58 protein-coding genes, 1 tRNA gene and 1 pseudogene (1 of these 60 only partly in view) are annotated in these 56913 nt (G+C 45.0%); 30 read left to right on the top strand and 30 right to left on the bottom strand.

Translation table 11 applies throughout. The features are described from left to right. The 3 genes in view from dnaX to recR are tightly spaced (at most 49 nt apart) and all read left to right on the top strand, a layout consistent with a single transcriptional unit that may run on beyond the window. On the top strand, positions 1 to 28 hold the 3' end of the coding sequence (gene dnaX, locus HMPREF3179_RS09660) for a DNA polymerase III subunit gamma/tau (RefSeq protein WP_018025644.1). Its footprint begins 1988 nt before the window's first position; 28 of the gene's 2016 nt are visible here — the last part of the coding sequence; the start codon falls outside the window, past its left edge; the stop codon is at positions 26 to 28. A gap of 49 nt (positions 29 to 77) precedes the next feature. Then, positions 78 to 404, top strand: coding sequence for a YbaB/EbfC family nucleoid-associated protein (locus HMPREF3179_RS09655; RefSeq protein ID WP_026156738.1), 327 nt, complete (start codon positions 78 to 80; stop codon positions 402 to 404). Between the two features lie 32 nt (positions 405 to 436). Next, a complete protein-coding gene (gene recR, locus HMPREF3179_RS09650) occupies positions 437 to 1057 on the top strand; it encodes a recombination mediator RecR (RefSeq protein ID WP_070470956.1) in 621 nt (206 codons plus the stop codon). Positions 1058 to 1246: 189 nt separating this feature from the next. Here the strand turns inward: recR and tal are convergent, their stop codons facing one another. After that, a complete protein-coding gene (tal, locus tag HMPREF3179_RS09645) occupies positions 1247 to 2209 on the bottom strand; it encodes a transaldolase (protein ID WP_070470954.1) in 963 nt (320 codons plus the stop codon). A gap of 434 nt (positions 2210 to 2643) precedes the next feature. On the opposite strand from tal, the gene HMPREF3179_RS09640 reads away from it, so the two are divergent. The 3 genes from HMPREF3179_RS09640 to carB all read left to right on the top strand — a co-directional run bounded on the left by HMPREF3179_RS09640 (position 2644) and on the right by carB (position 8141). Then, positions 2644 to 3552 carry a hypothetical protein gene (locus HMPREF3179_RS09640; protein ID WP_018025649.1) on the top strand — a complete coding sequence of 303 codons (909 nt, stop codon included), beginning with the start codon at positions 2644 to 2646 and terminating at the stop codon, positions 3550 to 3552. 182 nt (positions 3553 to 3734) lie between these two features. Next, on the top strand, positions 3735 to 4895 hold the full coding sequence (gene carA / locus HMPREF3179_RS09635) for a glutamine-hydrolyzing carbamoyl-phosphate synthase small subunit (protein ID WP_018025650.1): 1161 nt from the start codon (positions 3735 to 3737) through the stop codon (positions 4893 to 4895). 6 nt (positions 4896 to 4901) lie between these two features. Further along, positions 4902 to 8141 (top strand): carbamoyl-phosphate synthase large subunit, encoded by a 3240-nt coding sequence (gene carB / locus HMPREF3179_RS09630; RefSeq protein ID WP_070470952.1) that lies wholly within the window; start codon positions 4902 to 4904, stop codon positions 8139 to 8141. Positions 8142 to 8204: 63 nt separating this feature from the next. On the opposite strand, the gene HMPREF3179_RS09625 is transcribed toward carB, so the two are convergent. Further along, a complete protein-coding gene (locus HMPREF3179_RS09625) occupies positions 8205 to 8852 on the bottom strand; it encodes a histidine phosphatase family protein (protein ID WP_070470950.1) in 648 nt (215 codons plus the stop codon). A 304-nt stretch (positions 8853 to 9156) separates the two neighbouring features. Here HMPREF3179_RS09625 and HMPREF3179_RS09620 point away from each other — a divergent pair, with 304 nt between their 5' ends. Then, positions 9157 to 10425 (top strand): solute carrier family 23 protein, encoded by a 1269-nt coding sequence (locus HMPREF3179_RS09620; protein WP_070470971.1) that lies wholly within the window; start codon positions 9157 to 9159, stop codon positions 10423 to 10425. Positions 10426 to 10590: 165 nt separating this feature from the next. Further along, positions 10591 to 11067 carry a transcription elongation factor GreA gene (gene greA / locus HMPREF3179_RS09615; RefSeq protein ID WP_018025654.1) on the top strand — a complete coding sequence of 159 codons (477 nt, stop codon included), beginning with the start codon at positions 10591 to 10593 and terminating at the stop codon, positions 11065 to 11067. A 106-nt stretch (positions 11068 to 11173) separates the two neighbouring features. Here greA and HMPREF3179_RS09610 read toward each other — a convergent pair whose 3' ends face one another. The 4 genes from HMPREF3179_RS09610 to yhbY form a co-directional block, all read right to left on the bottom strand. After that, positions 11174 to 12496: a cytochrome c gene (locus HMPREF3179_RS09610; RefSeq protein WP_070470948.1), complete on the bottom strand. Its 1323-nt coding sequence runs from the start codon at positions 12494 to 12496 to the stop codon at positions 11174 to 11176. Between the two features lie 12 nt (positions 12497 to 12508). Beyond that, complete coding sequence (locus tag HMPREF3179_RS09605; RefSeq protein WP_070470946.1) at positions 12509 to 14278, bottom strand: GMC family oxidoreductase; 1770 nt, start codon at positions 14276 to 14278, stop codon at positions 12509 to 12511. A gap of 3 nt (positions 14279 to 14281) precedes the next feature. Continuing rightward, entirely contained in the window at positions 14282 to 14974 is a 693-nt protein-coding gene (locus HMPREF3179_RS09600; protein WP_070470944.1) for a gluconate 2-dehydrogenase subunit 3 family protein, read from the bottom strand. Positions 14975 to 15258: 284 nt separating this feature from the next. Beyond that, entirely contained in the window at positions 15259 to 15819 is a 561-nt protein-coding gene (gene yhbY / locus HMPREF3179_RS09595; protein WP_070470942.1) for a ribosome assembly RNA-binding protein YhbY, read from the bottom strand. A gap of 14 nt (positions 15820 to 15833) precedes the next feature. On the opposite strand from yhbY, the gene HMPREF3179_RS09590 reads away from it, so the two are divergent. From HMPREF3179_RS09590 to HMPREF3179_RS09550, 9 genes are all read left to right on the top strand, one after another. Beyond that, entirely contained in the window at positions 15834 to 16472 is a 639-nt protein-coding gene (locus tag HMPREF3179_RS09590; protein WP_036558499.1) for an RlmE family RNA methyltransferase, read from the top strand. Positions 16473 to 16650: 178 nt separating this feature from the next. After that, positions 16651 to 18627 (top strand): ATP-dependent zinc metalloprotease FtsH, encoded by a 1977-nt coding sequence (ftsH, locus tag HMPREF3179_RS09585; protein WP_048769273.1) that lies wholly within the window; start codon positions 16651 to 16653, stop codon positions 18625 to 18627. 88 nt (positions 18628 to 18715) lie between these two features. Then, entirely contained in the window at positions 18716 to 19564 is an 849-nt protein-coding gene (gene folP / locus HMPREF3179_RS09580) for a dihydropteroate synthase (RefSeq protein WP_070470940.1), read from the top strand. Between the two features lie 2 nt (positions 19565 to 19566). Further along, entirely contained in the window at positions 19567 to 20910 is a 1344-nt protein-coding gene (gene glmM, locus HMPREF3179_RS09575; RefSeq protein ID WP_070470938.1) for a phosphoglucosamine mutase, read from the top strand. A gap of 208 nt (positions 20911 to 21118) precedes the next feature. Further along, positions 21119 to 21901 carry a GNAT family N-acetyltransferase gene (locus tag HMPREF3179_RS09570; protein WP_036558490.1) on the top strand — a complete coding sequence of 261 codons (783 nt, stop codon included), beginning with the start codon at positions 21119 to 21121 and terminating at the stop codon, positions 21899 to 21901. 381 nt (positions 21902 to 22282) lie between these two features. Continuing rightward, on the top strand, positions 22283 to 23200 hold the full coding sequence (locus HMPREF3179_RS09565) for a siderophore ABC transporter substrate-binding protein (RefSeq protein ID WP_070470936.1): 918 nt from the start codon (positions 22283 to 22285) through the stop codon (positions 23198 to 23200). Between the two features lie 96 nt (positions 23201 to 23296). Further along, on the top strand, positions 23297 to 24268 hold the full coding sequence (locus tag HMPREF3179_RS09560) for an ABC transporter permease (RefSeq protein WP_070470934.1): 972 nt from the start codon (positions 23297 to 23299) through the stop codon (positions 24266 to 24268). After that, positions 24225 to 25202 carry an iron chelate uptake ABC transporter family permease subunit gene (locus HMPREF3179_RS09555; protein ID WP_341463157.1) on the top strand — a complete coding sequence of 326 codons (978 nt, stop codon included), beginning with the start codon at positions 24225 to 24227 and terminating at the stop codon, positions 25200 to 25202. The genes HMPREF3179_RS09560 and HMPREF3179_RS09555 overlap by 44 nt, the downstream gene beginning before the upstream one ends. 7 nt (positions 25203 to 25209) lie before the next feature. Next, positions 25210 to 25968 carry an iron ABC transporter ATP-binding protein gene (locus HMPREF3179_RS09550; protein ID WP_018025667.1) on the top strand — a complete coding sequence of 253 codons (759 nt, stop codon included), beginning with the start codon at positions 25210 to 25212 and terminating at the stop codon, positions 25966 to 25968. A 209-nt stretch (positions 25969 to 26177) separates the two neighbouring features. Here the strand turns inward: HMPREF3179_RS09550 and HMPREF3179_RS09545 are convergent, their stop codons facing one another. Beyond that, positions 26178 to 27122 (bottom strand): siderophore ABC transporter substrate-binding protein, encoded by a 945-nt coding sequence (locus tag HMPREF3179_RS09545; RefSeq protein WP_246824435.1) that lies wholly within the window; start codon positions 27120 to 27122, stop codon positions 26178 to 26180. Between the two features lie 345 nt (positions 27123 to 27467). On the opposite strand from HMPREF3179_RS09545, the pseudogene HMPREF3179_RS12540 reads away from it, so the two are divergent. Then, positions 27468 to 27602: pseudogene (locus HMPREF3179_RS12540) on the top strand (GNAT family N-acetyltransferase); the annotation flags it as partial. On the opposite strand, the gene HMPREF3179_RS09540 reads toward HMPREF3179_RS12540, so the two are convergent. Further along, positions 27547 to 29130: a Ppx/GppA phosphatase family protein gene (locus tag HMPREF3179_RS09540; protein WP_018025669.1), complete on the bottom strand. Its 1584-nt coding sequence runs from the start codon at positions 29128 to 29130 to the stop codon at positions 27547 to 27549. The pseudogene HMPREF3179_RS12540 and the gene HMPREF3179_RS09540 sit on opposite strands and share 56 nt — an antisense overlap. 230 nt (positions 29131 to 29360) lie before the next feature. Here HMPREF3179_RS09540 and pstS point away from each other — a divergent pair, with 230 nt between their 5' ends. The 4 genes from pstS to pstB all read left to right on the top strand — a co-directional run bounded on the left by pstS (position 29361) and on the right by pstB (position 33378). Then, a complete protein-coding gene (gene pstS, locus HMPREF3179_RS09535) occupies positions 29361 to 30407 on the top strand; it encodes a phosphate ABC transporter substrate-binding protein PstS (RefSeq protein WP_018025670.1) in 1047 nt (348 codons plus the stop codon). A 203-nt stretch (positions 30408 to 30610) separates the two neighbouring features. After that, positions 30611 to 31636 carry a phosphate ABC transporter permease subunit PstC gene (pstC, locus tag HMPREF3179_RS09530; RefSeq protein ID WP_070470932.1) on the top strand — a complete coding sequence of 342 codons (1026 nt, stop codon included), beginning with the start codon at positions 30611 to 30613 and terminating at the stop codon, positions 31634 to 31636. Between the two features lie 11 nt (positions 31637 to 31647). Beyond that, positions 31648 to 32538 (top strand): phosphate ABC transporter permease PstA, encoded by an 891-nt coding sequence (gene pstA, locus HMPREF3179_RS09525; RefSeq protein ID WP_070470969.1) that lies wholly within the window; start codon positions 31648 to 31650, stop codon positions 32536 to 32538. A 27-nt stretch (positions 32539 to 32565) separates the two neighbouring features. Continuing rightward, positions 32566 to 33378 (top strand): phosphate ABC transporter ATP-binding protein PstB, encoded by an 813-nt coding sequence (pstB, locus tag HMPREF3179_RS09520; RefSeq protein ID WP_018025673.1) that lies wholly within the window; start codon positions 32566 to 32568, stop codon positions 33376 to 33378. A gap of 7 nt (positions 33379 to 33385) precedes the next feature. Here pstB and HMPREF3179_RS09515 read toward each other — a convergent pair whose 3' ends face one another. From HMPREF3179_RS09515 to HMPREF3179_RS09485, 7 genes are read right to left on the bottom strand one after another with little or no spacing between them, the layout of a single operon-like run. After that, complete coding sequence (locus HMPREF3179_RS09515; protein WP_018025674.1) at positions 33386 to 33997, bottom strand: DUF2946 family protein; 612 nt, start codon at positions 33995 to 33997, stop codon at positions 33386 to 33388. A 13-nt stretch (positions 33998 to 34010) separates the two neighbouring features. Beyond that, positions 34011 to 34613, bottom strand: a complete 603-nt coding sequence (locus HMPREF3179_RS09510) for a Maf family protein (RefSeq protein WP_070470930.1) — start codon at positions 34611 to 34613, stop codon at positions 34011 to 34013. Between the two features lie 13 nt (positions 34614 to 34626). Further along, complete coding sequence (rlmH, locus tag HMPREF3179_RS09505) at positions 34627 to 35097, bottom strand: 23S rRNA (pseudouridine(1915)-N(3))-methyltransferase RlmH (protein ID WP_048769257.1); 471 nt, start codon at positions 35095 to 35097, stop codon at positions 34627 to 34629. After that, positions 35094 to 35504 carry a ribosome silencing factor gene (gene rsfS / locus HMPREF3179_RS09500; RefSeq protein WP_070470928.1) on the bottom strand — a complete coding sequence of 137 codons (411 nt, stop codon included), beginning with the start codon at positions 35502 to 35504 and terminating at the stop codon, positions 35094 to 35096. The genes rlmH and rsfS overlap by 4 nt, the downstream gene beginning before the upstream one ends. Before the next feature lie 46 nt (positions 35505 to 35550). Further along, entirely contained in the window at positions 35551 to 36144 is a 594-nt protein-coding gene (gene nadD / locus HMPREF3179_RS09495) for a nicotinate (nicotinamide) nucleotide adenylyltransferase (RefSeq protein WP_036558472.1), read from the bottom strand. After that, the gene (gene purD, locus HMPREF3179_RS09490; protein WP_070470926.1) at positions 36141 to 37415 is read right to left on the bottom strand and encodes a phosphoribosylamine--glycine ligase; all 1275 of its coding nucleotides are present in this window, start codon (positions 37413 to 37415) and stop codon (positions 36141 to 36143) included. The genes nadD and purD overlap by 4 nt, the downstream gene beginning before the upstream one ends. Positions 37416 to 37460: 45 nt before the next feature. Beyond that, a complete protein-coding gene (locus HMPREF3179_RS09485; RefSeq protein ID WP_036558466.1) occupies positions 37461 to 38189 on the bottom strand; it encodes a YebC/PmpR family DNA-binding transcriptional regulator in 729 nt (242 codons plus the stop codon). A gap of 138 nt (positions 38190 to 38327) precedes the next feature. On the opposite strand from HMPREF3179_RS09485, the gene HMPREF3179_RS09480 reads away from it, so the two are divergent. Further along, positions 38328 to 39824, top strand: a complete 1497-nt coding sequence (locus tag HMPREF3179_RS09480; protein ID WP_070470924.1) for a helicase HerA-like domain-containing protein — start codon at positions 38328 to 38330, stop codon at positions 39822 to 39824. 56 nt (positions 39825 to 39880) lie between these two features. On the opposite strand, the gene HMPREF3179_RS09475 is transcribed toward HMPREF3179_RS09480, so the two are convergent. Further along, positions 39881 to 40390 (bottom strand): MarR family winged helix-turn-helix transcriptional regulator, encoded by a 510-nt coding sequence (locus HMPREF3179_RS09475; RefSeq protein ID WP_246824434.1) that lies wholly within the window; start codon positions 40388 to 40390, stop codon positions 39881 to 39883. A 183-nt stretch (positions 40391 to 40573) separates the two neighbouring features. On the opposite strand from HMPREF3179_RS09475, the gene HMPREF3179_RS09470 reads away from it, so the two are divergent. Next, positions 40574 to 41560, top strand: coding sequence for a quinone oxidoreductase family protein (locus HMPREF3179_RS09470; protein WP_036558461.1), 987 nt, complete (start codon positions 40574 to 40576; stop codon positions 41558 to 41560). 64 nt (positions 41561 to 41624) lie between these two features. Here HMPREF3179_RS09470 and HMPREF3179_RS09465 read toward each other — a convergent pair whose 3' ends face one another. Further along, positions 41625 to 42632 (bottom strand): class 1 fructose-bisphosphatase, encoded by a 1008-nt coding sequence (locus HMPREF3179_RS09465; protein WP_036558458.1) that lies wholly within the window; start codon positions 42630 to 42632, stop codon positions 41625 to 41627. A 24-nt stretch (positions 42633 to 42656) separates the two neighbouring features. Continuing rightward, positions 42657 to 45374, bottom strand: coding sequence for an aminopeptidase N (pepN, locus tag HMPREF3179_RS09460; RefSeq protein ID WP_070470920.1), 2718 nt, complete (start codon positions 45372 to 45374; stop codon positions 42657 to 42659). Positions 45375 to 45558: 184 nt separating this feature from the next. On the opposite strand from pepN, the gene HMPREF3179_RS09455 reads away from it, so the two are divergent. Then, a complete protein-coding gene (locus HMPREF3179_RS09455; protein ID WP_018025686.1) occupies positions 45559 to 46269 on the top strand; it encodes a DUF4136 domain-containing protein in 711 nt (236 codons plus the stop codon). A gap of 140 nt (positions 46270 to 46409) precedes the next feature. Further along, positions 46410 to 47861, top strand: coding sequence for a metalloprotease TldD (gene tldD, locus HMPREF3179_RS09450; RefSeq protein ID WP_141743468.1), 1452 nt, complete (start codon positions 46410 to 46412; stop codon positions 47859 to 47861). Positions 47862 to 48212: 351 nt separating this feature from the next. Here the strand turns inward: tldD and HMPREF3179_RS09440 are convergent, their stop codons facing one another. Genes HMPREF3179_RS09440 through HMPREF3179_RS09425 form a run of 4 tightly spaced genes read right to left on the bottom strand, consistent with a single transcriptional unit; the run spans position 48213 to position 49811 of the window. Beyond that, positions 48213 to 48548 (bottom strand): hypothetical protein, encoded by a 336-nt coding sequence (locus HMPREF3179_RS09440; protein ID WP_070470915.1) that lies wholly within the window; start codon positions 48546 to 48548, stop codon positions 48213 to 48215. A gap of 2 nt (positions 48549 to 48550) precedes the next feature. Continuing rightward, positions 48551 to 48925 (bottom strand): hypothetical protein, encoded by a 375-nt coding sequence (locus HMPREF3179_RS09435; RefSeq protein ID WP_048769234.1) that lies wholly within the window; start codon positions 48923 to 48925, stop codon positions 48551 to 48553. Next, positions 48909 to 49349 (bottom strand): hypothetical protein, encoded by a 441-nt coding sequence (locus HMPREF3179_RS09430; RefSeq protein WP_048769229.1) that lies wholly within the window; start codon positions 49347 to 49349, stop codon positions 48909 to 48911. The genes HMPREF3179_RS09435 and HMPREF3179_RS09430 overlap by 17 nt, the downstream gene beginning before the upstream one ends. Further along, the gene (locus HMPREF3179_RS09425; protein WP_070470966.1) at positions 49350 to 49811 is read right to left on the bottom strand and encodes a lysozyme; all 462 of its coding nucleotides are present in this window, start codon (positions 49809 to 49811) and stop codon (positions 49350 to 49352) included. It lies immediately after the preceding gene. Positions 49812 to 49920: 109 nt separating this feature from the next. Here HMPREF3179_RS09425 and HMPREF3179_RS12600 point away from each other — a divergent pair, with 109 nt between their 5' ends. From HMPREF3179_RS12600 to HMPREF3179_RS09410, 4 genes are all read left to right on the top strand, one after another. Continuing rightward, the gene (locus HMPREF3179_RS12600; protein ID WP_256388755.1) at positions 49921 to 50055 is read left to right on the top strand and encodes a hypothetical protein; all 135 of its coding nucleotides are present in this window, start codon (positions 49921 to 49923) and stop codon (positions 50053 to 50055) included. Between the two features lie 6 nt (positions 50056 to 50061). Further along, a tRNA-Gly gene (locus HMPREF3179_RS09420) sits at positions 50062 to 50135 on the top strand. A 124-nt stretch (positions 50136 to 50259) separates the two neighbouring features. Then, on the top strand, positions 50260 to 51975 hold the full coding sequence (locus HMPREF3179_RS12535; RefSeq protein ID WP_083290745.1) for a DNA cytosine methyltransferase: 1716 nt from the start codon (positions 50260 to 50262) through the stop codon (positions 51973 to 51975). Positions 51976 to 52032: 57 nt separating this feature from the next. Next, a complete protein-coding gene (locus HMPREF3179_RS09410; protein ID WP_070470911.1) occupies positions 52033 to 52425 on the top strand; it encodes a hypothetical protein in 393 nt (130 codons plus the stop codon). 30 nt (positions 52426 to 52455) lie between these two features. Here HMPREF3179_RS09410 and HMPREF3179_RS09405 read toward each other — a convergent pair whose 3' ends face one another. The 8 genes from HMPREF3179_RS09405 to HMPREF3179_RS12415 form a co-directional block, all read right to left on the bottom strand. Further along, positions 52456 to 52713, bottom strand: a complete 258-nt coding sequence (locus HMPREF3179_RS09405) for a hypothetical protein (RefSeq protein ID WP_070470909.1) — start codon at positions 52711 to 52713, stop codon at positions 52456 to 52458. Then, positions 52706 to 53311, bottom strand: coding sequence for a DUF4376 domain-containing protein (locus HMPREF3179_RS09400; RefSeq protein ID WP_070470906.1), 606 nt, complete (start codon positions 53309 to 53311; stop codon positions 52706 to 52708). The genes HMPREF3179_RS09405 and HMPREF3179_RS09400 overlap by 8 nt, the downstream gene beginning before the upstream one ends. Next, positions 53311 to 54879: a BspA family leucine-rich repeat surface protein gene (locus HMPREF3179_RS12420; protein WP_210398769.1), complete on the bottom strand. Its 1569-nt coding sequence runs from the start codon at positions 54877 to 54879 to the stop codon at positions 53311 to 53313. The genes HMPREF3179_RS09400 and HMPREF3179_RS12420 overlap by 1 nt, the downstream gene beginning before the upstream one ends. 11 nt (positions 54880 to 54890) lie before the next feature. Further along, positions 54891 to 55340 carry a hypothetical protein gene (locus HMPREF3179_RS09390; protein ID WP_070470900.1) on the bottom strand — a complete coding sequence of 150 codons (450 nt, stop codon included), beginning with the start codon at positions 55338 to 55340 and terminating at the stop codon, positions 54891 to 54893. A gap of 17 nt (positions 55341 to 55357) precedes the next feature. Beyond that, positions 55358 to 56101 carry a hypothetical protein gene (locus HMPREF3179_RS09385; protein ID WP_070470898.1) on the bottom strand — a complete coding sequence of 248 codons (744 nt, stop codon included), beginning with the start codon at positions 56099 to 56101 and terminating at the stop codon, positions 55358 to 55360. Continuing rightward, a complete protein-coding gene (locus HMPREF3179_RS09380) occupies positions 56101 to 56403 on the bottom strand; it encodes a hypothetical protein (protein ID WP_070470896.1) in 303 nt (100 codons plus the stop codon). The genes HMPREF3179_RS09385 and HMPREF3179_RS09380 overlap by 1 nt, the downstream gene beginning before the upstream one ends. A 90-nt stretch (positions 56404 to 56493) precedes the next feature. After that, entirely contained in the window at positions 56494 to 56682 is a 189-nt protein-coding gene (locus HMPREF3179_RS09375) for a hypothetical protein (RefSeq protein ID WP_070470894.1), read from the bottom strand. Further along, positions 56666 to 56913, bottom strand: a 248-nt coding sequence (locus HMPREF3179_RS12415; RefSeq protein WP_210398768.1) for a hypothetical protein, incomplete at its 5' end; no start/stop codon positions are given. The genes HMPREF3179_RS09375 and HMPREF3179_RS12415, both read right to left, overlap by 17 nt.

Below are 56913 nucleotides of genomic sequence, written 5' to 3'. Positions count from 1 at the left end.
CTCGGTACGCGTTTTATCAACAGACTAGATACGATACAATACGGTAAATTTTTTGATAAAAAGGAATTCTTCATATGATTATGAAAAATCAATTAGCCGGGCTGATGAAGCAGGCGCAGAAAATGCAGGAAGATGTGAAAAAAGCACAAGAGGCCTTGGCAAATATTGAGGTTGAGGGTGCAGCCGGCGGTGGTTTAGTAAAGGTTACAATGACTTGTCGTAATGATGTGCGCCGCGTTAGCATTGATCCATCTTTGCTGGAAGATGATAAAGACATGCTTGAGGATTTGACCGCTGCTGCCTTTAACGATGCTTTACGTAAGGCACAGGCGATGGCGGATGAGAAAATGGCTGCCGCAACGGCTGGTATGCCAATGCCTCCGGGTATGAAGTTCCCGTTCTAGTGATTCATTTTATCCATCGCTAAGATAAGTCATTGAATATCCCAGGATCTAAAGCCGAGCCTAAGTTTGATGAGCCCTTAGAGGAGTTGGTTGATAGTTTATGCCAGCTCCCGGGTATTGGTGAGCGTAGTGCGCGGCGTATGGCTTATTACTTGCTGCAACACGATCCGGAGAGTGGCTTAAGACTGTCACACGCATTGGAGCGTGCGCTGACAGAGTTGCGCCATTGCCAATTATGTAACTCCTTTACAACGGGTGAAATCTGTGCAACCTGTAGCGATGAGTCGCGTGATGCTTCTGTGCTATGTGTCGTGGAAACGCCAGTTGATCAATTGATGATTGAGTCCACCCGCAGTTACCGTGGTTTGTACTATGTGTTGATGGGCAAATTGCAGCCCATTCAAGGCGTAGGGGCACTCAGTTTAAGTTTGCAACGCTTGATTGAGCGTGTCCAAGACACAACAATCAAAGAGGTGATTTTAGCGACCAATTACACCAGTGAGGGTGAAACCACGGCGCATTATTTGGAGCAGTTATTGCGCCCGCACCAGATTAAGGTAACGCGTATTGCGCGTGGAATCCCAGCTGGTAGTGAATTGGAATATGTGGACGCTGGCACCATCGCCTGGGCTTTAATGGAGCGTAAAGGCTAGTTGCGGCAGGCATTAAGCCTGATGACTGCGACAATTTATCTACCACCGCGATGCGCAGTACAAAGCAAGTACGGCGCCACAGGGTGATACTGCGCCCAAACGCAGAGAGCGCATCACGTCATGTTAAACCGTGTGCTCACACGTTAAACACTGCGTCGCTTCGGTCTAATGCCTCGCACCCCTAGTAAACTATACGCGCTGGCGCGCAGACTCAATCAGTTGGTCTAGCTTAATCGCATCGCTGACAAAGTTACGAATACCTTCAGCCAGTTTTTCTGTTGCCATGGCATCTTCATTGAGTAGGAAGCGGAAGCGCGCCTCATCCAATGCTATTTCTTCAATCGCCATGGCTTGGGCTTGATGTGCATCCAATGCCGGTGTCAGTGGTGTGTGCGTATTAGCGAGTTGTTGTAATAACTCGGGGCTGATGGTCAATAAATCACAACCGGCTAAGGCTTGAATTTGTCCGATGTTGCGGAAGCTAGCGCCCATAATCTCGGTTTTAATTGCGAATTTCTTATAGTAATTAAAGATGTTGGTCACGGATTTGACGCCAGGATCATGTGAGCCGGCTTGCGCCTCATCATCCCACGTGCTACCTGCCTGTTTTTTATACCAATCATAAATACGACCAACAAAGGGTGAAATCAGCTTGACGCCAGCATTGGCACAAGCCACGGCTTGTACCAAACTAAAGAGCAGGGTGAGATTGCAGTGAATACCTTCTTGTTCTAATTGCTTAGCGGCCTCAATCCCCTCCCAAGTCGAGGCGATTTTAATCAGTACGCGTTGCCTATCAATACCAGCCGCTTTATATAATTGGATTAGTCGGCGTGCACGAGCAACAGTAGCGGCAGTATCAAAGGATAAGCGCGCATCCACCTCAGTAGAAACACGACCAGGCACGACCTCTAAAATTTTACGACCAAAAAGTACCAATAAATGATCAAGAATCTCCTCAGTTGGTGCATCAGGCTGCTGTTTAATGACTTCATCAAGTAGGGGGCGATAGCGTTGATCCTGTGTCGCTTTAAGAATCAGGGATGGATTGGTGGTGGCATCGGTTGGCTGCAGCTGACGCATCGCCTCAAAATCACCGGTATCGGCCACAATGGTGGTGTATTTGGCTAAGCTATCTAGTTGATTCGTCATTTTAAAAACCCAAATAAAAAAGAATAAATTAAGTGCTAAAAGCGTCTACCTATAGGAAATTATATTAGTTTGATATGTAAATGCTGTTAAAGAGGGAGTAAGGCGTAAATTAATTTGATTAAAGTAAGCGTTTGGAACTTTAATTAACTTTTTTTGACTAAGGATACAATAACTATCGCTCTGACTACTAGGGTACTAAGGGGGATGCTATATGTATCTGTATCTTGCTAGGCTAAATTATTTGCTTAAACAGTGCTTATAGTATACTATTTAAAGTTATGTAATCCTATGTAAGCAAATGTTTTCAAGCGATCACAATAGTTATGGCATTACGTATGTGGCTTATCAATTTCATTGGATTTTTGCAAAGGCTGTTTTAATTGAAAAGATTTTTTAGGCTTTTCTTTTGCTTGTTTTTGTTTAGCTTGTCGCTGATGTCTCCGGCGGCCAGTGCCTTTCCTAATGCCTATAAATTATTGGGTTTTTCTCAAGCGGAATTTGAGCTAGTGATCAACCCTTGCTTAGATGAAGCGGTTTTGCTTGAGCGTTTCGGTCGTGATGCCTTAGTGGTACAAGAAAGGGAATTAGCTAAATGGCCCAAAGGCTTATGCCAAAATCTGGATGTGGCCCGCCAGTTGATGACATGGAATTATTATTCGACGACCTTATTGGCCAATACCGAGCGTCCAGCAGTGATTGCGAGTGAGATCAATAAGCATACAAAATCACTTGAGGCATGTACTAATGTCTCTTGTCTAGGTCGTTTATTGCCGCGCATTACCGAGTGGGTTTATCTCAATATTGATCGCTTACCCGTATATACTGACTCCGAGAGTGCGCGACGTAGTCAGGAGCCTTTACTTGGTGATCCCGTGCTACATCCCAGCTTAGCCTTGAGAAATCTGCCTTTGCCCTTATCCGATTCCGCTCAGCTATGTCAGGGTGCAAGCATCAGCGATTTGAGCTTTTATACTGTAAATTTTTCGGTTGAAGGGCGACCCTTAGTACTCGCCATGTGTAAGGATGCGCGTAATCCAAAGGCAAATGGTCAGCATATGTGGTTGCTTGAGCGATTGCAGCCTAATGGCATTGATCCTACCGTTGGTAGCTCTGCTGGCGCTGGTTGGCGTGAGATTTTATCCGAAAGCGGTCACGGGCGTTTGTATGTTTATCGAGGTAGTCGCACGACCTATCCAACACTTTATAGTCGTCGTTCAACTAAGACTGGTGAGCAGGTCATAGTGTATGATTTTCAAGCGGCGACAAAGCAGTATCACCGCAGTGCCATCTTAAATCTTGAATACGATGCATTGGGTCGTCCGCATGCCTTTATGCAGCGCTAATGACCGTTGCGAGACGCTGTTTTCCAGGGGGTGCGCTAGCGTCCATGGGTGAGTGGTGGGTGCTGCTTTTAGCGTACTTATTTCAATAGACAATTATCCCCAAATCCGCTGAATTGCTTAAGTAGAGCCCGGATTTCCTATATAATAAACAGGTTTAATTCAGTTTATTAGTAAGAGATTTTATGGCGCACTCAAGTAGCATATTTGCTTATCAACAAGGTGTTGAGCCGGCGATTCTCGCATTAGCAGATGGGACCGTCTTTAGAGGTCGTTCTATCGGTGCGGCGGGTCATTGCACAGCAGAAATTGTTTTCAACACCTCCATGGTCGGCTATCAGGAGCTTTTAACAGATCCCGACTATCATCAACAAATTATCACCCTTACTTATCCTCATATTGGTAATACCGGCATTAACTCCGAGGATAACGAGTCTTCCCAAGTTCAGGCTGCCGGTCTCGTGATTCGTAGCTGTCCTGTACGTTACTCTAATTTCCGCGCCGAGCAGTCGTTGCCTGAGTATTTAAAGGCTAATGGCATTGTGGCAATTAGTGAAGTCGATACCCGTAAATTGACGCGTATTTTACGCGATGGGGGTGCCCAGTCAGCATGTATTATGGTGGGTGATGATGCAGCCAAAGCCATCGAATTAGCTAAGGCCCATGCCGGTCTTGCGGGTCAGGACTTAGCCAAGGTCGTGAGTCGTCAGGCGCCAACGCAGTGGCACCAGCGCTCGTGGCAGTTAAATGAGGGCTTTGCTGAGCTAAGTGAGGCGGATGCGGCATACCATGTGGTGGTTTACGATTTTGGTGTTAAAAATAGTTTATTACAGCTATTGGCTGATAAAAACTGCCATATTACCATTGTACCAGCGACAACACCAGCGGCGGAGGTGCTAGCCTTGAATCCAGATGGTGTGTTCTTATCCAATGGCCCTGGTGACCCCTCAGCATGTGCTTATGCCATCGAAAATACTAAGCAACTATTGGAGCGCAAGGTGCCGTTATTAGGTATTGGTTTGGGCTTCCAAATTCTAGCTTTGGCGGGTGGTGCGACAAGCTATAAACTAAAAGTAGGTAATTACGGTGCGAATCACCCAGTGCAGGATCTTAGCACGGGTCGTGTCATGATCACCGTACAGAGCCAGAGCTTTGCGGTTGCAAAAGACAGTCTACCGGCAGCGCTTAAGGCCACACATATTTCCTTATTTGATGGCGGTCTACAGGGTATTCAATTCACTGATCGTCCGGCCCTCGGTTTGCAAGCACAACCTGAGGCTAGCACAGCGCCTTATGCGGCTGTGACCATCTTCGATCAATTCATTCATTTAATGGCAGAAAAGTAGAGAATTATGCCTAAGCGTACAGATATAAAAAGTATTTTAATTGTGGGTGCTGGTCCGATTGTTATCGGTCAGGCATGTGAGTTTGACTATTCGGGTGCCCAAGCTTGTAAAGCATTAAAGGCAGAGGGCTATCGTACGATTTTAGTTAATAGCAACCCGGCCACCATTATGACCGACCCAGAAACGGCCGATGTGACCTATATTGAGCCCATTACCTGGCAAGCGGTTGAGCGTATTATTGAGGTGGAAAGACCGGATGCACTATTAGCCACCATGGGTGGTCAGACCGCATTAAACTGCGCCTTGGACTTAGCTCGTCATGGTGTTCTTGAAAAGTATGGGGTTGAGCTTATCGGCGCTAATCAAGACGCGATTGAAAAGGCTGAGGACCGCATGAAGTTCAAGGATGCGATGACTAAAATCGGCCTTGACTCTGCTAAATCTGGGATTGCTCATAGCATGGAAGAGGCGTGGGAAGTGCAGCGTAATATCGCCGCAGAAATCGGTACCTCGGGTTTCCCTGTGGTGATTCGTCCGAGCTTTACCTTAGGTGGTACCGGGGGTGGTATCGCTTATAACCCTGAGGAGTTCGAAACCATTTGCCAACGAGGTTTAGAGGCCTCACCAACGAGCGAGTTATTGATCGAAGAGTCTTTGCTTGGTTGGAAAGAATATGAAATGGAAGTGGTGCGTGACGCCGCTGATAACTGCATTATTGTCTGCTCCATCGAAAACTTGGATCCGATGGGGGTGCATACCGGTGACTCTATCACGGTAGCGCCAGCGCAAACGATGACGGCCAAAGAGTATCGCATCATGCACGATGCCTCCCTAGCTATTTTACGTGAGATTGGGGTGGCTGCCGGTGGTTCTAACGTACAGTTTGCGGTTAATCCGGATAATGGCCGTATTATTGTGATTGAGATGAATCCGCGTGTGTCGCGTTCATCTGCCTTGGCTTCCAAAGCGACCGGTTTCCCAATTGCTAAAGTGGCAGCTCGCTTAGCGGTTGGTTATACCTTGGATGAGATAAAGCACGAGATTACCGGCAGTAAAATCCCGGTTTCATTTGAGCCGACCATTGATTACGTTGTCACTAAAATCCCTCGCTTTGCCTTTGAAAAATTTCCCCAAGCCAATGATCGTCTAACCACGCAAATGAAGTCAGTGGGTGAGGTCATGGCGATTGGACGCACGTTCAAGGAGTCATTCCAAAAAGCACTGCGCGGTTTAGAGGTTGGTGTTGATGGTTTAAATCAGATGACCATCGATCGCGAGAAATTGCAAGTTGAATTGGCAGAGCCGGGTCCACAGCGTATTTGGTATGTGGGTGATGCCTTTGCCAAGGGCTTTAGCTTAGAGGAAGTGCACCAACTCACCAAAATCGATCTTTGGTTCTTAGAGCAGATTAAAGAAATTGTTGATATTGAATTAGCGCTAGAAAAAATGACTTTGGCGTCGATTGAGCCTGAAACGATGCGTGAATTAAAGCGCAACGGTTTCTCCGATCGTCGTTTAGCTTATTTGCTCGATACCACTGAGGCTGAGGTTCGTAAAAATCGTCATCAGCATAATATCCGCCCTGTCTATAAACGCGTTGACACATGTGCGGCTGAATTCCCTACGAGTACTGCGTATTTCTACTCCACTTATGAGGAGGAGTGTGAGGCAGAGCCTACCACTAACAAGAAAATCATCGTGCTTGGTGGTGGACCTAACCGCATTGGTCAGGGTATTGAGTTTGATTATTGCTGCGTGCACGCAAGCTTTGCTTTACGTGATGACGGTTATGAGACCATCATGATTAACTGTAATCCCGAGACTGTCTCCACTGACTACGATACCTCAGACCGTCTGTACTTTGAGCCTTTAACACTTGAAGATGTGTTGGAAATTGTTGAGGTCGAAAAACCGGTCGGCATGATTGTGCAGTACGGTGGTCAAACACCGCTTAAATTAGCGCGTGCACTTGAGGCTAATGGTGTGCCTATTATCGGTACCAGCCCTGAATCCATCGATATTGCTGAAGACCGTGAGCGTTTCCAAAAGCTGTTACAAAAGCTTGGCTTGCGTCAGCCGCCTAATCGTACCGCCCGCACTGAGAGCGAAGCCTTGGCTCAGGCCTCAGAGATTGGCTACCCCCTAGTCGTGCGTCCATCCTATGTATTAGGAGGTCGTGCCATGGAAATCGTACACGAGCAAAGCGATTTAGAGCGTTATATGCGTGAGGCCGTCAAGGTGAGCAATGACTCGCCAGTGTTATTGGATCGTTTCCTCAATAATGCCATTGAAGTCGATGTGGATTGTATCGCTGATGGTGAGCACGTCTTTATCGGTGGGGTAATGCAGCATATTGAGCAAGCCGGTGTGCACTCTGGTGACTCTGCGTGTAGCTTACCGCCGTATTCATTAGATGATGCTACGATCGCTGAAATTAAACGCCAAACCAGCCTGATGGCCAAAGCGCTTGATGTTAAGGGTCTGATGAACGTACAGTTTGCCATCCAAGAGGGTGAGGTGTATGTGTTGGAGGTGAATCCACGCGCTTCTCGTACCGTGCCCTTTGTGTCTAAGGCCACGGGTTTACAACTAGCTAAAATTGCTGCCCGTACCATGGCGGGTATGAGCTTAGCGGAGCAGGGCGTGGATAAGGAAGTTATTCCTCCTTTCTACAGTGTGAAGGAAGCGGTTTTCCCATTTGTGAAGTTCCCAAGTGTGGATACCATTCTTGGTCCTGAGATGAAGTCTACCGGTGAGGTGATGGGGGTTGGTAAAACCTTTGGTGAAGCCTTCCTTAAATCACAGATCGGAGCCGGTGCCACCTTACCGGAATCGGGTACAGTGTTCTTAAGTGTTAAGGATCAGGACAAGGACAAGGCACTCGAAATTGCTAGGGGCTTACATGATTTAGGCTTCAAGCTTCGTGCCACACGCGGTACTGCGGCCAAAATTAGTGAGGCTGGTATTCCGGTGCAAGCGGTGAATAAGGTGACTGAGGGTCGTCCACATATTGTGGATATGATCAAAAACGATGAAATCGATATGGTGATTAATACCGTTGAGGAGCGTCGTAATGCGATTAATGACTCGAAGACCATCCGCACCCATGCTTTAGCTGGTAGTTTAACTTTCTTTACCACGATCGCAGGTGCTGCTGCTGCAGTACAGGGGATGCTTTATATGCGTGCGTCTAAAAACATGACGGTGTACTCTTTACAAGAGCTGCATAAAGAAATATCGCACTAAAGCAGAAATAAACAAACCCGAAATTAGCGAATGATTTCGGGTTTGTTTTTGTGATGTTTAGCCTTAACTTTCTAAATGGGCACCATGACCCCAATCAATGAGTTGCCACCCACCCTCGCTAAAACGTACATGATTGATGGTGGTATTACGCTGTAAAACCTCGCGTTGAGCGGTATTTTCTAGACCCATAAAATAGCGCCACATCATATCCAAGGCACCACCATGAGACACAATCGCCACTAGCTCACCTGGATATCGTTGGGTAATGCCATGCAGTGCCCCCTGCAAGCGCTTTGAGAAAAGTACCAAAGGTTCCACCGCTAATTCTTCAGCAAAATCTTTAGGCGTGGCATGTTGTTGTGTATCGAAGTGTTGAAACGCTTCACGCCAATTTTGACCCTCTAGTTTGCCGTAATTACGTTCTCGTAAGTCAACATCAATCTGAATAGTGAGTGATAACTCTTGAGCCAGTGGGGTAGCGGTTTGAATGGCGCGTTTTAAATCACTGGTATAAATACGTGTCAGCTTTAGACCATGCTTTTCATATAGTTTTTGCAAATAGTCGTTTTGTAAGTACTTTCTAAGATGTTCAGCCTGCTGTTTGCCAGTCTCATTTAAGCTAATATCAGACCAACCTTGTAAACGTTGCAAAGCATTCCAATCCGTCTCACCATGACGGATAATGAGTAAGTCAGTGCTACGTCCGGACATGATCACTCCTCGTTATGGGTTCAAAACAGGCTTCATTCTATCACTTCAAAGCGCACAGGAGTAGTGAAGCCTCATGCTAAAATTACTGGCACAAATTATGTTTTTAACTCTATGTAAGGGGAGTCTCATGACGGACAAGGATCAAGCCACGTCGGATGAAGCAGTGGGTTTCGGCTATAGTGGTGAGGAAAGTGTAAGCTCAGCCTCGGGGCAGCCAGTGGGCGAGGAGTCGACTGCACACACGCCGGAGACAGCCGCTTTCTTTCCTAAGTGGCGTTTAGTACCAAATTTACAACCCGGGCAGATGATTGCACCAGATGAGCGCTTGCCGATGGGGCAGTCCGTTGTGATGGGTGTGCAGCACGTGGTGGCGATGTTTGGCGCCACGGTATTGGGCCCCTTATTGATGGGCTTTGATGCCAACTTAGCGGTATTAATGTCAGGTATTGGTACCTTAATCTTTTTCTTTTTGGTTAAGGGCCAAGTGCCCAGTTATTTGGGTTCTAGCTTTGCCTTTATTGGTGGGGTGGTGTCAGTTACTGCCTATAGTGGCTCAGGCTTAAATGCAAATATCGGGGTTGCCTTGGGAGCGATCATTATTTGTGGTTTGATCTACACGCTCATTGGTTTAGTGATTTGGCATTTTAATGCCAAGGGCAGTGCCGCGGCGGTGATTGAGAGGCTGATGCCGCCCGTGGTCACAGGTGCTATTGTCGCGGTGATTGGTTTAAACCTTGCCCCAGTGGCTGCCAAAGGGGCGATGGCGAGTGGTAGCACTTATGATGCCGTAATGGCGATCGTAACCATGACCAGCGTTGGCTTAGTGGCTGTATTTACGCATGGCATGCTGCAACGCTTATTAATTTTGGTCGGTTTGGTCTTATCTTATTTATTGTATTACGTGTTTAGTAATCTACTCGGCTTTGGTACACCGGTGGATTTGAGTGCCGTGGCCGCAGCGCCTTGGTTCGGTATACCAACTTTCTATCAGCCGGAATTTCAATTGTCTGCCATCACCGTTATTGCGCCCGTGGCAATTATTTTGGTTGCTGAAAACTTAGGTCATATCCGTGCGGTTAGTGCTATGACGGGTCGTAATTTAGACCAGTATTTAGGTCGTGCCTTTGTGGGCGATGGGGTAGCAACCATGGTGGCGGCTTCTGTCGGTGGTACCGGTGTGACGACTTATGGTGAAAATATCGGTGTGATGTCGGTGACGCGTATTTACTCCACCCTGATTTTTGTGATTGCGGCGATCTTCGCAATTATCTTAGGTTTTTCACCAAAATTTGGTGCCTTAATTCATAGCGTACCGGCACCTGTTTTAGGTGGGGTTTCAGTGGTTGTGTTTGGCTTGATTGCGATTGCTGGGGCGCGTATATGGGTGATTAATCGGGTGGATTTTTCGGATAACCGTAATCTGATTGTGGCAGCCATTGCGGTTATTTTAGGTGCGGGTAATTTTACGATTGAATTAGGATTTTTTAAGTTTGAGGGGATTGGTACCGCCACCTTTGGTGCTATTTTACTGTATCAGCTTTTAAGTCTTAAGCGTGACAATAAGAAATCATAGTTTCATGATGATGAGTACTTGATTTTTAAGAACTTTTTAAGCATAATAGAGTTAACTCTTCCCCGACTGTGTTGGTCGGGGTTTTATTTTTAGGCGCCCTTATATTGCCATTGAGGTGATGATGTTGGGGCGCTCTTTTAATTGTATTTTGGGTAGAGGTAGATCATGTCAGGTATTCCTTTAACTGTTGCTGGCGCGAAGCGCCTTAATGATGAACTAGCTAATTTAAAAACGGTTGAGCGACCTGCTGTTATTGAAGCGATTGCTGTTGCTCGTGCACATGGCGATCTTTCTGAAAATGCAGAGTATGATGCAGCGCGTGAGCGTCAGAGTTTTGTTGAGGGGCGTATCAAGGAGCTTGAAAGCGTTTTATCGGCAGCAAATATCATTGATCCCGCCACCTTAGATGCAGGTGATCGGATTGTGTTCGGCGCCACGGTTGAGTTGGAAGACTTAGATACAGGTGAGCAGCTGAAGTATCAAATCGTGGGTGATATTGAATCAGATATTCGTCAAAATCTGATTTCCGTTTCCAGTCCCGTTGCTCGTGCCCTCATCGGTAAGCACGAGGGTGATGTAGTGACTGTGATGGTACCCTCTGGTGAGCGTGAATTCGAGATCTTATTAGTCGAGTATCTGTAAGTCTTAAAATCTCGTCTGTAAGCTTCGGCGATTAATTTCAAATTATAAAATCCTCTCAACGGTAAGCGCTGAGAGGATTTTTAATGTTAAGTCGTACAATTAGATGCTATTTCTCAACGCGCATTGCTCGTATCTTTTCTACCTGTGAGGCACTGACGGCGCTAGCTTTGTTATTCCAACCCTTACGAATAAAGGTAGCTAATTCGGCCACCTCTTCGTCATCTAAGCGCCAAGCAAAATCTGGCATCCGAAGTCTGGCGGGGCGTAGTTCGGTTGAGGGGAGCTCTGCACCGTGCAAGAGGATGTTAATCAACGAGGTTGGATTATCCGCAATCACAATGGAGTTGCCATCCAGTTTAGGAAAAATTTCTGGCGCTCCCTTACCGTCTACAAAGTGGCATCCTACGCAGTTATCCAGATATAGGCGCTTTCCTAAATCTAACTTCGGATCGGCCTTGCTCAACTCAAGCTCAGTGGCAGTTTTCTCGTTTTCCTTTACCTTGAGGGCGGTGGTGCTTGGATGATCTTGATTAAGATGTTTTAAATAGATGGCCATCGCTAACGTATCATCTTCACTTTGGAATTGCAGTGCATCCTCAACGGTGACAGCCATACTGCCGGTGGCAGTGGCGTGTTCATTACGTCCCGTGCTAAGGAATAAACGTAAATCTTCTACTGACCATTTAGCGATTGCGCTGTGCTTACCGTGTAGCGCTGGCACCGTGAAACCACCCATTTCTGCGCCAGTCAAAAATGATTGACTACGTTCATCAATGCCTTTTTGACCCATCGTGCTATTTCTCGGACTGTGACAGGCGCCACAGTGACCAACGGCTTGTACAAGATAAGCACCGCGCACGAGCAGTTGATTATCACTTGTCGGTGCAGTGAAACCCGGTTTTTCAAGATTAATCCATTTCCATAGTCGAATACCCCAACGTTGATTGAACGGGAAGTTCATCTCCGGCTCAAGGTTTGGCGCATTAATGGCTTCTACCTCTTCTTGAAAATATGCGTACATGGCGCGAATATCTTCTTCGCTCAATTTTCTATAGTTTTCATAAGGCATTGCTGGGTAGAGATGCTTGCCGTCATTGCGTAAACCGTCATAAAGTGCGGCCCGGAACTCGTCTAAACTGTATTTTCCTATACCGTGTTCTTCGTCTGGTGTAATATTTGTCGAATAAATAGTACCCATATCAGTGTCAATGGCCCTACCACCTGCAAAGGGCTTGCTTGGATCAGAGGTGTGACAGCTCAGACAGTTACCAATTACTGCCAAGTATTTACCAGTCGCAAGATCGGCTTGGTAATTCTCGTCGACTTGTTGCTGTGGTTTAGTTTTCTTAGCAGGTATCAAGATTATTGCCGCTAGAGCGACAAGTCCCAAAATCATTAAAGCAATGAAGCTTTTTAATCGTCTGGACATACTTATTCTCCCTTAAACTAAAGGACGTGGGTCTTTAAGGTACTTGTCGATAATATGATGAGCCGCCCAATAAGCTAATGCTCCTACCAAGCCGGTTGGATTGTATTGAATGTTTTGTGGAAAGGCACTGGCGCCCATCACAAAGACATTATGTTGATCCCAAGCTTGTAAATACTTGTTTAAAGCAGAGTTTTTTGGGCTGTCACCCACAATAGCACCGCCCACATTGTGGGTGGTTTGATAGGGGCGTACATTATATTGAGCGCCTTCTTGCTTGAAGCTGGATTGCATCATATCCGGCTTCATCGATGTGGCAATTTCCTCCATTTTTTTACGCATAAATTGTGTCATGCGGATATCGTTAGGATGCCAATTAAAGGTCATGCGTAATAAGGGGCGTCCATGACGGTCTTTATAAGTAGGATCTAGATCCAAATAGAATTGCTTATAGGACATACAGGAACCATGCGAGGCAATACTCATTGAGTGCGAATACCACTCTTTAATAGCTGATTTCCAGCCGGCGCCCCAAGAGGGTGTGCCTTCAGGTAAGCGCATGCTACGGAGTGGTTGACCGTTATAAGTGCCAGATGAAATATAACTACCGCCGATAAAGCCTTCTTTGGCATAGTCAATATTATTGATTCCGAAATCATCAATCACCATACCGTTACTACCATTGCCGATGAACCAGTTAAAGTGTTCATCTTTAAAAAATAGACTGACGCCACCATTCATCTGATAGGAGTAGTTTTTACCGACCACACCGTCACCAGTGTGTGGGTTATAGGGCTGACCGATACCGGAAATCAGCATCAAATGTACGTTATGAATAGCGTAGGCGCAAAGTATAACTAAATCAGCTGGTTGAAAAACCTGCTCGCCACTTTCTTCATCAAAGTAGGTTACGCCAGTGGCTGTTTTGCCGTCTTCAGCCAGTTCAATTTTCAACACTTCAGCATGAGTCTTATAGTGAAAGTTTGGTTTGCGTTTAAGTGCATCCAAAATCATGGTTTGTGGTGAGGATTTGGAATAGTTATAACAGCCATAGCGCTCACAGAAACCACAGAAGTTACAGGGTCCCATTTGCATACCGTACTCATTGACATAGGCTTGAGAAGCAATACCTGCTGGTCTGGGGAAGGGGTGATAGCCTAAGTCCGCCGCTGCTTTTGCAAACTTCATGGCATCATAGGTTTGTGGCAGGGCGGGCATTGGGTAGTTTCGGCTACGCGGTGCTTCAAAAGGATTGCCACCATTTTGCTTTTGTCCGCGAATATTCCCAGCTGTTCCAGATACACCGGCTACATATTCAAAGCGGTCAAAAAAGGGTTCTAATTCATCATAGCTGAAAGGATAGTCCTGAATCGTCATATCCTCAGGAATAATATCGACCCCAAATCTTTCCTCCACATAGCTACGCAGCTTCATTTCCTCGACCTGTGGTCGCCATGTATGACCGTTCCAGTGCATACCAGCACCACCTACACCGTTACCCGGTAAAAAGGAGCCAAGTACGCGGTATGGCAAGGCGGTCTCATCGAGTGAGCGACGTATCGTTAAGGTGGAGTTTTTAGGCTTTTGAGCGAAATTGAGGCGTATGCCGTATTTTAATTCATCAATTACCTTAGGATATTGAAAGTCGGGTACCGTATTTTGCTCGGGACCGCGTTCAAGGGCAATAATGTCCAAGCCCTGGTTAGCCAACTCCATACCTAAAATGGAGCCAGTCCAACCTAAGCCAACTATCACTACGTCTTTTTTAGGATTGGTACGTTTCATGATCTAGCCTCTCTCACCTGAAATTGAAACTGGGCCTAATGGGTAAGGCACATTGTGCTGATCTACCCATTCGGTAAATGCTGCTCTTGCACCTGGGAAGCCAATATGCTTCCAAGCCGCCAAGCCATAATTACCGCCATACATGGGGTCGGCAAAATAACCCTCTTTCGTGTTTTGCAGTAGTAATGAAAAAAATTCTTTTAGTTCAGATTTCAGACCAATCTCATTTGTTTGACAGGAGGTCAAAACACGGTCTTGAATATCCTCGCTTAATAGGGCGAATTTATTTGATTCATGCTGTTCACACCATTGATTGATATAGGTGATGGATTCACGATAAATTTCCGCTGGACTTAAGGGCGATTGAAAACCACGATCTAATTTAGCGTCGGGATAGTGTGGACCCTCCATATACCAATCAGCAGCTTTACCGAAATCGCCCGCCATTTGCAGATCAATAAAAACTGGTACCCGTGTTTCTAATGCACCAGGCCCTTCTCCCTCAGAGGGTATTAGTCTGGCACAGGCAGCTAAAATAAAGTCCCACTCCTCTTGATTGAAAAAGACGGGTTTATATTCATTTAACGGGGGAGGGGGCGAAATCTTAGCCTCAGCCGGAAGTGATACTGCAACAGTACCAGCACCGACCGCTTTTAGGAAATGGCGTCGCGATGGGGACCAATGTCTTGTAGGCATGGTTAAGCTCCTTGATTAAAACGAAGAAACACTTTCTATGAGGATTATCTAAGGAATTGTGGTGATACTAATCCTCAGCATGAAACGCTAAATAGTGATTGTCAAGGCAGCTAATTATAAGTTGCTCTTAAAAGAGGCGTTTTGTTAGGGTGATAACTAAGGTTTTAAGGGAAAATACGGAGAAGCTAATGTAAAGAAAACAACAATCCTCTCACATAATGTGAGAGGATTGAGTCAAAGAAGTGGATTCAATAAATCATCAAAGCGCAGCCAATTTAAAAGCGCTAATCCATGCGACGGCGCCCAGCTCTTAAACTCAAAGCGCTAGAAGGGCGGCGACGAGTGGAGGGGGTAGTTTTGCTGGCACCGCTAGTGTTACGGCGATTGAAAAAGGCCTTAGCAATTTCGCGGTTGCTTTCAGCTGTCTTAGGCTTTGACTGTTTGAATGGGCGATTGAGCTTTTTGCCCTCGGCAGCGATGCGCTTAGGGGTATAGGTCTCCCCCGCTTTGCGATAACTGCGTTGGTTCTGCGGCGCAAATTCATCATAAGGCTCGGTATCAATGACGGATTTACCGGGACGGTATAAAATCAATATCTTACCTAAATGGTGAATGTTGGCACACGACAAGGTTTCACAAATTTGATCGAGCATATTGCTGCGCTCTTCGCGCTCGTCTGATGCAACCCTAACTTTAATCAGGCTATGCGCCGTTAGGTTACGATCGATCTCTTTTAATACGCTCTCAGTGAGTCCGTTGTCACCGATTTGGACCACGGGCTTGAGTGAATGAGCCGCAGAACGTAGCGCACTACGTTCCTTAGAAGTTAGTTCAAGAATAGACATAGGAATGATTGGCAATGGCCAAAAAGAAATTTTCCAAAAACTGGATTCATCAACATATTAATGATCCATACGTAAAGCTTGCTCAGCAAAAAGGCTATAGAGCAAGGGCTGCATTTAAGCTTATCGAGATTTTAGAGACAGAAAAGCTAATGCGTCAAGGGGATATTATAGTAGACTTAGGCGCCGCACCCGGCAGTTGGTCGCAGGTTGCGCGAGAAAGATTAGTGACGCCATCGGGTGAGCTAGATGGTCGTGTCATTGCGTTGGATCTGTTACCGATGGAGGAGATTGCTGGGGTTGAGTTCTTTCAGGGTGATTTTCGTGAGGATGAGGTCCTCCATGAACTTGAGCAAAGGCTGGATGGTCAACAGGTAGATTTAGTCATTTCTGATATGGCGCCCAATCTTTCTGGTGTGGGACCGGCGGATGCTGCTCGGATTCAACACGTTTGTGAATTGGTGTTGGAATTTGCCATTGCGCATTTAAAGCCTGAAGGTGCGGTGATTGTTAAGGCCTTTCATGGCAGTGGCTTTTCTCAGATTGTGGAGCTTTTTAAACGCCATTTTAAGCGTGTTGTGGAGCGTAAGCCCAAGGCCTCACGCGATCGTTCGGCAGAAACTTTTTTAGTTGCGAAGGGTCTTAAGGAATCCTAATGCGGATTTTTAATTAGCAAATTGCTTGAGATATCGTTTTTTACCCCCACTATAATACGTTAGAATAAAGCATGCTCAATAAAAAGCGGCTTGTCTTTATCTCAAGCTTACGATTTGCTGTATTTATTGACGCAGTGTTTTATTATTATCAGATTCGGTTTTTTTGGAGTACCATGCCTTGAATAATTCCTTTTCGAAATTTGCCATCTGGGCGATCATTGCGATGGTCCTATTTACGGTCTTTAGGCAGCTTGATACACCTTCAGTGCCTATGGATACGGTGACTTATTCGCAATTTTTGGAAGATGCAAAGCAAGGTAAGTTATCTAGAGTTGAAATCCAAGGTGATAAGCTGACAGTCACCCCGGCTAATGGTCGTACCTATTCGTTGACGGCGCCGCGCGATCTTTGGATGGTGAGTGATTTGATTCGTGATGGTGTGCAGGTGACGGCACGCCCACCTGAGCAGCCTTCTTTCTTCTTAAGTGCCTTACTCTCATGGTTCCCGATGCTTTTATTGATCGGGGTTTGGATCTTCTTTATGCGCCAAATGCAGGGCGGCGGCAAGGGCGGAGCCTTCAGCTTCGGTAAGTCCCGCGCTCGGATGTTGGATCAAAACAATAACCGTATCACCTTTGCCGATGTGGCAGGGTGTGATGAGGCCAAAGAGGAGGTGACCGAGATCGTTGAGTTCTTACGTGATCCGTCTCGTTTCCAGCGCTTAGGTGGTCGCATTCCTCGTGGTATACTGATGGTCGGTTCGCCTGGTACGGGTAAGACATTATTGGCAAAAGCCATTGCCGGTGAGGCCAAGGTGCCGTTCTTTACTATCTCAGGTTCTGACTTTGTTGAGATGTTCGTCGGCGTGGGTGCATCACGTGTTCGTGATATGTTCGAGACGGCTAAAAAGCATGCACCGTGCATTATCTTTATTGATGAGATCGACGCAGTGGGTCGTCAGCGTGGCGCCGGTGTTGGTGGTGGTAATGACGAGCGTGAGCAGACGCTGAATCAGTTATTAGTAGAAATGGATGGTTTCGAGTCAGGGCAGAGCGTGATTGTAATTGCCGCTACTAACCGTCCCGATGTACTCGATCCGGCCTTATTACGTCCTGGTCGTTTTGACCGTCAGGTGGTGGTATCTTTACCAGATGTACGTGGTCGTGAGCAAATTCTTAAAGTGCATATGCGTAAAGTGCATGTTGCGCCTAATGTCGATGCCTCAGTGATTGCACGTGGTACCCCGGGTTTTTCTGGCGCCGATTTAGCTAACTTGGTTAACGAAGCGGCCCTCTTTGCTGCTCGTCGTAACGGTCGCATGGTCGATATGGTGGACTTTGAGCAGGCCAAAGATAAAATCATTATGGGTGCTGAGCGCCGTTCGATGGTGATGCCGGAAGAGGAGCGTTTAAATACTGCCTATCATGAATCAGGTCACGCCTTGGTGGCGCGCTTATTACCCAAGACAGACCCGGTTCATAAAGTGACGATTATTCCGCGTGGACGTGCCTTGGGTGTTACCATGCAGTTGCCTGAAAATGATCGTTACAGCATGGATAAAGAGCGCTTACTCAATATGATTGCGGTTTTATTTGGTGGTCGTATTGCTGAGGAAGTCTTTATGAATCAGATGACCACTGGCGCCTCTAACGACTTTGAGCGTGCAACGCAAATCGCCCGAGATATTGTGACCCGCTATGGTATGACCGACTCTTTAGGGCCGATGGTGTATGCGGAAAATGACACCGATCCTTTCTTAGGCCGTCAAATGTCACGTTCTTCGCAAATGTCTGAAGCGACCATGCAAAAGGTGGATGCTGAGATTCGTGCCATTATTGATGAGCAGTATCAGGTGGCCCGTAAACTCATTGAGGACAACAAGGACAAGATGCATGCCATGGCCAAGGCCTTAATGGAGTGGGAAACCATTGATGCAGAGCAGGTCGAGGATATTATGCAGGGTCGTCCTCCGCGTCCCCCTAAGGTACCTGATCAGCCTTATGATTCTCAGCCACCGAGTGCGGGTAATGCACCGCAAACGGACAAGGCGGACGAGCAAAAAGAGGCTGAAGATAGTAGTAAAAGTGCTAAAGATAAAAAAGACAAAAAAGATAAAAAGGATGAAGATGGCGATAAGCCAGTAGAAGCACTTTAATATTTCTTTTTGTATTGAAGCACTGTAAGTTGTTTTTACAGTGCTTTTTTATTTCTCAACGCTCATATAAATAAGTAGTATCAATTTTATGTCTAAAACCTTTACATGCGGACGCTTTGTCCTTGATCTTTCTAGCCCCTTGGTGATGGGGATTGTTAATGTCACGCCGGATTCTTTTTCTGATGGGGGAGCCCAGTCAGAACAATTGGACTTGGCGATTGAACATGGTTTGAAGCTGGTGGCTGAAGGAGCGCAGATACTGGATATCGGTGGCGAATCCACCCGCCCCGGTAGCGACGCCGTCACGGTGGAAGAGGAATTGCGGCGAGTGTTACCAGTGATTGAAGAGCTTAAGGGTGCTGGCGTGCCTTTGTCCATCGATACTTTAAAGCCAGAAGTTATGCGGGCCGCATTAGACGCTGGCGCAGATATGATTAATGATATTTATGCCTTGCGTCAACCGGGTGCCCTTGAGGTGGTGAGTGCACATCCTAACTGTGGGGTTTGTATTATGCATATGGTGGGTGAGCCTAAAACAATGCAGCAAAATCCCCCAGATTATGATGGTAATATTACAGCGCATGTGAAGAATTTTTTACAAGAAAGAGCTGAGCTTTTGTTAAAATGCGGTGTTGAACCAAGTAGAATCATGCTTGATCCTGGTTTTGGCTTTGGTAAGACCGTCGCTCAGAATTATCAGCTTCTAAATGAACTGGCGGATCTTCAAAGTCTACATCTACCCTTACTAACAGGTTTATCGCGCAAATCAATGATTGGTGCGGTTACCAATAAACCGGCTCAGGATCGTTTGATTGGTAGTGTGGTGGCAGCCATCGCTTGCGCTGAGCGCGGTGCTGCCATTCTTAGAGTACATGATGTTGCTGAAACGGTTGAGGCATTAGCTGTTTGGCAGGCCATTCATCAGGGAGTAAATTAACCATGGCACGTAAGTATTTCGGCACCGATGGTGTGCGTGGTCGCGTAGGCGGCGCAGTAATTAACGCTGAATTCGCTTTAAAATTAGCCTATGCGGCGGGTCGAGTGCTAGCTAGTCAAGGCTTAGAAGAGGGTGATAGACCAACTGTTTTAATCGGCAAGGACACTCGTATATCCGGCTATATGCTAGAAGCGGCAATGCAAGCAGGCTTTGCTGCTGCCGGGGTGGATGTGCTACTAGCCGGCCCAATTCCTACCCCTGCGGTGGCTTATTTAACTCGCACCTTACGCTTAAATGCGGGCGTGGTGATTAGTGCCTCTCACAATCCTTATCATGATAATGGCATTAAGTTTTTCTCAGAAAACGGCTTAAAGTTACCTGACGAGATTGAGTTAAAAATTGAGGCACTGATCGATGAGGATATTAAGTACGAGGAGTCTGAGTCCATTGGTCGTGCGCGTCGCTTAAATGATGCCACCGGTCGTTATATCGAGTTCTGTAAAAGTAGCTTTCCTAACGACCTCAATCTTAGAGGGTTGAAAATTGTGGTGGATGCGGCGCATGGTGCAGCCTACCATGTAGCCCCTTACGTGTTTAAAGAGTTGGGTGCAACCGTGATCCCAATCGGCTGTAGTCCCGATGGTTTCAATATTAATCGTAATGTTGGTGCCTTATACCCAGAGCAATTGGTAGCGACGGTGAATGCGCAGCGCGCTGATTACGGCATTGCTTTGGATGGTGATGCGGATCGCATTCAGATGGTTGACTCTCGGGGTAATATTTACAACGGTGATGAGCTGTTGTATGCGATTATTCTTGAACGCATGCAGCACATGGAAATTAAAGGCGTTGCCGGCACCTTAATGACTAATTTTGGTTTTGAAAAGCGCTTAAAGGATTTAGGTATCCCCTTAGAGCGAGCTAAGGTGGGTGACCGGTATGTGCTTGAAGCCCTACACCAAAACGGTTGGTATTTTGGTGGTGAAAGTTCGGGCCATCTGTTGTGTTTAGATTGTCATACGACGGGTGACGGGATTATCGCTGCGTTGCAGGTGTTAACAGCGGTCGTGCGTAGTGGTAAAACGCTACGTGAGCTAACCCATGACCTAAAGATGTACCCACAGGTGATGATTAATGTGCCTCTTAAACCGGGCTTGGATTGGCAAAATCATGCTGAGCTTCAGCGGGTACGGGCAGAGGTAGAAGCCGAGTTGGGTGATAGGGGGCGAGTGCTGATTCGTGCCTCAGGTACTGAGCCTATTTTGCGCCTGATGGTGGAGGCTGAGACTCATGAACTGGCTAAGCGTGGTGTCGAACACCTGGCGGATGTCAGTTTAGACGCCTAGTAGTAGCACTCAGACTGAATCATATTTTTAAGCACAATGCCTTAACAGGGTTGTGCTTAAAATTTATAAAATTGAAAGAATTCTGTCAAATCTCTTTTGTATAATGTAAGCAGATGATCATGTCGTTAGCGTTGTTATCATCTTGTAAACTATATGTATTGTCATATTTTCCTGAGTTGATTCGTTAAGTGTTGAGGATAGTTAATATATGCAAGAGCTGATAGAGATTCCAAAGGACTTAAGTGCGCTTGACGGCCCTAGCTTGGTATTAGGTATTGCCAATACGCCGCAAGAGCTTGAGGCGGTTCAGCGACTGCGCTATGAGGTCTATACACAGGAGATGGGGGTCCATTTTCCAGAGGCAATTGACGGTCGAGATGTGGATCATTTTGATGAGTTTTGTCAGCACTTGATTGTGATGGACACCAAGGAGGGTAAGGCAGTAGGTACTTACCGTATTCTTAGTCCTCAAAAAGCAGTCGAGGCGGGTGGTTATTATTCCGAGTCCGAATTTGATTTAAGTGAGTTTGAGCATTTGCGCCCTGAGCTGAATGAATGCGGTCGTTCTTGTACCCATCCGGACTACCGTGATGGTGGTGTGATTATGTTGCTGTGGAGTGGTTTAGCCCAGTTTATGCGCTGTCATGGTTTGCGTTATCTTTTTGGTTGTGCCAGCGTCAGTCTCTTAGATGATGGAGTACAAGCAGCACAGGTTTGGCAGTTGGCTAAGCAGCAGCTTGAGGAGTATAAGGGACAGCCTAAGGTCACTCCACACCACCCATACCCAATCCATTTACTAGAAGAAAAGGCAGCCGGCGAGCGTATCAGTCAGTCACGTATGCCGGCCTTGATTAAGGGTTACTTAAAGCTTGGCGCCCGTATTTGCGGTGAACCTGCTTGGGACAAAGACTTTAATGCGGTGGATTTTCCGGTGATTGTGGATATTGAAAATATGGATCGTCGCTACCGACGCCATTTTGGTTTTGACTGATTGGCTTGATTTTAAAGTTAAAGCCACAAGCCTCCCACAGTTCTTTTTCGTGGCTCACCCAATAGTTCTTATATAAATCAATGGCTTCGCTTAATGTCTTGGTGTTTTTGGCTGACCCTCGAGGTTCAATGTTCAAGTGCTATGCAAAAGGTGACTTAAGTTTTGCAGGCACCTTTACTTTGAATTATTCGCAAATTTATTATCGTCTGTGATTAATGTTTGAGATTAAGTCTCAAAATAGATCGAATAAAAATTAATCTTATACTATAATGATAATGATTCTTATTCTTTCAGATTAAGTATTCACCAGTAAGCGCGTCGCTTTGAGCTAGTATCGGTCGTGTTTTGGTGAATATTATTTTTTATAGGTCTGTTTTCTGCATGAAACTTAATAAATTTTTCCTGAAGTTTTTAACTACAGCTTGTCTTATTGGTGGCGCATCAGCAGTTCAAGCTATTGAGATTAATACAGCACAAGGTCCAGTCACTTTCGACCAAACGGTCGGTGACAATGTCGCCGTCTATGAGCTTGCGGCTATGGATACACTTCAGGCATTGGGCGTTAAACCTAAGGGGATTCCTTCTACGATCTACGTTGATTATTTGGCAGACGCTAAGAGCGCAGATGCAGTTGAAGTAGGTACATTATTTGAGCCTGATTTAGAAGCCCTGAACCGTCTTAAGCCTGAAGCAATTATTATTGGTGGGCGTATGGCACCTAAAGCAGATGCTTTAGCTAAAATTGCCCCTGTCGTTGATCTAACTAATACAGGCGTTTCGGTTGATAACTCGCAAAAATTATTAGCTGAGTTAGGCAAGTTATTCAATAAAGAAGAGCGTGCTGCAGAGTTGCAAAAAAGCTTAAACGATGAATTGGCTTTAACTAAAGAGATTGTAAAAGGCCAAGGCAGGGCATTGATGATTTTGGTTAATGGTACCAAGATTGCTTCTTATGGTGTCAATTCGCGCTTTGGTTATTTATTTAATGATTTTGGTTGGGAAGCAGCTGATAAGACTGAAAGTAGTGCACGTCATGGTAATCCAATTTCATTTGAGTTTATTCGCGAAAACGACCCTGATTGGCTAATTGTGATGGACCGAACATCAGCAGTGCGGGCCAAAGGTGATAACGCCCAGACTGTGCTTGATAATGCGCTTCTTAGAGAGACTCAAGCTTTTAAAAATAACCACATCATCTATTTAGATGTTTCATCTTATTTAGCTTCAGGTGGCTATCAACAAATGATGTTAGAGCTTAAACTATTACGTGATGCTGTGCAAAAAGCTAAAGCTCAATAAATCCCCCTGTTTTTAATTATCCTGCAGCACTTCAGGCCGAATTTAGGTCTGAAGTGCTTTTTAGGGTAGTGATAGAGAGCGAAATAACAATAAAAAATGACCAAGTCTTTACTAGTAATAATAAGCTTTATTGTTTTAATTATAGTTAGCCTATTTGTTGGGGTGAGTCAAGTCTCATTCGAACTGCTTCTACGAGATGCGGCGGCGCGTGAGGTTTTTTTCGCTAGCCGGATTCCTCGAACGGCGTCAGTGGTTTTGACGGGTATGTCAATGGCTAATGCGGGACTGATTATGCAGATGCTGATGCGTAATCGTTTTGTAGAACCTTCCATGACTGGTACCACACAAGCAGCGACACTAGGTATTTTGTTAATGACCTTGTTAGTGCCTCAGAGCAGTGTGTTTTTTAAAATGTTAATTGCCTGTGTAGCTGCGATTATCGGTTTGGCGGGCTTTATGGCAATTGTCAGAGTATTACCACCGACTGCTAAGCTATTAGCGCCGCTGGTTGGGATGATTTATGGTGGTGTGCTTGGTGCCGTCGCAACATTTATTGCCTATGAATATGACATGATGCAGTATTTGATCGCTTGGTTTATCGGTGACTTCTCGAGTGTCGTGGTAGGGCGTTATGAGTTGTTGTGGATTACTGCTTGTCTCTGCATTATTACGTTTTTATATTCTAATCAATTCACCATTGCTGGACTGGGCAAAGAAATTAGTACTAATTTAGGTTTAAACCATCATGTGGTGACCACGATAGGCCTATTGATAGTTGCTGTTATTTCTGCCATTGTCGTGGTGACTGTTGGTGCTATACCTTTTGTGGGATTGGTAGTACCCAATATCGTCAGTCGTATCATGGGCGATAATGTCCGCAAGGTCCTACCTTGGAATATGTTGTTTGGTGGAGCCTTGGTATTAGCATGTGATATTGCTAGCCGTATCATTCAATATCCTTATGAGATTCCGGTGGGTACCATTATTGGTATCGTTGGTACAATCCTTTTCCTTTATCTTTTATATGCACGTCCCATTCGTGCACGTAAACGCTATGCAGACGCGTAAGTTACTATTATTAATGTGCGGAGCTTTATTAGTTTCGATGACATTATTTATGACCGTAAAATCAGGTGGACACTGGGATTTTGTGTTGGGTTTTAGGGGAGGCAAGTTAGTTGCGCTTTTGGTTGTTGCTTACGCAATTTCTATTTCAACGGTGCTATTTCAAACCATCACGTCAAACCGTATTTTAACGCCCTATATTATGGGTTTTGATGCCTTGTATTTATTAATCCAAACAGTATTAATTTTTACTTTTGGTGGTATAGGCTATGTGGCACTAGGTCATGTCTATAAGTTTGGTTTTGAAATAGGCATCATGTTGTTTGCGTCCTTAGTCATGTTTTCAACCTTGTTTTTAAAAGCTCAGGACGATTTATATCGGATGGTTTTAACTGGGGTGATATTAGGCGTATTGTTCCGTAGCTTAACTACCTTTTTACAGCGTGTTATTGACCCTGAAGAGTTTGCGGTCGTACAGTCTGTGTCCTTTGCTCAGTTTAATGTTATCCGCATGGATTTGCTAAGTGTCAGTCTGGTGATAGTCGCTATTGTGAGTTTGATTATTTGGCGCTATCGCTATGAGTTGGATGTGATCGCTTTGGGTCGAGACCATGCAATTAATTTAGGTGTGAACTATAAGTTCTCCATGGTATTGATACTGTTTTTAATTTCGGTGTTAGTTTCTATTTCAACTGCTTTGGTTGGTCCTGTTAGCTTCTTTGGCTTGTTGGTATCAGGTATCGTCTATCCATTGATGAAGACGCATCGTCATGCTGTATTAATTCCGGCTGCTTTCCTCATCGGATCATTAATTTTAGTTACCGGCCAATTGATATTTGAGCATTTCCTAGGTATGCAAAGCGTACTTAGCGTAGTGGTTGAATTTCTGGGTGGTATTGTGTTTATTATATTTTTACTCAGACGCAAAGCGTTGTGATAGTCCAATGATTACAATCGATCAGGTATCGTTTCAAATCCGTGGCACGGAGATTTTAAAAAATATTAATCTTGAGATCCCTAAAGGCGGAATTACCGCCTTAGTAGGACCTAATGGTGCTGGTAAATCGACATTGTTTTCTTTAATGTCTCGCTTAAATGAGTTTGAGCAAGGCAAGATCAGCATTGACGATATGGATATTAGTAAAACACCGAGTGATGAAATGGCCAAGAAAATTGCTATTTTGCGTCAAGAAAATAGCATCACTAGTCGTATCATGGTTAAAGAAATGTTAATGTTCGGGCGCTATCCTTATCACAAGGGACGTCCCACGGAAGAGGATCGGGCCATTGTTGAAAACACCTTGAGACGGTTTGACTTGTATGATTTACGTGGTCGCTACTTAACTGAGCTCTCAGGTGGTCAGCGTCAGCGAGTTTTGGTTGCGATGGTTTTTTGTCAAAGCACCGATTATCTACTATTAGATGAACCGCTTAATAACTTGGATATGTATCATTCGCGCCAGCTCATGCGCCAGTTACGACATATTGCGGATGAACATCAACGCACAATTATTGTGGTTTTGCATGATGTTAACTATGCTTCAGCTTATGCTGACTCAATTATTGGTCTGAAGCAGGGCGAGTTAGTATTGCATGGTAAACCACGTGACGTGCTTAACTCTGACAATCTAGAAAAACTTTTTGGTGTGGATGCACAGGTAGTTGATGTCAATGGACATAATATGGTGATGCATTATCTGTAGCGTGAGCTAAATCGCTATTGCTTAAGCGAGCTGTTATCAATACTTAAAATTTAAACTGTTTTTTTCGTTTAAATCATTTCCTCTCATATTAGTCACGGCTAATCACATCCATCTCATACTCACGATCATAAAGCCATAGGCAAAAAAATAGCCCAAGCAATAAAATATCTGATTGCTTGGGCTCTAACACTTAATGTCCTAGCGTGGATTTATTTCATTTTATCTAAGAAATCACCCGTAAGGAATTTTAAGTTATTTAAACCGCCTGTGATAACGTACCAACGCGCTGGGTCAACATAAACCACGCGACCGTTTTTAAAGGCGGATGTTTGGCTTAAGTCGGGATGCTCAGCAAGCGTTTTCTCACCGGCATTTTCACCGCCATTAATGGCTGCTCTATCGAAAACGATAAGCCAATCAGGGTCAGCTTTGGCAATCTCTTTGATTTGCTGTGCACGCTTCGCAGCAGCGGCCTTAGCTTCTGGGCTATCTGGCGCTGGTCTTGTAGCAGGAGCGGCAAGTTCTTCTGCTGTTTTAGCTGGTAGCACGGATTCCAAGCCTGTTAACTCATAGACAAAGCCAAAACGGTCACCAACAACGTGTGGGATGATATTGCCATTCATGACAAAAAGGAAAGCACCCGTTTTACCAGCGTTTAATTTTTGTAAGTCAGCAATGTCTTTATCAATATTGGAAAGACCTTCTTCGGCTTTTTTTGTTTTGTCAAACGCAGCAGCCAAACGTAAAGTATTAGTACGGAAGTCGGCTAAAAATTCTGGGTTGCGGTTAGTTAGATTTGCAACAGGGGCAATTTTCTCAAGCTCTGGAATAGCAGAGGCAGAACGACCACCGGCAAAGATTAGATCAGGTTTTAAGGCTTTTAGTGCTTCATAATCAGGTTCAAATAATGTACCAACCTTGGGTGCTTCAGCAAATTTTGCTAATTCATCTTTGTAGTTAGACTTTGGTACACCTACTGCTTCAATGCCTAGTGCATTTAAGCTGTCAAGAATTGATAAGTCATAGCTGACAATGCGTTCTGGTGTTTTGTCACCGTTGATGGTGCCAGTAGTATGTTCCAATTCAAAGGCCAAGCTTGGTGCGGCTATGGCTAATGTGGCTGTTAAGGTCATTATTTGAAAGATTTTTTTCATCATCATCCTTTTAAATTGAGATAGCGATAAGTTGCTAAAAAATTACTAGATTAAGTCGACTTAAGTTGAAATTAAATGCGACGGTTAACATCATAGTTGATTTTAAGGTGAATGAGAACGGTTATTATTCTTATTTTGATAAATTTTTAAGAATTAAAACGTTAATACTAAAAACTTCTACCTGTTATCTGCTTATCACAGTAAGCTAGCCTTGTTTTATTTAGGGCTTAGTGATGTGGTATTGAATAGCAAAGCAACCGCATTCAACATGATTCGATGTCACCCTACACACCGTATCCAATCCATTGACTAGAGGAGAAGACGGCCGGCGAGCGTATCAGTCAGTCGCGTATGCCGACCTTGATTAAGGGCTACTTAAAGCTTGGCGCCCGTATTTGCGGCGAACCTGCTTGGGGTAAAGACGTTAATGCGGTGGATTTTCCGGTGATTGTGGATAGTGAGAAGATGGATCATCGCTAGCGACGCCATGTTGGTTTTGACTGATTGGCTTGATTTGAAAGTTAAAGCCACAGGCCTCCCACAGCGCTTTTTCATTCGTTAGACTGAATTCGGTCAGTGGGTGATTTTCAAGCCAGCGCTTACCGATAGTAAGCGTGATATCCTTAGCTTCAATTTTAAGCGCCAAGTTTTCCATATGGATGGCTTGACGTTTGCGTAAAAATATTAGCGCTAAGCGTATACATAGGATGGCTTGCCATTCTTCATCGGCTAATGACTTGATATCGCTTTTGTTTAACTTGCCTTGCGACTCAAGATTCAGGCGCGCCATAATCGTTTGTTCATCTTTGGAGAAACCCGGCATATCTGCATGTTGTAACACATAGGCAGAGTGGCGATGATAGGAGGATTGGGCGATGCTTAAACCGATTTCATGCAGATCACACGCCCATTTAAGTAGCAAATGCATATCATGGGGCCAGCTTTCTTGCGCTTCCTTGCTAAGCGTTAAGGCAGACTCATAAAAAGCACTCGCTAGTTGACGCACTCGCAGAGCTTGCTTAGTATCCACCCGATAGCGGTGCATATATTGAGCCACGGTACCGGCACGAATATCGGCAGCTGATTTACGACCCAGCATATCATACAGTACACCCACTCGGAGTGCGCCATCACCCTGGTTCATCTGCTTGATTTTCAGTTCTTTAAAGGCGGCCATCATAATGGCTAAGCCTGCAGGTAGTACTTCAATACGATCAGTTTTGAGATCGAGTAGCAGCGGCGAGTTGGCTGAACCGGTTTTAATCAAGATACGCTTTAGCTTCTCCATACCCTCCATCGTAATGCCGCGTTCAGAAAAACCTGAAGCCTGTAATACGGCTACTAAGGCTTTAGCCGAACCGGAGGAACCAAAGGCCTCGGCCCAACCCATATTGCGGTAGCTTTTACTCAATACCTGGATTTGGTTGCGTGCATTAATCTCCGCTTGTTTAAATGCTTTGGCGCTGACCATACCGCCAGGGAAATAAAGCTTGGTAAATGAAACGCAACCGATAGGTAAGGACTTAACCAGCAAGGATTGAAAACCCTTGCCAATAATAAACTCCGTCGAGCCGCCGCCAATATCAATCACTAAGCGGTTTTTATCGGATAAGGGCAACTCATGCGCCACCCCGGAGAAAACCAAACGCGCTTCCTCTGGACCGGACACCACCTCTATAGGAAAACCTAGCGCAGCTTCAGCGCGTTGTAATAATACATTGCGATTTTTAGCAACCCGGAAGGTATTGGTCGCAACCGCGCGTACTTGGTGTGGATGGAAATTTTGAATGCGCTCAGCAAAGCGTTGTAGTACACCAACTGCTCGCTCAATCGCTTCGTCACTGAGTACCTTGTCCTCATCTAAGCCGGCTGCTAATCGCACGGTTTCCTTTAAACGGTCAATGGCGAAGATATAAGACTCACCATTGCGCTCCTCAATGCGTCCAACGGTCAATCGAAAGCTGTTAGAACCTAAGTCTACAGCAGCTAGTAAGTTATTATTTTCCATAAAAATCGGATCTTATAATGATGTCATTATTGTACCTAAGAAATAATGGCTTAAGAGACAATAAGTGAAGTATTTAAACGACAAACTAAATGATGATAGAGGGCGCACGTGATGTCATATTCTTGTCATATATGCTTTGTACAATTCCTTATGTAAAGTGAAACACCATGGTATGTTATTTACCCAATAATTTACCAACTTACCTAATCTGATATCAACAAAGGATGATCATGTTAAAACAAGCTTTTTCTCGCGTTACTTTAGCAGTTGCTCTTGGTGCCGCTGCGTTTTCTGTACAAGCAGCTGCTGTAACAGGTGCTGGCGCTTCTTTCCCTTATCCAATTTATGCTAAGTGGGCTGCTGAGTATAACAAAGCAACCGGTAATCAGGTTAACTATCAGTCAATCGGTTCTGGTGGTGGTCAGCAGCAAATTATTGCTAAGACAGTTGATTTCGGTGCTTCTGATGACCCATTATCAGCTGAAAAATTAAAGGATAATAATTTACTTCAGTTCCCGGCCGTTATCGGTGGTACAGTACCTGTGATTAACGTTGATGGTATCAAACCGGGTGAGTTAAAACTAACAGGTGAAGTATTAGCTAATATCTACTTAGGTAAAATCACTAAATGGGATGATGCTGCTATCGTTGCATTAAATGATGGCTTAAAACTTCCTAACGCTGACATTATCGTAGTTCATCGTTCTGATGGTTCTGGTACTACTTTCGGTTGGACTAACTACTTATCTCAAGTTTCTTCTGAGTGGAAAGAAAAAGTAGGTGAGGGTAAAGCCGTAAAATGGCCTGTTGGTCAAGGCGGTAAAGGTAACGAGGGTGTTGCTGGTTATGTGCGTCAATTAGCTAACTCTATTGGTTATGTTGAGTACGCTTACGCTAAGCAAAACAACTTGTCATGGACTCAATTACAAAACCGTGATGGTAAGTTTGTACAGCCTGAGCAGACTGCATTCGCTGCCGCTGCTGCTAACGCCGACTGGAAATCTGCTCCTGGTATGGGCGTAGTGCTTAACCAAGAGCCAGGTGCTGAGTCTTGGCCTATTACTCAAGCAACATTCATCTTATTGCACAAAACAGCTGATAAGCCTGAGCAAACTAAAGCCGTGATGGAGTTCTTTGACTGGGCTTGGGCAAATGGTGGCAAATTAGCTTCTGAGTTAGACTATGTGCCGCTTCCTAAGGAAGTAAGTGATGAGGTTCGCGGACTTTGGGCTTCGGAAGTTAAAGCAGCTGACGGCTCTGCAGTTTGGTCTAAATAATTATTAAGTACTTATTTAAGCTAATCTGAAATGATAGGGTTAAGTACCCCGCAAAGAAATTGGGGTAACACTTAACGATAGGAGTCGGGCAGTAGATGTTATAATTTGCTGTCCGACTTTTTGCATTGCAGTTGTAATAAATCTTAAATAAGTTGTAGTGATTGTTATTAAGCTAAGGATTTACGTCTTATACTGGATTGCTAATGTCGACATATTCCGAGACTATTAATAATAGTAGGTCTTCAACCCCAACTAAAGAGGCTACGGTGTCGAAGAGTTTACCACCTTCCCCCAGCAGACGCGGTTTTGCGCTAGCGGATATGATATTTGCTAATGCAGCCCGTTTTTTTGCGTTTTTTGTATTTATTTTATTAGCGGCGATTATGCTATCGTTAGTTTACGGTAGCTGGGATTCGCTCAAGGCTTTCGGTGTTTCCTTTTTGTTTAGCACCGAGTGGAATCCGGTACAAAATCAATATGGTGCTGTGGTGCCTATTATCGGTACCTTAGTGACCGCAGGTATTGCCTTGGTGATTGCAGTGCCGGCATCTTTCGGTATTGCAATGTTCCTAACCGAGTTGGCGCCCACCTGGATTAAGCGCCCATTAGGCATCGCCGTGGAAATGTTAGCAGCGATTCCTTCCATTATTTATGGTATGTGGGGTCTGTTTGTCTTCGTCCCCTTATTCCAAAAGTATATTCAAGTACACTTGATCAGTTTTTTTGCGCCGATTCCGGTATTAAACCAGTTGTTCGCTGGACCGCCGATGGGTATTGGTTTATTTACTGCCGGTTTGATTTTATCCATTATGATCATTCCTTACATTGCTTCGGTCATGCGTGATGTGTTTAGCGTGGTACCACCCATGTTTAAGGAATCTGCATACGGTCTTGGGGCAACGACTTGGGAAGTGATGTGGCGAGTTGTTTTGCCTTATACCAAAGGTGGTGTGATTGGCGGCATTATGCTGGGTTTAGGTCGTGCACTTGGTGAAACTATGGCAGTTACTTTCGTGATTGGTAATGCCTTCCGTTCACCGAACAGTATCTTTGCACCATCTAACTCCATTGCTTCAGCCATTGCTAACGAGTTTAATGAGGCCTCTGGCTTACAGTTAGCCGCATTAATTGAATTGGGCTTGATTTTATTCTTGATTACAACCGTTGTTCTCAGCTTATCGCGCTGGATGTTGTATCGCATGAATAAAGGCCAAGGAACTAAGACATAGTGAGTGATCAGATGATTTCTACTGTTTCTACCGCTTCCCCTAAACCGCTAGAGTCGGTTTTACATAATGGGAACAAAATTTATAAAAAACGACGCACCATTAACCGCGTGATGTTGACCCTCTCTTTAATTACTTTAGTCTTTGGTCTATTCTGGTTATTCTGGATTATAGGCACCTTATTAATTAAAGGCGGCGGTTCTTTATCATTCGATCTCTTTGTCGAGTCTACCCCCGGTCCTGGCGGTCAGGGTGGTTTAGCGAATGCCATCGTTGGTTCGGTGATGATGTCTGCAGTCGCGACTGCTATCGGTACACCGATTGGTATTTTGGCCGGTACCTATTTGGCTGAATATGGTGATCGCGGTTGGTTAGCCCCGGCAACTCGCTTTTTAAATGATGTGTTGTTATCGGCACCGTCAATTGTTATCGGTTTGTTTATTTACTCCATTTATGTGTCACAACTCGGTCACTATTCCGGTTGGGCAGGTTCTTTAGCACTGGCTATTTTGGTGATTCCGGTGGTGGTAAGAACAACCGATAATATGTTGCTATTAATTCCTAATAGCTTACGCGAAGCCGCGGTAGCGCTTGGCTGTCCTAAGTATCGCATGATTTTATCAATTTGTTATCGTGCTGCTTTATCAGGCATTATTACCGGTGTGTTATTGGCGATTGCGCGTATTTTAGGTGAAACAGCACCGTTGCTATTTACCGCCTTAAACAACCAGTTTATGTCCTGGAATATGAATCAGCCAATGGCAAACTTACCGGTGACAATTTACCAGTTTGCTGCCAGTCCGTTTGATGACTGGAATCAATTAGCTTGGGCAGGTGCAACCTTTATTACCCTATTGGTTTTAGGTCTAAATATTGTTGCCCGTTTAGTAACCCGCTCGAAGTAATATTAGTCAAGATTATAGGATTTAAAAATGGACACTGTAGCACCAGCAAAAATCAGCCAAGCTGAATTAGATTTAGTTTCTCCTGAGGATACTAAATTAGAGGTTAAGAACTTAAACTTTTATTACGGTAAGTTCCACGCCATTAAGAATGTGAATATGCGTATTGCTCGCAACAAGGTTACCGCATTTATCGGCCCCTCTGGTTGTGGTAAATCTACCTTGTTGCGTACCTTTAACCGCATGTTCGAGCTTTATCCAGGTCAGCGCGCTGAGGGTGAGCTTAATTTAGATGGTGAGAATTTATTAACCAGTGAGACGGATATTTCATTATTGCGTGCCAAGGTTGGTATGGTTTTCCAAAAACCCACACCATTCCCAATGAGCATCTATGATAATATCGCCTTCGGTGTGCGCTTATTTGAAAATTTAAGTAAACCAGAGATGGATGAGCGTGTTGAGTGGGCTTTACAAAAAGCAGCGCTGTGGACTGAGGTTAAGGATAAATTAAGCCAGAGTGGTCATAGTTTATCCGGTGGACAGCAGCAGCGTTTATGTATTGCTCGCGGTATTTCTGTTAAACCAGAGGTATTGCTACTGGACGAACCTTGTTCGGCGCTAGACCCGATTTCCACTGTAAAAATCGAGGAGCTAATCACTGAACTTAAAAAGGACTACACCGTTGCTATCGTAACTCACAATATGCAGCAGGCGGCACGTTGTTCTGACTACACTGCTTATATGTACCTAGGTGAGCTCATCGAGTTCGGTGAAACCAGTCAGATGTTTGTTAAACCCCGTCGTAAAGAAACGCAGGACTATATTACCGGTCGTTTTGGTTAATAATTCCTCAGGGTTTAGGCATGCTAACAAAGCCGAGCGTTTGCTCGGCTTTGTGGCTTTCTAAAAGGCCACAGTTTGCGCTTAACTCGCCCTCAGCGGTAGTTAGAGAGAGCGTGAGCTGTTGACCAGCTAGAATCGCTGCCACATCCGCCTCAGCAAATGGGCGTCGCTGACCATCCGCTGCTATCACCTGTATCTGTTCAAGCCATGCTGGTACATCCCGTCCAATTAACATGGCTGGTCCGACATCACTTTGGACAAAAATCCGACCCTCATCACTAAGGTACCAGTGTTTAACTGCCTTAATGGTATGCCCATGGTGTGTACTTAGGCGTGCGGCGGCCTCATCATAAAAAAGAATAAAGGGCGCATGCGGCAAGCTCAGGTAGACCCTTTGCGGACCGTTTTGCACATACCATTCACCGCCTTCATTAACACAGTAGTTACGCCCAAAAAAGGCGATCAGCTGGCTATTTTCGATGCGTTCACCCTCGGGATTAGCCTCAAAATCCCCGTTATGATGAAAACGCCATAAGCCGCGCTCATTTAATGATAACCAGCCATAGGCGGCCGGCACATGAGGCCATTTTGCCATGGCTGCAATGACTTGTTCATCCATAAGGCTACTCGCTTTATTCTACCAATAATGTTAAAAGCTCCCAAGTGTCACTAAGAGGCAAGCCCACCACACCGCTAAAGCTACCTTCGAGCCTTTCGATGAGCATCGCCCCCAAGCCTTGAATAGCATAGCCCCCAGCCTTGCCAAGGCCCTCGCCACTCTGCACATAATGCGCAATTTCTGCGGCATTAAGTTGGCGCATATACAGGGTGTTAATGCAATTTCTTTCTAGTATACGCTCACCATCCACTAGCACAAGATGGGTATGCACTTCGTGTACCGAAGCGGATAGGCGTTCTAAACTGCGTCGTACATCGTCGTCAGAGTGCGCTTTATCCACCACCTGACCATCTATCATGACACAGGTATCAGCCGCCAAAATAGGGTACATGGGGAGTGTAGCGCTGTTTTGTGTGACATAGTTCAAGGCACGTTGCGCTTTTTCTCGGGCGGTGCGTATCACATAGTCTGGGGGCGCTTCACCCGCTAGGATTGGCTCATCTTCCGCACCCTCTGGGGTAGGTACCCTTAAAACTTCGTGATTTACGCCGATTTGCTTTAGCAATTCATGCCGTCTGGGACTGGCTGAGGCCAAATAAATAAAGGGTAGCTTCATGGGATAAGCTCGCTTATTCTCGATGATAGGGATGATTAGTCAGAATAGACCAAGCGCGATAAATTTGCTCAACTAATAGCACACGCACCATTGGATGGGGTAGGGTAAGGGATGAAAGTCGAATTTTTTGTGAAATACTGCGTTTAAAATCGGCATCAATACCGTCCGGACCACCGATAATTAAGGCCACATCCTGTTGATTTGCCATCCAGTCTCCTAGCATGGAAGCTAGCTTTTGGGTGCTGAGATCACGTCCATGCTCATCCAAAATGATGACCATACTGCGTGCAGGAATCGCTGCTTGAATGCGTTTAGCTTCGGCGGCCATCATTTGTGCTGGGGTTTTGCCGGAGCTTCTAGGCTCTGCTTTAATTTCTTTTAATTCAATGGCGCACTCATGAGGCAAGCGCTTAGCATAATCGTCCCACGCAGTTTTGACCCAGTCCGGCATGCGGTGCCCCACGGCAATAATGGTGATTTTCATTCGTCGTCAAAGGGTTGCATTGGATCAAAGCCCTGATTCACTGGAGGAATCAATTGAGACTGCGGCAAAAGCTTGACCTTAACCGGTTTTTCGCCCCAAATGGCTTCCAGATTGTAGTATTGGCGAATGGCTGGCTGCATACAATGCACCACGATATCACCTAGGTCTAGCACCACCCATTCACCCGTGTCTTCACCCTCAAGAGAAAGTACCTCAAGACCCTGTTCACGTGCCGCATCATATACACTGCGTGCGATGGAGCGCGTTTGGCGATTGGAGGTACCACTGGCAATAATCACTCGGTCAAATAGACTCGTGAGTTCGGTCGTATCAAACACCTTGATGTCTTGCGCTTTAGCATCCTCAAGCGCATCAATCACTAAACGTTGCATTTTATTTAATTGCATAGTTGATAATATCCTTTTTGTACAGCTAGTGGACTGCTTTTATTTTTTATTGATAAAGTTGGTGCTCTTTAATATAGCGTAACACCTCAGGATGAATATAGTCACTCACATCCTGATGATTACGTAAGCGTTGACGTACCTCGGTGGAGGAAATATCAATTTCGTCAAAATCAATTTGGATAATTTCTTTGCCGATCACTTGCGCCGCTAGCATCTCAGCAGGGATCTCCGAGGAGTAATCCGGGCGTTTAGCAACCACTAGGGTTAGCGTCTGCATAATCTCCTGCCAACCATTCCAAGTAGTAAAGTTTTGCAGCTGATCGGTGCCCATTAGCCAGTAGTAATCAATGGCTGGATCTAATTGCCTGACGGTATCAATGGTATAGGTAGGGCCATCACGTTCGATTTCCATGGTGTTGAAAAAAATCTTAGGGTGACCCTCAGCCGCAATTTTAAGCATCGCTAAACGATGCTCAGCACTCACGGATAAATTGTCTTTTTGCCAGGGTTGCCCGGCAGGTAACAACTCGACGTGCGCTAAAGGTAATTGCTCTAGCGCACTGAGCGCTAATTTAATATGCGCCTTATGGATAGGGTTAAAGCTACCGCCTAATAACCCTACCTTTGGGCGGCTTGTCATTTGATGGCGCGCCATGCGATATCGCTGCGGTACTGCATACCGTCAAAGTTAATCTCATCAATAGCGGCATAGGCTTTTTGGCGTGCCTCTTGAATGGTTTCACCTAAGGCGGTCACGCATAGGACACGACCACCAGAGGTGACAATCTCACCATCGTTGAGCTGGGTACCCGCATGAAACACCATCACCTCATCACTCTCTGCCCCTAAACCATGAATCACATCACCGGTACGTGGAGCGGCGGGATAATTATGAGCTGCTAGTACCACACCAATGGCACTGCGTGGATCCCAATCAATGGTTACTTGATCTAGCTTACCCTGGGTGGCCGCTTCAAATAAAGGCACAAAATCATTTTTGATACGCAATAATAAAGGCTGCGTCTCTGGATCACCTAAACGGCAGTTAAACTCAAGTACCTTAATCGGGCGAGTGGCATCATCACCCTCACCGATCATGACGCCAGCATAGAGAAAACCGGTGTACTCAATACCATCCGCTCGCATACCCTCGATGGTCGGGATAACCACCTCGCTTAAAATACGCTCGTGAATGACCTCATTCACAATGGGAGCAGGGGAGTATGCCCCCATGCCGCCGGTATTAGGGCCCTGGTCGCCGTCTAATTGACGCTTATGATCTTGGCTGGAAGCGAGTGGTAAGACGGTGTTACCGTCACACATGACGATAAAGCTCGCCTCCTCACCAGCTAAAAACTCCTCAATCACCACCAGGGCACCGGCCTGACCGAATTGACCGCCAAGCATATCATCAATGGCCTGATGCGCTTCCTCAAGCGTCATCGCTACCACCACACCCTTGCCGGCAGCTAAGCCGTCAGCTTTAATCACAATCGGTGCGCCTTGTTGTTCAACATAGGCATGGGCCGCCTCAGCCTCGGTAAAACTGGCGTAGGCTGCGGTAGGGATTTGGTGACGCACCATAAAGGCTTTGGCAAAATCCTTGGAACTTTCTAATTGAGCCGCTGCTTTTGTCGGACCGAAAATGGCTAAGCCTGCATTGCGAAACACATCCACCACACCAGCGGCTAACGGAGCCTCAGGACCAACGACCGTCAGAGCAACGTGATTGTCCTTGGCAAATTGCAATAAATCCTCAGCAGAGCTGAGATTGATATTGCGCATCCCCTGAGTACTAGCGGTGCCGCCATTACCCGGTGCTACAAATACCTGATCCACCTCGGATGATTTAGAAAAACGCCATGCTAAGGCATGCTCACGGCCACCGCCACCGATCACTAAAATATTCATAAGGACTATGCTAAAACTCGTTTAAGGTTAAATGAAAAACTTGAACTATTCCTCGTCAAATACCGCATTGGTATAGACCTTTTGTACATCGTCCAAATCTTCTAAGGTATCAATAATTTTCTGCATGACGGCACCATCGGCATCACTCAGCTCAATTTCATTTTGTGGACGCATAATAATCTCTGCTACTTCGGGCTGTAGACCAGCAGCTTCAAAGGCATCACGCAACTGTGCAAAATCGCTTGGGGCGCCCAGCACCTCGGTCAGACCATCCTCGTCAGTATCAATATCATTGGCGCCGGCCTCTAAGCCCACCTCCATGATTTGCTCCTCGTCCACATCGGGTCCGAAAAGAAACTGGCTGACGTGATCAAACATAAAGGTAACGGAACCGTCTGTGCCTAGGTTACCGCCATTTTTAGTTAGGGCGTGACGGACTTCGGAGACCGTGCGCTGACGATTATCGGTCATGCAGTCCACAATCACGGCAGCCCCCGCAACACCATAGCCCTCGTAGCGTACGAACTCATAATCCTCGCCATCAACCGCACCGGCACCGCGCTGAATGGCACGGTTAATATTGTCTTTAGGCATATTACTTGCGTTAGCCTTGTCCATGGCTAAGCGTAAGGCGGGGTTAGATTCGGGGTCTGGGCCACCGGCGCGTGCTGCGACGGTGATTTCACGAATAATTTTTGTCCAAATTTTGCCGCGTTTGGCATCCTGGCGACCCTTACGGTGCTGGATATTTGCCCATTTACTATGACCTGCCATAATACTCTGTAAAATAAAAAGGTTAAACTGATGGAATAAATTAATTATGAAGTATTTTATTGTGCCTAGATTTTACCTTGATTAGCACATTTTTTTATAGAATAGCCTGTATTATAGCCTTTTTGAGAGGAACACTTTATGCTTCAGCCAATTGCTTTGGGACGTAACTCCACAACCGATGCTGTCTTATACCCTAAACTAGCTAATCGCCATGGATGTATTACTGGTGCCACCGGTACCGGTAAAACCGTCACCTTGCAATTGATGGCGGAGGCTTTTTCTCGCATTGGTACGCCTGTTTTTTTAGCCGATGTTAAGGGGGATTTATCCGGCATTACCCAAGCAGCCTCCATGTCTGAGGGCTTACAAAAGCGACTGGATAAATTGGGTTTGCCCGCTCCGCAGTTCGGTGCTTGTCCGACCGTGTTTTGGGATGTTTTTGGGGAAAAGGGTCACCCCGTACGCGCTACCATTAGCGATATGGGACCGCTGTTATTAGCGCGGGTGATGAATCTAAATGATACCCAAACCGGTATTTTAAATATTTGCTTTAAATTGGCCGATGATGAGGGTTTGCTGCTCCTGGATCTTAAGGATTTGCGTTCCATGCTGCAGTTTGTGTCGGATAATGCCCGCAGCTTACGCCCTACTTATGGCAATATTTCCCCGGCCTCTGTGGGTGCGATTCAGCGTGCGCTCCTAGAGTTGGAGGTACAAGGCGCCGATCAGTTCTTCGGTGAGCCGATGCTAGATATTTTCGATTTGATGCGTTGTGATACGCAGGGTCAGGGCGTGGTAAATATCCTTGCGGCTGAGAAGTTAATGCAGTCGCCGCGACTGTATGGCGTATTTTTATTATGGCTATTAGCCGAGCTTTTTGACAATTTACCGGAAGTAGGGGATCTAGAGCAGCCTAAGCTGGTGTTTTTCTTTGATGAGGCACATCTTTTATTTGATAATGCCCCTAAGGCCTTACTGGAACGAATTGAATTAGTTGTGCGATTAATTCGCTCAAAAGGGGTTGGGGTCTTTTTTGTCACTCAAAACCCGCTAGATATCCCGGAAGCGGTACTGGGTCAGTTAGGTAATCGGGTACAGCATGCACTACGAGCCTATACTCCACGGGATCAGCGGGCCGTCAAAACAGCAGCGGATACGATGCGCCCTAATCCACCTTTAAATATCCAACAAAGCATCAGTGAGCTTGGTGTGGGTGAGGCCTTAGTATCATTTTTGGATCCTAAAGGCATACCATCGCCTACCGAAAGGGTCTGGATGTTTGCGCCCGGCAGTCGTATTGGTTTAGCCACAGAGGATGAAATTGCCCGAGTGCGAGCGACATCGCCATTTGGCAACAAATACGATCAGTCCTTTGATCGTGAATCGGCCTATGAGGTGTTGACACGTCGTGCGGAGGAGGAGTCTCAAGCCGCAGCGCTGGCAGCACAAAAAGCCCAAGCCGGTGGCGGCGTTGGCGGGCTGATTAAAGATGTGTTGTTAGGCTCTAGCGGTCCGCGCGGTGGTCGTCGTGAGGGCTTGGTTGAGCAGGTAGCAAAAACCGAGGCTCGTCGCATTACCCGTAATTTAATTCGCGGTGTGCTGGGATCCTTATTAGGTGGTGCTAAGCGACGTTAATCGCTCTCGGGGAGACGGTTACGCTCTAGGCTCGTAACCGTCAGCTTGTCTGCAGCTTACTGCGATGGAGCCTTATTACATTCATCGGCAAAGATCACAGCAAACTCCGCCGGTGCATTATGCTTGAGGAGCTTTTTATTGAGTTTGCTAAATAGGGCAAATTCCTCGGCATCAAAACAGGCAAATACATGATTTAAAATATCCTCAATCACGGCCACGATTTCTGTGCGTAAATGGCGACTTTTGTCCGTTAAACTCAATTCCATCACGCGCTTATCCTTTTGTGAACGGGTGCGTGTAATCAGACCCTTGCACTCCAGGCGGTCAAGCGTACGTGTCATGGCGCCTGTGTCCACACCAATCGCATCGGCTAATTGTGCCGCCGTATTGATCTTACCCTCACCCAACAGCAGAATAGGGCGCCACTGAGCCCCGGTCAAACCGAGCGGTAGTAGTCCCTCATCCAATTTCTCATTAATTGCCTTGTGTACAATGCGTAAAACATTGCCCGTGTTTTTATCCGCTGACGTAGGTGGGTTAATATCGAATTGTATGTGTTTCATCATGTCGTTGTGTTTTTGCTTAGCACTGTTTTTTTTAGCATGCTAGTATGTACTGATATTTTCCAATTAAAGTCAGTGTGCACCGATTAAGCTGATTAGGCAGTGATAAGTCATATGAAGAGGATATTGTAACGGTTTTCAGGAAGATGATGACCTGATGAGGTCAATAGCATCGAGGAGATTTTTATGAGTACAAAAAGCAGCAAAATTCAAATTCAACATCATGGTGGCCCTTCCGTGATGGAGTGGGTAGATGTTGAAGTGGCAGCACCAGCGGCGAATGAAGTGCAAATTGAGCAAAAAGCGGTTGGTTTAAATTTTATCGATATCTACTTCCGTACCGGACTTTACGATCATCCTTTACCTCATGGCTTGGGCTTTGAAGCAAGTGGTATCGTGACAGCGGTGGGTAGTGAGGTGAGTCACTTAAAAGTCGGCGATCGCGTGGCCTATGGTCAAAGTCCTATCGGTGCTTATGCATTATTGCGCAATATGCCTGCCTTTCAAGTGGTTAAATTACCTGAGCAAATCTCCTTTGAGGAGGGTGCGGCGATTATGCTAAAGGGCTTAACCGCATGGTATTTATTACGTCAGACCTATAGAGTACAGGCTGGAGAGACGATTTTATTTCATGCCGCTGCCGGTGGGGTCGGTTTAATTGCAACCCAATGGGCTAAGGCCCTGGGTGTGAAGGTGATCGGTACCGCTTCAAGCGCCGAGAAAATTGCCTTAGCCAAAGCGCACGGTGCGTGGGAGATGATTAATTATCGTCAAGAGGATGTTGCAGCGCGAGTGTTAGAGCTCACGCAAGGTGATAAACTACCTGTGGTCTATGATGGGGTGGGTAAGGATACCTTCGAAACCTCACTTAATTGCTTAAAACCACGTGGTTTATTAGTGAGCTTTGGTAATGCATCCGGTGCGGTGACTGGGGTTAATCTCGGCATTTTGGCAAGCAAGGGTTCCCTCTATGTGACGCGTCCAACCGTCGGTGCTTATGTGAATACTCGTGAGTTGATGCAGCAAGCGGCAGATGAGCTATTTGAGCAAGTGCTTGCGGGCAATATCAAGGTGCGTATCGATCAACGGGTACCTTTGGTGGATGTAGCAAAAGCGCATGAGGACTTAGCCGCAGGGCGCACCACTGGTTCAACCGTGTTGACCATTGATTAGTGCGCTTAGCCCATCATAATGAAGGCAGCTTAAACTGAGTTAAGCTGCCTTCATAAATCAAGCTTTAGGCGACATGCTCTTGATGATATTTTAAGACCAGTTCGACCTCGTTTTTAGAGCCCAAACACACGCTCACGCGTTGATGTAATTCGCTCGGTTGAATATCTAAAATACGTTGTGTGCAGTCGGTTGATAGACCACCGGCTTGCTCAATTAAAAAGCTCATAGGATTGGCCTCATACATCAGACGTAATTTACCCGCTTTTTGTGGCTCGCGCGCATCCCATGGGTACATAAAAATCCCACCACGCATTAGGATACGGTGCACATCCGCTACCATAGAAGCAACCCAGCGCATATTGAAGTTTTTCTCACGTGGACCGGTCGCACCGGCAAGGCAATCATCAATGTAATCACGCACCGGAGTTGCCCAATGGCGGTAATTCGACATATTAATAGCAAATTCCCGGGTCTCAGCGGGGATGGTAATTTGTTCTTGTGTTAGTAGCCATTGATCACTTTCTCTATCGTAGGTAAAGCCTACGACCCCCTGACCAAGCGTCAGAATCAGAATGGTCTGTGGACCGTAAATGGCATAACCAGCAGCAACTTGTTGATGACCAGCTTGTAGAAAATCTGCTTCGCTCAGTTCTTGCGCATTGTTAGGTGATTTTAAAATAGAGAAAATTGTACCGATAGGGGCATTAATATCGATATTAGACGAACCGTCTAAGGGGTCAAAGAGTAATAAATAATTCCCCGTTTTAGGTGCCTCTTTAAGACTATAAAAAGTATCCATTTCCTCTGAGGCGACGCCGGCTAAAAAGCCATTGCGGCCACTTTCGGCTAATAAAATATCATTAGCAATCACATCCAGCTTTTTTTGCACCTCGCCTTGTACATTTTCTGAGCCTAGGGTGCCTAAGACACCGGCTAGTGCGCCTTTAGCCACTTTATTGCTGATGGTTTTGCAGGAGTTACTAACTGCCATCAGGAGTCCGTTGAGCTCCTCATTACTGTGGTTTTGGCTTTGTAAGCGGTTTAAATAATCTGATAAGCTTTGATTTGACATGGTTGGTCCTAAAAAATAAATGATTTAATCTGTATGCGTGAGATTTAAGGTTTTATGCACAATTTCACGTAAATTTTTAGAAATAGCAGGCTGAGCAGCAATTTGCTCCAAGGCATTTTTCATTAAGGACTGATAGGGTTCGGCATAATGGGTCCAATTATCCATTACCCGGGCTAGGCGCGCAGCAATTTCAGGGTTAAACTCATCAATTTGTAGTACCTGATCAGCCCAGAACAGATAGGATTTACCATCCGGACGATGGAAGCCTTTGATATTGTTTAAGCAGAATTGGAAAATCAGACTACGGGCGCGGTTCGGATTACTGAGATTGAATGCCGGGTGCGCCATCAGTCCCTGAATATCTTTTAACTCACTTTGTAGTGACGTAGCTTGCAGTGCAAACCACTTATCAATCACAAGGGCATTTTGTTGATAGGATTCGTAAAAGGTATTTAACGGCAAGCGATCGCTTGTGCTATCACCGTAATTGACGAGCGCTGACAGTGCAGCGAGGCGATCGGTCATATTGTCTGCCGTCTCAAACTGAGTCTCAGCCGCTTTTAGCGCAGCCTCATCCTGAATCGCTACTAACTGGCTTAGCGCAAGGTTTTTAAGACGACGATGTCCCGCTTCGATGGCATTGACCTTATAGGGGGTGTTGCTATTGAGTTCAACATAGCTATTCCACCATTGCTCTCGTAGTTGGTAGGCCAAGGCCTTTTGAAAAAGTTCATAAGCAGATGCTAGGCGTAGCGGATCTAGTGACTCAATTTGCTCCATCAGCATTTTAATACCGGGTAAGCTCAGTAGTACCGTACGATACGCGGCATCTAAGGCGGGATCCTGTAGGTTGCGGCGCCAAAGCGCTAGCACGTGTGGATTCAAGGGCAAGCTCGCTGCCTCATAGTCAGCTAAATTCGCTAACTCATATAAGCGCTTAATTTCAGCGGCGGCTATGCTTTGTGCTGTATACCAACGATTGTAGTGATCGCTATCATGTGCAGCAAGCAGCATTAACTCATCCTGCTGATAGGCATAATCAATGATGACAGGGGCCGAGAAGTTACGTAGTAAAGAGGGTACGGGCTTAGTCTCAACGCCTTCAAAGACAAACTCCTGGGAGGCCTCGCTTAAATGGAGCAGCACCTCCTCGTAATGACCTCCCTGATACTTAAAGGGGAGCGGCTTGCCTTCAGTATCCATCAATGCCACTTTAATCGGGATATGAAAGGGGAGTTTCTCAAACTCGAGGCTAAGCGTTTCTACACCTACCTTGGGGCAGCTTTGTTGCATACTGAGGCGGTAGCGTTTGGTGGCACTGTCATACTGTGTTTGTAGCGTGACCTTAGGTGTGCCGGCTTGTTGATACCAACGTCTAAATACGCTTAAATCAGCTGTTGCGTTGGCTTGTTGGTAGGCCCATTCCATCGCATCGACAAAATCATCGCAGGTCACTGCCTGACCATCGTGACGGCGGAAGTACTCCTTAATTCCCTGTTGGAATAGCTCCTCCCCCAAGATGGTATGAAGCATGCGGATAACCTCTGCACCTTTTTCATAAACGGTATGGGTGTAGAAATTGCTGATTTCCTCATAACTATTAGGGCGGATCGGGTGGGCCATCGGACCGGCATCCTCAGGAAACTGATATGTTTTTAACACCGTCACATCCTCAATGCGTTTAACCGCACGGGCTGTTTTGGCCGCTTCCTCAGTTAAGCCCATGCTCATCATATCGGCCGAGAACTCCTGATCTCTAAAGACTGTCAGCCCCTCTTTTAAGCTTAACTGAAACCAGTCACGACACGTGACACGGTTGCCGGTCCAGTTATGGAAGTACTCATGACCGATCACCGATTCAATGCCGGCATAGTTCGCATCGGTGGCGGTTTGTGGTTCAGCTAAGACATAGGCGGTATTGAAAATGTTTAAGCCCTTGTTCTCCATGGCGCCCATATTAAAATCACTGACCGCCACGATCATAAAACGATCGAGATCCAGACTTAAGTCAAAGCGTGTTTCATCCCAGCGGATGGATCGCTCTAAGCAGTCTAAAGCCCATTCGGTCTGTTGATAAGTGCCTTTATCGCTGTATATTTGTAATAACACCTCACGGCCGTCAGCCAGGGTGACTGTTTTTTCCCTTAAATCAAAATCGCCGGCCACTAGCGCAAAGAGATACGCGGGTTTTCTAAAGGGATCGTGCCAGATGGCCTCATGATAGCCATCGGCTAAATCCGATTGGCTAAGCAGATTGCCATTGGATAGTAAAATAGGATAATCTGCTTTAGGAGCACGTAAACTCACCTGAAACTCACTCATCACATCCGGTCGGTCAGGGTAAAAGGTGATGCGTCTAAAGCCCTCGGCCTCACATTGTGTATAAAAATAGCCACCCGACCGATATAAGCCCATCAAGGTTTTATTTTGTTCGGGTTGATTGCTGCAGCTGATTTGTAGTTCAAACTCGCCCACACAGTTGAAAATCCTTAAACCATCCTCATCTAAATGATAGTCATTTTCACTGAGTGGGATGCCGTTACGAGCGATGGCGATCAGCTCAAGCTCCTCGCCGTTTAACAACATATCCTGTGGGATATCCTGTTTGCTTTGCACCTGCATAACACTATGAACCAGTGTTTTATCTGGTGCTAAATTGAACTCGAGACTGACTTTTTTAATTTCAAAGGGATAGGCTTGATAATCTTGACGATAGGTTGTGGTGGCTTGCTTTGTGCTCATAAGCTTAATCTATTGATGCTATAAATATAATCGTTAGGTACTTTGTACGGTATAGACTATTATAGGTGAATAGCAGAAGCGACAAAACAGCATAGAAAGTTTCTTCAGGTAAATTTCCTAAGGTTTTTTATCAATAGCAAATCCTATACAATGATTAGCAACTTTCTTATAGGTAACTAAGGCGATGAAAAGATTTAATTCACAAAGACCCCGGCGCGTTTTAGCACTTTTTGCGAGCGTGTTTTTAACGGCTTGTGCAGGCTCCAATACCTTTACCGTGCAGCAGGAGGTATTTCAGCAACTTGGCGGTGCCACGCCGGGGGCGAGTTATGCGCTTAAGCACAGTGATTCGCAGAATCTTGAGCGTGGTGCCTATGCTAATCTACTGCAGCAAAATATGCACCGTACAGGACTATATCAAGCGACTTCTGCAGCCAAGGCCGATTATTTGGTGGATTTTAACTACAGCAGTGAGCGTCGTCAGCAGTTAGTGCGAGATTACGATCCCGATCCTTTTTTCTTTTATCCCTATATGGGCTTTGGTTATTGGCCTAGTAGCCATTTTTATGGCAGTATGATGTTCTATCCTAACTTCTACCACGGCTCTACGGTCCGCCAAGTAAATTATAATTACTACACCTTACAGGCCGTGATTAGCCGTCGCGCTGATGGTCAACCTGTTTATCAGTCAACGGTAGCCGCTAGCAGTCAAGCGCCCTTAGTGCAGGTGATGCCTTATTTAATGGCAGCGGTGTTTGACGGTTATCCTGGTCAAAGCGCAGGTGTGCGTGAGATTGTCTTTGATTTAGATGCACCGGGTGGTGGTTTGGGTGCGGCAGCTGAATTCAATACGCTTCAGCCCAAAGGCTCGCCGTCTCAGACTGCGCCCAAGTAAGTGTTTAATTGCGGTCTTTAGTTTTTTGCTCCATCGCAAAGCATTAGTACAAAAATTTATTCGAGTTAATGAGTTAAATCTACATGAGTTTACAGTCCCTAGTTAAAAATCAAGCGTCGCCGTTAGCGACACCCTTAGTCATGCCCGAGCCTGAGAGTGCCATGCTGATTGCCAAGTCCTTGCTACTAGAGCCATGGGGCATTGATGAAGGCCATTTGGAAAGTGCCATGGCGGAGATGTTTAGCCATCAGGTGGATTATGCTGATCTTTATTTTCAGCATAGTAGCAGTGAGGGCTGGTCCCTAGAGGAGGGGATTGTCAAGTCAGGCTCTTTTACTATTGATCAGGGCGTGGGCGTGCGTGCGGTCGTAGATGAAAAAACCGCCTTCGCTTATTCTGATAAGCTCTCGCCCGAGGCGTTATTAGAGGCGGCGGCAACCGTTAAAACCATTGCTGATCATGGTTCCCGTGAACGTGCCGTGCAGGTTAAAACCAAGCAATCTGTCGCACATCAGCTGTATGGCGTAGACAATCCGTTGGAGTCCATGAGCGCTGAGGCTAAAGTTGCACTACTGGAAAAGCTAGAGCGCCTGGCACGTGCACGTGACCCCCGAGTGATTCAAGTGATGGCGAGTCTCAACGCAGTGCGCGATGTAGTGCTTATCGCCGGTAGTGATGGTCGTTTGGTGGCCGATGTGCGTCCGCTGGTGCGTTTAAATGTCAATGTCGTGGTTGAACAAAATGGTAAGCGTGAAAGTGCGGCTGCTGGGGGCGGCGGGCGTTTTGGTTTAAACTACTTTACGGATGCACTGATAGATGAGTACGTTAATCGTGCGGTTGATGATGCTTTACTTAATCTCGAAGCCCGTCCTGCACCCGCTGGTCAGATGACGGTGGTATTAGGTCCAGGCTGGCCTGGTATTTTATTACATGAGGCAGTGGGGCATGGGTTAGAGGGTGACTTTAACCGTAAGGGCTCTAGCGTATTCTCTGGTCGTATTGGGGAGCAGGTTGCCTCCAAGGGGGTCACCGTGATTGATGACGGCACCATGAGCGATCGTCGTGGCTCTTTAAATATTGATGATGAGGGTAATCCTACCCAGCACAATGTATTAATTGAAGACGGTATTTTACGTGGCTATATGCAGGATACGCTCAACGCCCGTCTGATGAAAACCTCAGTCACTGGTAATGGTCGCCGAGAATCCTATGCGCATTTGCCGATGCCACGCATGACCAATACCTATATGTTGGCTGGCGACAAGGACCCTGAGGAAATCATTGCCTCTGTAAAAGACGGTATTTATGCGGTAAATTTTGGCGGTGGTCAGGTCGATATTACCAGTGGTAAATTCGTGTTTTCCGCCTCCGTTGCCTATCGAATTGAAGACGGTAAGGTAACTTACCCCGTCAAGGGGGCGACTCTCATCGGTAGTGGCATTGAGGCCATGAATCAAGTGTCAATGATCGGTAACGATTTACAGCTGGATTCTGGGGTAGGTACATGTGGTAAGGATGGTCAGAGTGTGCCGGTTGGTGTTGGCATGCCGAGCATCCGGATTGATGGTTTAACTGTCGGCGGTACCGCCTAATCGATTGTTTCATCAATGATTAATTGCTGAATTATTAATAAAAAATGTAGCGAGATTAGGCATTTTTCATTTTGTTGCAATACAATAATGGCTGATAAAAAATCCCGTTACAAATCAAATGGTTATAACGGGTTTTGTTTTATAGGGGACTAACTGGGGGACTAGTTGTTTTGCAAGATAACTTCATTGACGTAAGCTTGCAAACCTTGCAAACGTAGAGAAATCTCGTGATATAAGCCGTAGTTCAACAGAACAACCTCAATCGCTTCTTCAGGCGTAGGGTTTTCTTTGTTCAACGTTTGAAGTGGCGGTGGGGGTTGCATCAAATTTGAAGGAGGAGGGGCTTTATCTTCAAGGATTTGCACCGAAGTCGTGGAGCACGCCCCAACCGTCAGGCAACTTAGGGCAACTAGAAGTATCTTTGATGTATTTAGGTACCTCTTTAACCAGTGTTCTTGTAACATATCTAACTTCCTCCCTTTCTTGTTCGTATTGCAGCCCCAACTTATAACTCATGTTAAGTCCAAGGTTTAGGTTTTGTAGTGTATCTTCAAGTTGTTTTTTCTTTTCTGCTTCCCATTTGGCTGTGATTTTGTTTTGCCCTTGAATGTAACCATAAAACCAACTGGGAAGAGTCAAAAGAACGATTAACATGATTGCGGCAAACGTAGTTCTACCAATTTCCATACTTACTCAAACTCCTTGAACCTTTCGAGCACATTTTTATCTTTTGCATCAATTTCTCGTAATTGGTTAATTGTGCTTTTCAGACTGTTTATATGTTCTTCTTTGTCTTTTATTTTTTCTTCTTTTGATACCCCTTTATATTGCAAGTCGATAATTGACTGTATGATGGACGGCATACGGTCGACCACAACCCCTGCCAGCAAGTCAAACTTGTGTTTTTCTACGGCAAGGTAGAAGCGGAGATCTGCCGACCGTAAAGCATACCCCCCAATGAATCCGAGAGATGTAAAACACAGTAGGATTATCACAATCAAGGAACACATGACCGATCTAAATTTTTTTGGATTTCTTGTTAATTCTCTAGTTAGAATTCTCATGTACAACCTCCAATAGCTCTGTTACTTTGTTTGTTAACTCCATTACCTGTTGTTCAAGCTCCTTGATTCGCTTGCTTTGGACATTAATTTGCTCGGTTAAAATCTCAATCCTAACTTCCTGCGCTCTAGCGTTAGCCACGGCATCGTTTCGTTCTTTGTAAGCTTCGGCCGCTCTATCGTTTGCTTCGGAAGCAAGACGGGTAAGCCTTTCAACTTCTCTATCTCTGTTTTCAAGGATTCTGTTCAAGTGTTCAAAAGAGGATACTGAACCATCAGAGCGAGCGTCGTGTACTTTGTAAAGATTCCAAGCCAACTTGATAGAGACCCAAGCAATAGCCAAGATGACGGCAACACCTAAAGGGACTCCTAAGTAAGTTGTAATCAGGGAGACCCAAGAAGGGATTTCATTAATGTTTCCTTCCACTTATTTCCCCATGAAAAGTTTGAATTCTGCCTCTCGTCTTCGTTCTAACCCTCGTAATACACGACCTCCAGCGTACTTCCAACTATGAAATGCAAGTGCCGCTCCTAAGTAATCTCCGCTGTTTAATCGCTTGAGTAGCGTGGAAGGTTGACCGTCTTTAAGTCTTATGATGCCCGATTTATGGGAAGCTCCCTCACCCACATTAAATACAATTGATACAAGGGCATCAAATTGATTTTGTGTGAGAGGAACTTTCACTGCTTTTTTAACCGAGTCTTCAAAGCGTACAATATCTTTGTCAAGTAACTCGTCAGCTTGTTTTTCAGTGATGGTTTGGTTTGGTTTTGCGGTACCTGTATGACCATAACCTATGGTCCAAACACCGACAGAGTCTTGATAGGAGTTTAGTCTCAATCCCTCAAATTCTTTGATTAAGGCTTTACCTTTTTCAGATACTTTCAAGTGTGTGTTCATGACTTATTATTTTTATAGAGTTTGTCAATGTTGACATTTTAGCATTTATAGGTAATAATATCTAGCGTAACATTTAATTTTAGGGTGTATACCAGTTATGTCTGAAGATTTAGAGTTCTTGAAAAACACGGATTTTGACGAGATTGAGAAAGCGAATAAAGAGCGCATGGAAGCTCAAGACGCTGAAGCAGTGACAGAAGAAGATTCTGAGTGTGAATCTTGCAAGATTTGACTTGTTGCGGGCTTGACCGATTGGCTAGGTGGCTGCCTTCCAAGCAGTTAAAAAGGGTTCGATTCCCTTAGTCCGCTCCAAACAACTTTAAAAACCTCTTGAATCAAGAGGTTTTATTTACCTTAAACTTTTAATTTTTAATCAAAAAAAGTTGACACTAAATATTTGGTGTATTATTTTTCAAAATAAATTATATTTATAGCTATGAATTTTTTAAGTATCTGCTCAGGCATTGAAGCTGCAAGTGTTGCGTTTAACCCTCTTGGTTGGCAAGCCATTTGCTTTTCAGAGATTGAAAAATTCCCTGGCGAAGTGTTAGCCCATCACTATCCCGACGTGCCTAATAAGGGCGACATGACAGCGTTTCGTGAGTGGCCAGAGGAGTATTTCCGAGACGCAGATATGATCGTAGGTGGCCCACCTTGCCAGTCGTTCTCTGTGGCAGGTGCTCGGGGTGGTCTAAACGACGAACGCGGAAACCTAACTTTAACTTTTACGGAGATAATTAATCATGCAGACGCCATCAGACGCAAACACAACCGTCCGCCCGTCATCGTCCTATATGAAAACGTACCGGGGATCTTCAGCGACAAGACAAACGCCTTTGGATGCTTGCTTGGTGCACTTGCCGGAGAAGATGAAGCACTTATCCCATCAGGGAAAAGATGGACGAACGCAGGTGCTGTGCTTGGCCCCGAAAGAACAATCGCATGGCGATTGCTTGACGCCCAATACTTCGGACTGGCCCAACGACGCAAGCGTGTGTTTCTTGTCGCAAGTGCTAGAGAGGACTTCAGTCCCGCAGAAATACTTTTTGAGTTCGACGGCGTGCGCAGGGATACTCAACCGAGCAGAGAAACGGGGCAAGAAGCTACCGGAAATGTTGGAACAGGCTTTACGTCTTCAAGCTTCGGTGGATACTCCGAGGGGGTAGGCACACTACGAGCCGCAGGAGGTGATTTGGGTGGAGGGAGCGAAACACTGGTTACGCATGATAAAGTAAAATGGCCCGCAGATATAGCAAGCACTAACCAAACAGGCTTTAGAAAGCTGACGTTTGAAAGCTATATACAAGACGAAACTGCAAGCACGATGATGGCAAGGGATTATAAGAGTTACACGGACTTGGTTGCGTTCGGTGTACCTGGCAATTGGATTGGACGAAAGCCGGAAAACGGAGGTAATAGCACTCAATTTATGTACGAGATAGCGCCAGCACAAACGGCTACTGATAAGCATGGGGTTATAGCTTTTAATAGCAGACAAGACCCTGTGAGTGGTGATGTGTTAGGGGCGCTGGATACATTCAGCCCACAAGCTCAGTCAGTCGTTATAGCAGGTACTCAAAACGACTATTTCCGAGACGCTACCGAAAACTTAGCGCCAACGTTGAGATCAGATAACGGAGGTGGGGTAGTGAATCAGGCGATTGCCATCCAAGGGAGCATGGTAGGCAGAAAACCAGAGAATGGCCCGCAAGGTTCAGGCTATGATGATACGGGCGTTTGCTTTACGCAAACATCTGCTGATCGCCATGCCGTTGCGGTGGCAACGCAAACCGTTGTCCTGCCTCTAAACAGTATGACCATACAGGGTCGACCAAGCGATGACCTTAATCCTCGCATGGGATCAGGCATCGGAGATCCATACGATCCGCAAAACACCCTAACAAGCAACCACCACCATGCCGTGGCGGTGTTGAATCCGCCAGCCTATCAAGTACGCAGGCTAACCCCAGTGGAGTGTGAACGACTGATGGGATTCCCCGATAAATATACGCAAATCCCTTGGCGCAATAAACCCGCAGAGGAATGCCCAGAGGGGCACCGATACAAGGCGCTTGGCAATAGCTGGGCAGTACCTGTCGCTAGATGGATAGGTAAACGTATAGATGATGCCGTAAAATCACAAGCTTGCTAAAACTAGAGGACATACCTTGATGGGGCATAATAAAGTTTATTGATTAGGAGATTGCATATGAAAATTTTAAACTTAACACAGCACCCAGCAACCCCAGACCAAATTGAGGCAGGGGTTGTTGACTTGCATGGTGAACAACTTGAGATGCTCAAGAGCTTGCTAACTTTTGAACATTTACCAAGTTCTCAAGAAATAGAGGACAGAGCACATGATATTGCGCTACTGGTGATGTTTAATGGTCTTGGCAATGACGATGACGATCCGTCTTTTTTTAAGGCGATGATCGGAGGTGCGCCATACTTAATGAGTGCATTAGAAAATGCACTCAAAAGTCACAGTGTGGTGCCTGTTTATGCATTTTCTGAGCGCATGAGCGTGGAGGAAATTCAGCCTGATGGATCAGTTAGAAAGTTAAACAAGTTTAAACACAAAGGATTTGTGGAAGTGTAATTTTAAAGCCCTCTTGCAAGAGGGCTTTTATTATTTAGTGTTATATTTCTTATAGTATTCTGGGTAATGCTTACGCTCCTTCTCAGAAAGGTAAGATTGATAGCAGTGATCTTCTTGCCAAAAGAAAAGTAAATCAATCATACGTTTCATCAATGCCCAGCGTTTCTTTAAATGCTGCATTCGCCAAGCTCTTGCTGATAGAGTTTCATCAGCATGTCCAGCTAAAAGTGTATTGAATAACTGATCAATAGCAATTGGAATTTGATAACCAAATGTACGTTTACTCATTATCATTCCAACCTTTATTAAAATCATAATCAACAATAGCTAAACCATCACTTAAAGCATCTACTGCTTCGTGATGCTGTCTCTCAGCTGTATAGCACCGCTGTAAGAAATTACCAATTAAGCCTGTAATCATTTCTAATTCACCAATGGTTAGAGTTACCCAACCACTTTTAGCTTTAAAATCTACTTTTGATTCTTTGGTTAAACCAGCTAAATGAGAGTTAGAAACTACCGTTGAGATTCTATTTTGATCTTCTACAGTGGTAGCAATTCGAGTACCGTTAGGAAGTTTTAAACCTCCCGTCATGACTTCCCACCGCTTCTCTGTAATTTTATTCTTAATTTCGTTTTTTAGAATATTTAAATCAATTGGTTTAAGATCATACTCTGCAATGTATTGAATACCTTCTTGCTTCCAAGTCCTTGCATTAGAGAGTTCAATGGTATGCGTTCTCTCATCATACTCTGGTTTAATATCAATAACTTTGTATATACCTTGTTCTGCTAGTGCCTCATCGGACATTGGTTTATTATCATCACCAATCCAGTCAGGTCTATCAATAAACACATAATTATGCTCTGTAAAACGGATATACATTATCGGTTCTCCCCTCTAGGACAAGTACCCCATTTAGGGTGTTTTTCAGGTGAATTTTCTAGGGGAGACCCTTCTGCAAATCCAATAGGCTTTGTTTTGATTAGGGGAACACACCACTTTGAGAGGTCCTGATTGAAGGTACTATTATTTTCGAAAGCAAGATCCATATTAGTTACCTTAGAGGTATTCCATTGGCTGATATCCGTTACGTATACATGCCCATCTGCTAAGAATAGATGAAGACTAATTAAATTACTGGTGTCCCAAGTACTAATGTCAGCAATTGTACCAACAGGAGTAGGAACGAAATTATTTTTATTATCGAAAAGTCCAAAATCTAACGGCAAGTATTTAGTAAGCCTAGAAGTTATTACTTGAGACAGGGGAATTGTTTTGGTAACTCCATGCTTATCTTGTATTGTTATGTGTAGGTAATTATCAATAATAGATAATTTTGATGTTTCACCGCCAAACAACTCATAAAATTCAATTAGCCTTCTTGCATATCTAGGTTGTTTACCTGCCCAATTGTCATTATTATTTATCCTGTCCGCTGCAATGTAATACCATTTCCCTGCTAATTGATAAAACTTATCTTCCTCTGCGGAAATCGTAGATACATAAGTTAGAGGCTTTCCTTCACCGTTACTTTTAAAAATAATAGGAGGAGCCCACATAGGGTGTTTGGAAGTATCTTCTTCAAATCCGGAACCAGCGGCAAAATCTGCATTAGAGGCATTAGAACCATCCCACCTAGAGAGGTCCTGATTAAATGAAGTTGCTCCGTAGAACATTCTGTTCATGTTAAGGACTGAGGTTGTGTTCCAGCTGCTAATGTCTTGATTAAAGGATGTTAATTCTTCAAACATGCTAGAGAAATCCGTAACATTAGAAGTGTTCCAATTTCTTATATTATGGTGGTTAAATTTCTTAGCCCCTGCGAACATTCTTCGTAAGCTAGTAACTTTAGGAGGTAAATAATCAGGAACAGAGACTAGTTCATTACCCCCAATATTGGTTAGCTGCGTAATATTCTCGCCCCAATAAAGAATCTCTTTAATATGATTTCTTAATGAAAAATCGGTAATAGAAGGGGATAGATTTGAGTTCTTTATGTAGTAAGGCGTATTAGCAACTAAGTTGCCTGTTTTGTTCCAAGTAATACCGTCAGCGCTAAATTCCCATACACCTGCCCTTGACAATGAAAAGGGTGCAAATAAGGTTACTTGGATTGAAATATCTAAATCAATACCAAAAGAATCTACGTTAATTCGATCTAATTTGATCTTATCTGATGCAGACATTAACCCTGAAGTAGTACTAGTAGCTGTGGAGTATTCTGGGATTATTAACTCCGCCCATTCACCTTTAGCATTGAGATACTTAGATATTTCCCCTGTCGTTTTCAGCTTAGCTAAGTCACCTAGGTTATTAACTTTTTCGTCAAGAATAGTCCTTACTTGTTGGAAACTATTGTCGATTTTTTCATCAAGGAATTGGAAGTTATTGTCTACTTCATCGTTTGTCAAACGATCTTGTTTGACTCTTCTATAGGTGATTCCTACCATTACAGCCACCATTATATAGAAGAATATTGACCAGCAGGCACAGACTCTGTTGACCAAATCACTGTAATTGATTCGTTTTCAAGCTTGTTGATCACAGGTCTGGTTGCTCTGTTACATAAAACTTCCCCTGCAAACAAACCTAACTCGGTAATTGCTCCTGTTGCTTTACCAGCAGGAAATTCAGCAGTGTAAGTAAGTACGTGACCATTTCTACTAACTTGAACATCAGCTTTAGCATCAGAAAGAGGGGAAGTTAGGTTTGTGTTTTCAAAGTCAACTTCGTTTACCCCTGACCCAAGCTCAATGTGAGTGATTGTTTGACTGGCTTCCCCATTGAATACTTTCGCTCGATGTTCTGCACCCGTACGAACTTCCATGTTTTGTGTAACGTCAACAATATCCCCAGAAGGTGTATGGCGGATAACTGTAATTACGCCTTTGCTGTGGTTAAAACTTTTCATATGAACTCCTTATTGTTCTAGTTATAGGTAGTTTTATAAGAGCCGAGGTTGTAAGACTCGCCAAAATAATTAATGGCGTAATCATCAGGTATCTTTATTTCAACCTCAGACAATATTTTAGATTGGTCCTTGCTAGGTAAACTTAATTCATATTGCAACTGTTCTAGCAAGTGGGTAGTACTTTTAGGTTTGAGTTGTGACCCACAAGTCAAATAATCGTACGTCTTGTTTAAGTCCTTCAATGGAAATGAGGATAAAGCCAACGCTATGCTTCTAATTTCAGAAAGACTATGAGTTCTATATCTAATATAAATCGTTGCCTTCGATTGCAACATCACGAGATCTTTCAAGGTTGGGTTTGGTATATTAGTACTTACTCTCTCAAACGATCTTGAAGTCTCCTTTAACGTTGGCGATGGAAGCCCTATTTTTGGTTTAGAGTAATTAACGTTAACGTCCATAAACTCAAGTTTAGGTAAAGTAAACTTGATGGCATCTTTAGATTGCGACTTGTCTTCTACTACGGGAATCGGAAGGTTTAAATTTAAGCTATCAGAAATAGTTGATTTACTTGTGTAACCGAAGTTAGCTGCTACGTTTATTAGGTCAATTAACGTAGTTTCATCAAATTCAGAAAAATCATTAGACGTAGATACCAACCAAGCCTTCAAGGTTAGTTGATTTAAACTTGCAACTAACCTTTTCTCGGTAAACTCTACCTTAGTTCTTGCGAGAGGAAAATCAACCTTTAAGTACAACATTACTTATCTGGGTATCTTTCCCTAACTTTAAAGTTAAAGGTGCCGTAAATGGTTTGACGACCAACAATTTCAACCTCGGCTTCAAAATCCCCAACTTCATCTGTAAAACCTTCAGGTAAAGGGACTTTGATTTTGTTTGCTTCATGCACCTGACCGGGAATGGTCCTTACAGGTCCTGTCGTACCAACACGTCGTGTGTGAATTAACACGGTGTCTCTTGATAGATCTACCGTCCTTCCCGGTTCCGTTACTTCGATGTGTATTACAGGCGTAATATCACCTTCTACCAAGTTAATGCTCATAACCTTTCTTTATTATTGTAGTTCTTAAGGTTAAACTATTGTAACACATTTGGTGTTTTAATGTCTTGATTATAAATAGAAATCTTAGATTCAATGATGAGGGAATTTCTCTTTAATACTAGCTATATAGTTAATCCAATCTTCTGTTTCTTTAGGTAGTTTAATACCTTGATTTTGTATTGCTACAAACCCTTTATAGATAGCGTCTAACTGGTCACCTACATAATGATAGCTAGACCTTCTATGTGGTATTGGATCTTCTTTATGCTTTATTTTCATATGCAGTCTCCCAGTCTTGATAAGGCCATGCTTCGACACGTATTGTGTAGGTAGTCGGTTGGTCAAACTCAAGCTCTGCCGTGTCGCTATCGCACTCATAAGGTGTGCCGTTAATAAGGATAGTACAGGGGACAGGTAAGTTTGAGAGGGTTAATCCATTGAGCTTTGTTTGCTGAATTGGGCGGTCTGTTATTTGGCCGTTTTTGATGTATTGCGTGGCGGGATCGGCTT

The organism is Oligella sp. HMSC09E12 (assembly GCF_001808505.1).
Taxonomy (GTDB): domain Bacteria; phylum Pseudomonadota; class Gammaproteobacteria; order Burkholderiales; family Burkholderiaceae_B; genus Oligella; species Oligella urethralis.
The sequence above is the reverse complement of the archived record's forward strand: the minus strand, read 5'-3'. Positions and strand labels throughout refer to the sequence as shown.

Coding starts and splice junctions, on each gene's coding strand:
- tal (WP_070470954.1), bottom strand. CDS start 2,209: ATGACGAATCAACTAGATAGCTTAGCCAAATACACCACCATTGTGGCC.
- HMPREF3179_RS09640 (WP_018025649.1), top strand. CDS start 2,644: ATGTCTCCGGCGGCCAGTGCCTTTCCTAATGCCTATAAATTATTGGGT.
- carA (WP_018025650.1), top strand. CDS start 3,735: ATGGCGCACTCAAGTAGCATATTTGCTTATCAACAAGGTGTTGAGCCG.
- carB (WP_070470952.1), top strand. CDS start 4,902: ATGCCTAAGCGTACAGATATAAAAAGTATTTTAATTGTGGGTGCTGGT.
- HMPREF3179_RS09625 (WP_070470950.1), bottom strand. CDS start 8,852: ATGTCCGGACGTAGCACTGACTTACTCATTATCCGTCATGGTGAGACG.
- HMPREF3179_RS09620 (WP_070470971.1), top strand. CDS start 9,157: ATGATTGCACCAGATGAGCGCTTGCCGATGGGGCAGTCCGTTGTGATG.
- greA (WP_018025654.1), top strand. CDS start 10,591: ATGTCAGGTATTCCTTTAACTGTTGCTGGCGCGAAGCGCCTTAATGAT.
- HMPREF3179_RS09610 (WP_070470948.1), bottom strand. CDS start 12,496: ATGTCCAGACGATTAAAAAGCTTCATTGCTTTAATGATTTTGGGACTT.
- HMPREF3179_RS09605 (WP_070470946.1), bottom strand. CDS start 14,278: ATGAAACGTACCAATCCTAAAAAAGACGTAGTGATAGTTGGCTTAGGT.
- HMPREF3179_RS09600 (WP_070470944.1), bottom strand. CDS start 14,974: ATGCCTACAAGACATTGGTCCCCATCGCGACGCCATTTCCTAAAAGCG.
- yhbY (WP_070470942.1), bottom strand. CDS start 15,819: ATGTCTATTCTTGAACTAACTTCTAAGGAACGTAGTGCGCTACGTTCT.
- HMPREF3179_RS09590 (WP_036558499.1), top strand. CDS start 15,834: ATGGCCAAAAAGAAATTTTCCAAAAACTGGATTCATCAACATATTAAT.
- folP (WP_070470940.1), top strand. CDS start 18,716: ATGTCTAAAACCTTTACATGCGGACGCTTTGTCCTTGATCTTTCTAGC.
- glmM (WP_070470938.1), top strand. CDS start 19,567: ATGGCACGTAAGTATTTCGGCACCGATGGTGTGCGTGGTCGCGTAGGC.
- HMPREF3179_RS09570 (WP_036558490.1), top strand. CDS start 21,119: ATGCAAGAGCTGATAGAGATTCCAAAGGACTTAAGTGCGCTTGACGGC.
- HMPREF3179_RS09565 (WP_070470936.1), top strand. CDS start 22,283: ATGAAACTTAATAAATTTTTCCTGAAGTTTTTAACTACAGCTTGTCTT.
- HMPREF3179_RS09560 (WP_070470934.1), top strand. CDS start 23,297: ATGACCAAGTCTTTACTAGTAATAATAAGCTTTATTGTTTTAATTATA.
- HMPREF3179_RS09555 (WP_341463157.1), top strand. CDS start 24,225: ATGCACGTCCCATTCGTGCACGTAAACGCTATGCAGACGCGTAAGTTA.
- HMPREF3179_RS09550 (WP_018025667.1), top strand. CDS start 25,210: ATGATTACAATCGATCAGGTATCGTTTCAAATCCGTGGCACGGAGATT.
- HMPREF3179_RS09545 (WP_246824435.1), bottom strand. CDS start 27,122: ATGAAAAAAATCTTTCAAATAATGACCTTAACAGCCACATTAGCCATA.
- HMPREF3179_RS09540 (WP_018025669.1), bottom strand. CDS start 29,130: ATGGAAAATAATAACTTACTAGCTGCTGTAGACTTAGGTTCTAACAGC.
- pstS (WP_018025670.1), top strand. CDS start 29,361: ATGTTAAAACAAGCTTTTTCTCGCGTTACTTTAGCAGTTGCTCTTGGT.
- pstC (WP_070470932.1), top strand. CDS start 30,611: ATGTCGACATATTCCGAGACTATTAATAATAGTAGGTCTTCAACCCCA.
- pstA (WP_070470969.1), top strand. CDS start 31,648: ATGATTTCTACTGTTTCTACCGCTTCCCCTAAACCGCTAGAGTCGGTT.
- pstB (WP_018025673.1), top strand. CDS start 32,566: ATGGACACTGTAGCACCAGCAAAAATCAGCCAAGCTGAATTAGATTTA.
- HMPREF3179_RS09515 (WP_018025674.1), bottom strand. CDS start 33,997: ATGGATGAACAAGTCATTGCAGCCATGGCAAAATGGCCTCATGTGCCG.
- HMPREF3179_RS09510 (WP_070470930.1), bottom strand. CDS start 34,613: ATGAAGCTACCCTTTATTTATTTGGCCTCAGCCAGTCCCAGACGGCAT.
- rlmH (WP_048769257.1), bottom strand. CDS start 35,097: ATGAAAATCACCATTATTGCCGTGGGGCACCGCATGCCGGACTGGGTC.
- rsfS (WP_070470928.1), bottom strand. CDS start 35,504: ATGCAATTAAATAAAATGCAACGTTTAGTGATTGATGCGCTTGAGGAT.
- nadD (WP_036558472.1), bottom strand. CDS start 36,144: ATGACAAGCCGCCCAAAGGTAGGGTTATTAGGCGGTAGCTTTAACCCT.
- purD (WP_070470926.1), bottom strand. CDS start 37,415: ATGAATATTTTAGTGATCGGTGGCGGTGGCCGTGAGCATGCCTTAGCA.
- HMPREF3179_RS09485 (WP_036558466.1), bottom strand. CDS start 38,189: ATGGCAGGTCATAGTAAATGGGCAAATATCCAGCACCGTAAGGGTCGC.
- HMPREF3179_RS09480 (WP_070470924.1), top strand. CDS start 38,328: ATGCTTCAGCCAATTGCTTTGGGACGTAACTCCACAACCGATGCTGTC.
- HMPREF3179_RS09475 (WP_246824434.1), bottom strand. CDS start 40,390: ATGATGAAACACATACAATTCGATATTAACCCACCTACGTCAGCGGAT.
- HMPREF3179_RS09470 (WP_036558461.1), top strand. CDS start 40,574: ATGAGTACAAAAAGCAGCAAAATTCAAATTCAACATCATGGTGGCCCT.
- HMPREF3179_RS09465 (WP_036558458.1), bottom strand. CDS start 42,632: ATGTCAAATCAAAGCTTATCAGATTATTTAAACCGCTTACAAAGCCAA.
- pepN (WP_070470920.1), bottom strand. CDS start 45,374: ATGAGCACAAAGCAAGCCACCACAACCTATCGTCAAGATTATCAAGCC.
- HMPREF3179_RS09455 (WP_018025686.1), top strand. CDS start 45,559: ATGAAAAGATTTAATTCACAAAGACCCCGGCGCGTTTTAGCACTTTTT.
- tldD (WP_141743468.1), top strand. CDS start 46,410: ATGCCCGAGCCTGAGAGTGCCATGCTGATTGCCAAGTCCTTGCTACTA.
- HMPREF3179_RS09440 (WP_070470915.1), bottom strand. CDS start 48,548: ATGGAAATTGGTAGAACTACGTTTGCCGCAATCATGTTAATCGTTCTT.
- HMPREF3179_RS09435 (WP_048769234.1), bottom strand. CDS start 48,925: ATGAGAATTCTAACTAGAGAATTAACAAGAAATCCAAAAAAATTTAGA.
- HMPREF3179_RS12600 (WP_256388755.1), top strand. CDS start 49,921: ATGTCTGAAGATTTAGAGTTCTTGAAAAACACGGATTTTGACGAGATT.
- HMPREF3179_RS12535 (WP_083290745.1), top strand. CDS start 50,260: ATGAATTTTTTAAGTATCTGCTCAGGCATTGAAGCTGCAAGTGTTGCG.
- HMPREF3179_RS09410 (WP_070470911.1), top strand. CDS start 52,033: ATGAAAATTTTAAACTTAACACAGCACCCAGCAACCCCAGACCAAATT.
- HMPREF3179_RS09405 (WP_070470909.1), bottom strand. CDS start 52,713: ATGAGTAAACGTACATTTGGTTATCAAATTCCAATTGCTATTGATCAG.
- HMPREF3179_RS09400 (WP_070470906.1), bottom strand. CDS start 53,311: ATGTATATCCGTTTTACAGAGCATAATTATGTGTTTATTGATAGACCT.
- HMPREF3179_RS12420 (WP_210398769.1), bottom strand. CDS start 54,879: ATGGTAGGAATCACCTATAGAAGAGTCAAACAAGATCGTTTGACAAAC.
- HMPREF3179_RS09390 (WP_070470900.1), bottom strand. CDS start 55,340: ATGAAAAGTTTTAACCACAGCAAAGGCGTAATTACAGTTATCCGCCAT.
- HMPREF3179_RS09385 (WP_070470898.1), bottom strand. CDS start 56,101: ATGTTGTACTTAAAGGTTGATTTTCCTCTCGCAAGAACTAAGGTAGAG.
- HMPREF3179_RS09380 (WP_070470896.1), bottom strand. CDS start 56,403: ATGAGCATTAACTTGGTAGAAGGTGATATTACGCCTGTAATACACATC.
- HMPREF3179_RS09375 (WP_070470894.1), bottom strand. CDS start 56,682: ATGAAAATAAAGCATAAAGAAGATCCAATACCACATAGAAGGTCTAGC.